Source organism: uncultured Pontibacter sp., assembly GCF_947499215.1.
Taxonomy (GTDB): domain Bacteria; phylum Bacteroidota; class Bacteroidia; order Cytophagales; family Hymenobacteraceae; genus Pontibacter.
The window spans coordinates 230,687-288,357 of record NZ_CANMNI010000002.1; the positions used below are offsets into that span (position 1 = coordinate 230,687).

Annotated in this window: 50 protein-coding genes; 11 read left to right on the forward strand and 39 right to left on the reverse strand. The window is 51.3% G+C overall.

Annotated elements, in window-relative coordinates; genetic code table 11:
* Nucleotides 1-27: 27 nt before the first annotated feature.
* From prfB to lon, 30 genes are all read right to left on the reverse strand, one after another.
* A protein-coding gene (gene prfB, locus Q1A04_RS08945; RefSeq protein ID WP_299704226.1) for a peptide chain release factor 2 occupies nt 28-1,105 on the reverse strand; the annotation gives its coding sequence in 2 pieces (ribosomal slippage) (nt 28-1,044 and nt 1,046-1,105; 1,077 coding nt in all).
* Between the two features lie 90 nt (nt 1,106-1,195).
* The gene (locus tag Q1A04_RS08950) at nt 1,196-2,269 is read right to left on the reverse strand and encodes a branched-chain amino acid aminotransferase (RefSeq protein ID WP_299704229.1); all 1,074 of its coding nucleotides are present in this window, start codon (nt 2,267-2,269) and stop codon (nt 1,196-1,198) included.
* 32 nt (nt 2,270-2,301) lie between these two features.
* Nucleotides 2,302-2,853 carry a cob(I)yrinic acid a,c-diamide adenosyltransferase gene (locus tag Q1A04_RS08955; protein ID WP_299704232.1) on the reverse strand — a complete coding sequence of 184 codons (552 nt, stop codon included), beginning with the start codon at nt 2,851-2,853 and terminating at the stop codon, nt 2,302-2,304.
* Nucleotides 2,854-2,856: 3 nt separating this feature from the next.
* Nucleotides 2,857-3,579, reverse strand: a complete 723-nt coding sequence (locus Q1A04_RS08960) for an ABC transporter ATP-binding protein (protein ID WP_299704235.1) — start codon at nt 3,577-3,579, stop codon at nt 2,857-2,859.
* A gap of 10 nt (nt 3,580-3,589) precedes the next feature.
* Nucleotides 3,590-6,634 carry a hypothetical protein gene (locus Q1A04_RS08965; protein ID WP_299704239.1) on the reverse strand — a complete coding sequence of 1,015 codons (3,045 nt, stop codon included), beginning with the start codon at nt 6,632-6,634 and terminating at the stop codon, nt 3,590-3,592.
* A 15-nt stretch (nt 6,635-6,649) separates the two neighbouring features.
* A complete protein-coding gene (gene gatC, locus Q1A04_RS08970) occupies nt 6,650-6,925 on the reverse strand; it encodes an Asp-tRNA(Asn)/Glu-tRNA(Gln) amidotransferase subunit GatC (protein WP_299706970.1) in 276 nt (91 codons plus the stop codon).
* On the reverse strand, nt 6,810-7,685 hold the full coding sequence (locus Q1A04_RS08975) for a 1-acyl-sn-glycerol-3-phosphate acyltransferase (protein ID WP_299704242.1): 876 nt from the start codon (nt 7,683-7,685) through the stop codon (nt 6,810-6,812). Before Q1A04_RS08975 ends, gatC begins: the two co-directional genes overlap by 116 nt.
* A 71-nt stretch (nt 7,686-7,756) precedes the next feature.
* Nucleotides 7,757-8,323, reverse strand: coding sequence for an NUDIX hydrolase (locus tag Q1A04_RS08980; protein ID WP_299704245.1), 567 nt, complete (start codon nt 8,321-8,323; stop codon nt 7,757-7,759).
* Nucleotides 8,324-8,326: 3 nt separating this feature from the next.
* Nucleotides 8,327-8,707 (reverse strand): Rid family detoxifying hydrolase, encoded by a 381-nt coding sequence (locus tag Q1A04_RS08985; RefSeq protein ID WP_299704248.1) that lies wholly within the window; start codon nt 8,705-8,707, stop codon nt 8,327-8,329.
* 159 nt (nt 8,708-8,866) lie between these two features.
* The gene (locus tag Q1A04_RS08990; RefSeq protein ID WP_299704251.1) at nt 8,867-9,502 is read right to left on the reverse strand and encodes a hypothetical protein; all 636 of its coding nucleotides are present in this window, start codon (nt 9,500-9,502) and stop codon (nt 8,867-8,869) included.
* A 13-nt stretch (nt 9,503-9,515) separates the two neighbouring features.
* A complete protein-coding gene (locus Q1A04_RS08995; protein WP_299704253.1) occupies nt 9,516-9,725 on the reverse strand; it encodes a hypothetical protein in 210 nt (69 codons plus the stop codon).
* A gap of 101 nt (nt 9,726-9,826) precedes the next feature.
* Nucleotides 9,827-10,648 carry an aspartyl protease family protein gene (locus tag Q1A04_RS09000; RefSeq protein ID WP_299704255.1) on the reverse strand — a complete coding sequence of 274 codons (822 nt, stop codon included), beginning with the start codon at nt 10,646-10,648 and terminating at the stop codon, nt 9,827-9,829.
* A gap of 111 nt (nt 10,649-10,759) precedes the next feature.
* Complete coding sequence (locus Q1A04_RS09005; protein WP_299704257.1) at nt 10,760-11,353, reverse strand: hypothetical protein; 594 nt, start codon at nt 11,351-11,353, stop codon at nt 10,760-10,762.
* A 69-nt stretch (nt 11,354-11,422) separates the two neighbouring features.
* Nucleotides 11,423-12,046 (reverse strand): hypothetical protein, encoded by a 624-nt coding sequence (locus Q1A04_RS09010; protein ID WP_299704259.1) that lies wholly within the window; start codon nt 12,044-12,046, stop codon nt 11,423-11,425.
* Nucleotides 12,047-12,152: 106 nt separating this feature from the next.
* Nucleotides 12,153-12,848, reverse strand: a complete 696-nt coding sequence (locus Q1A04_RS09015; RefSeq protein WP_299704260.1) for an exonuclease domain-containing protein — start codon at nt 12,846-12,848, stop codon at nt 12,153-12,155.
* On the reverse strand, nt 12,848-14,785 hold the full coding sequence (locus tag Q1A04_RS09020) for a DUF294 nucleotidyltransferase-like domain-containing protein (RefSeq protein WP_299704262.1): 1,938 nt from the start codon (nt 14,783-14,785) through the stop codon (nt 12,848-12,850). The genes Q1A04_RS09015 and Q1A04_RS09020 overlap by 1 nt, the downstream gene beginning before the upstream one ends.
* 127 nt (nt 14,786-14,912) lie before the next feature.
* On the reverse strand, nt 14,913-16,811 hold the full coding sequence (gene acs / locus Q1A04_RS09025) for an acetate--CoA ligase (protein ID WP_299704265.1): 1,899 nt from the start codon (nt 16,809-16,811) through the stop codon (nt 14,913-14,915).
* A gap of 243 nt (nt 16,812-17,054) precedes the next feature.
* Nucleotides 17,055-18,980: a propionyl-CoA synthetase gene (locus Q1A04_RS09030; protein WP_299704268.1), complete on the reverse strand. Its 1,926-nt coding sequence runs from the start codon at nt 18,978-18,980 to the stop codon at nt 17,055-17,057.
* 22 nt (nt 18,981-19,002) lie between these two features.
* Nucleotides 19,003-19,383: a response regulator gene (locus Q1A04_RS09035; RefSeq protein WP_299704271.1), complete on the reverse strand. Its 381-nt coding sequence runs from the start codon at nt 19,381-19,383 to the stop codon at nt 19,003-19,005.
* 4 nt (nt 19,384-19,387) lie between these two features.
* Nucleotides 19,388-22,114 carry an ATP-binding protein gene (locus Q1A04_RS09040; protein WP_299704273.1) on the reverse strand — a complete coding sequence of 909 codons (2,727 nt, stop codon included), beginning with the start codon at nt 22,112-22,114 and terminating at the stop codon, nt 19,388-19,390.
* Nucleotides 22,115-22,117: 3 nt separating this feature from the next.
* Complete coding sequence (locus Q1A04_RS09045; RefSeq protein ID WP_299704275.1) at nt 22,118-22,330, reverse strand: hypothetical protein; 213 nt, start codon at nt 22,328-22,330, stop codon at nt 22,118-22,120.
* Between the two features lie 208 nt (nt 22,331-22,538).
* Nucleotides 22,539-24,230: a sodium:solute symporter family protein gene (locus Q1A04_RS09050; protein ID WP_299704278.1), complete on the reverse strand. Its 1,692-nt coding sequence runs from the start codon at nt 24,228-24,230 to the stop codon at nt 22,539-22,541.
* Between the two features lie 26 nt (nt 24,231-24,256).
* On the reverse strand, nt 24,257-24,520 hold the full coding sequence (locus tag Q1A04_RS09055; protein WP_299704281.1) for a DUF4212 domain-containing protein: 264 nt from the start codon (nt 24,518-24,520) through the stop codon (nt 24,257-24,259).
* A gap of 30 nt (nt 24,521-24,550) precedes the next feature.
* On the reverse strand, nt 24,551-25,891 hold the full coding sequence (locus Q1A04_RS09060) for a hypothetical protein (protein ID WP_299704284.1): 1,341 nt from the start codon (nt 25,889-25,891) through the stop codon (nt 24,551-24,553).
* A 121-nt stretch (nt 25,892-26,012) separates the two neighbouring features.
* Nucleotides 26,013-26,432, reverse strand: coding sequence for a helix-turn-helix domain-containing protein (locus Q1A04_RS09065; RefSeq protein WP_299704287.1), 420 nt, complete (start codon nt 26,430-26,432; stop codon nt 26,013-26,015).
* A 259-nt stretch (nt 26,433-26,691) separates the two neighbouring features.
* On the reverse strand, nt 26,692-27,426 hold the full coding sequence (locus tag Q1A04_RS09070; protein WP_299704290.1) for an SDR family NAD(P)-dependent oxidoreductase: 735 nt from the start codon (nt 27,424-27,426) through the stop codon (nt 26,692-26,694).
* Between the two features lie 72 nt (nt 27,427-27,498).
* Nucleotides 27,499-27,927, reverse strand: coding sequence for a hypothetical protein (locus tag Q1A04_RS09075; protein WP_299704292.1), 429 nt, complete (start codon nt 27,925-27,927; stop codon nt 27,499-27,501).
* Between the two features lie 242 nt (nt 27,928-28,169).
* A complete protein-coding gene (gene hslU / locus Q1A04_RS09080; RefSeq protein WP_299704295.1) occupies nt 28,170-29,564 on the reverse strand; it encodes an ATP-dependent protease ATPase subunit HslU in 1,395 nt (464 codons plus the stop codon).
* Between the two features lie 53 nt (nt 29,565-29,617).
* Complete coding sequence (porQ, locus tag Q1A04_RS09085; protein WP_299704298.1) at nt 29,618-30,667, reverse strand: type IX secretion system protein PorQ; 1,050 nt, start codon at nt 30,665-30,667, stop codon at nt 29,618-29,620.
* Nucleotides 30,668-30,669: 2 nt separating this feature from the next.
* On the reverse strand, nt 30,670-33,159 hold the full coding sequence (lon, locus tag Q1A04_RS09090; protein ID WP_299704301.1) for an endopeptidase La: 2,490 nt from the start codon (nt 33,157-33,159) through the stop codon (nt 30,670-30,672).
* 226 nt (nt 33,160-33,385) lie between these two features.
* Here lon and Q1A04_RS09095 point away from each other — a divergent pair, with 226 nt between their 5' ends.
* Together Q1A04_RS09095 and Q1A04_RS09100 are read left to right on the forward strand one after the other, a co-directional pair.
* Nucleotides 33,386-35,371, forward strand: a complete 1,986-nt coding sequence (locus Q1A04_RS09095; RefSeq protein WP_299704304.1) for an OmpA family protein — start codon at nt 33,386-33,388, stop codon at nt 35,369-35,371.
* A gap of 18 nt (nt 35,372-35,389) precedes the next feature.
* Nucleotides 35,390-36,136, forward strand: coding sequence for a DUF4184 family protein (locus Q1A04_RS09100; protein WP_299704307.1), 747 nt, complete (start codon nt 35,390-35,392; stop codon nt 36,134-36,136).
* On the opposite strand, the gene Q1A04_RS09105 is transcribed toward Q1A04_RS09100, so the two are convergent.
* Genes Q1A04_RS09105 through Q1A04_RS09125 form a run of 5 tightly spaced genes read right to left on the reverse strand, consistent with a single transcriptional unit; the run spans nt 36,133 to nt 41,947 of the window.
* Nucleotides 36,133-36,627: a DUF6702 family protein gene (locus Q1A04_RS09105; RefSeq protein ID WP_299704310.1), complete on the reverse strand. Its 495-nt coding sequence runs from the start codon at nt 36,625-36,627 to the stop codon at nt 36,133-36,135. The two genes, Q1A04_RS09100 and Q1A04_RS09105, sit on opposite strands and share 4 nt — an antisense overlap.
* 2 nt (nt 36,628-36,629) lie before the next feature.
* Nucleotides 36,630-37,880 (reverse strand): LysM domain-containing protein, encoded by a 1,251-nt coding sequence (locus tag Q1A04_RS09110; protein ID WP_299704312.1) that lies wholly within the window; start codon nt 37,878-37,880, stop codon nt 36,630-36,632.
* Between the two features lie 14 nt (nt 37,881-37,894).
* Entirely contained in the window at nt 37,895-39,208 is a 1,314-nt protein-coding gene (gene rseP, locus Q1A04_RS09115; protein WP_299704315.1) for an RIP metalloprotease RseP, read from the reverse strand.
* A 58-nt stretch (nt 39,209-39,266) separates the two neighbouring features.
* Nucleotides 39,267-40,430: a 1-deoxy-D-xylulose-5-phosphate reductoisomerase gene (locus Q1A04_RS09120; RefSeq protein ID WP_299704318.1), complete on the reverse strand. Its 1,164-nt coding sequence runs from the start codon at nt 40,428-40,430 to the stop codon at nt 39,267-39,269.
* The gene (locus Q1A04_RS09125; RefSeq protein WP_299704320.1) at nt 40,430-41,947 is read right to left on the reverse strand and encodes a GH3 auxin-responsive promoter family protein; all 1,518 of its coding nucleotides are present in this window, start codon (nt 41,945-41,947) and stop codon (nt 40,430-40,432) included. Before Q1A04_RS09125 ends, Q1A04_RS09120 begins: the two co-directional genes overlap by 1 nt.
* Before the next feature lie 168 nt (nt 41,948-42,115).
* Here Q1A04_RS09125 and Q1A04_RS09130 point away from each other — a divergent pair, with 168 nt between their 5' ends.
* Nucleotides 42,116-42,550, forward strand: coding sequence for an OsmC family peroxiredoxin (locus tag Q1A04_RS09130; RefSeq protein WP_299704323.1), 435 nt, complete (start codon nt 42,116-42,118; stop codon nt 42,548-42,550).
* Between the two features lie 61 nt (nt 42,551-42,611).
* Nucleotides 42,612-43,115, forward strand: a complete 504-nt coding sequence (locus tag Q1A04_RS09135) for a hypothetical protein (RefSeq protein ID WP_299704326.1) — start codon at nt 42,612-42,614, stop codon at nt 43,113-43,115.
* 74 nt (nt 43,116-43,189) lie between these two features.
* Here Q1A04_RS09135 and dnaA read toward each other — a convergent pair whose 3' ends face one another.
* The 4 genes from dnaA to Q1A04_RS09155 all read right to left on the reverse strand — a co-directional run bounded on the left by dnaA (nt 43,190) and on the right by Q1A04_RS09155 (nt 47,943).
* Nucleotides 43,190-44,614 carry a chromosomal replication initiator protein DnaA gene (dnaA, locus tag Q1A04_RS09140; RefSeq protein ID WP_299704329.1) on the reverse strand — a complete coding sequence of 475 codons (1,425 nt, stop codon included), beginning with the start codon at nt 44,612-44,614 and terminating at the stop codon, nt 43,190-43,192.
* A gap of 105 nt (nt 44,615-44,719) precedes the next feature.
* Nucleotides 44,720-45,655 carry a bifunctional UDP-sugar hydrolase/5'-nucleotidase gene (locus Q1A04_RS09145; RefSeq protein ID WP_299704333.1) on the reverse strand — a complete coding sequence of 312 codons (936 nt, stop codon included), beginning with the start codon at nt 45,653-45,655 and terminating at the stop codon, nt 44,720-44,722.
* A 13-nt stretch (nt 45,656-45,668) separates the two neighbouring features.
* Nucleotides 45,669-46,424, reverse strand: a complete 756-nt coding sequence (locus Q1A04_RS09150; protein WP_299704337.1) for a 5'-nucleotidase — start codon at nt 46,422-46,424, stop codon at nt 45,669-45,671.
* A gap of 187 nt (nt 46,425-46,611) precedes the next feature.
* Nucleotides 46,612-47,943 carry an amidohydrolase gene (locus Q1A04_RS09155; protein ID WP_299704339.1) on the reverse strand — a complete coding sequence of 444 codons (1,332 nt, stop codon included), beginning with the start codon at nt 47,941-47,943 and terminating at the stop codon, nt 46,612-46,614.
* Nucleotides 47,944-48,156: 213 nt separating this feature from the next.
* On the opposite strand from Q1A04_RS09155, the gene Q1A04_RS09160 reads away from it, so the two are divergent.
* From Q1A04_RS09160 to meaB, 7 genes are all read left to right on the forward strand, one after another.
* Nucleotides 48,157-49,995, forward strand: a complete 1,839-nt coding sequence (locus tag Q1A04_RS09160; protein WP_299704342.1) for a methylmalonyl-CoA mutase family protein — start codon at nt 48,157-48,159, stop codon at nt 49,993-49,995.
* Nucleotides 49,979-50,449 carry a nuclear transport factor 2 family protein gene (locus Q1A04_RS09165; RefSeq protein ID WP_299704345.1) on the forward strand — a complete coding sequence of 157 codons (471 nt, stop codon included), beginning with the start codon at nt 49,979-49,981 and terminating at the stop codon, nt 50,447-50,449. The genes Q1A04_RS09160 and Q1A04_RS09165 overlap by 17 nt, the downstream gene beginning before the upstream one ends.
* A 152-nt stretch (nt 50,450-50,601) precedes the next feature.
* Complete coding sequence (gene scpA, locus Q1A04_RS09170) at nt 50,602-52,746, forward strand: methylmalonyl-CoA mutase (RefSeq protein WP_299704348.1); 2,145 nt, start codon at nt 50,602-50,604, stop codon at nt 52,744-52,746.
* A 180-nt stretch (nt 52,747-52,926) separates the two neighbouring features.
* Nucleotides 52,927-53,334 carry a hypothetical protein gene (locus Q1A04_RS09175; RefSeq protein ID WP_299704351.1) on the forward strand — a complete coding sequence of 136 codons (408 nt, stop codon included), beginning with the start codon at nt 52,927-52,929 and terminating at the stop codon, nt 53,332-53,334.
* Between the two features lie 341 nt (nt 53,335-53,675).
* Nucleotides 53,676-55,253 carry an alpha,alpha-trehalase TreF gene (gene treF, locus Q1A04_RS09180; RefSeq protein WP_299704354.1) on the forward strand — a complete coding sequence of 526 codons (1,578 nt, stop codon included), beginning with the start codon at nt 53,676-53,678 and terminating at the stop codon, nt 55,251-55,253.
* Nucleotides 55,254-55,398: 145 nt separating this feature from the next.
* The gene (locus tag Q1A04_RS09185) at nt 55,399-56,550 is read left to right on the forward strand and encodes a hypothetical protein (protein WP_299704357.1); all 1,152 of its coding nucleotides are present in this window, start codon (nt 55,399-55,401) and stop codon (nt 56,548-56,550) included.
* A gap of 132 nt (nt 56,551-56,682) precedes the next feature.
* The gene (meaB, locus tag Q1A04_RS09190; protein ID WP_299704360.1) at nt 56,683-57,663 is read left to right on the forward strand and encodes a methylmalonyl Co-A mutase-associated GTPase MeaB; all 981 of its coding nucleotides are present in this window, start codon (nt 56,683-56,685) and stop codon (nt 57,661-57,663) included.
* Nucleotides 57,664-57,671: the final 8 nt, after the last annotated feature.

Consider the following 57,671-nt stretch of genomic DNA (forward strand, 5'->3'; position numbering starts at 1 on the left):
TTTTTATTGCTTTAATTGACGGATACTTTAGGACTGCATCAGGAATGCCTTAATATACTGGTCTAAGTCTCCGTCCAGCACGTTCTGTACGTCGGAGCGCTCCACCCCTGTGCGGATGTCCTTCACAAGTTTGTAAGGGTGCAGCACGTAGTTGCGGATCTGGGAACCGAAGTCGATACGCTTCTTGGTGCTCTCCACCCGGTCACGCTCTTCGTTGCGCTTGTCGATCTCTATTTGGTAGAGGCGTGAGCGGAGCATGCGCAGGGCGTGCTCTTTGTTCATGAGCTGCGAGCGCTCGATTTGGCACTCGATCACGATGCCTGTCGGCTTGTGCTTCAGACGAACGGCCGTCTCTACCTTGTTCACGTTCTGACCACCGGCACCTCCCGATCGGAAGGTATCCCATTCAATATCGCTAGGATTCACTTCAATATTGATCGTATCATCTACAACCGGATAGGAAAATACCGAAGCGAAAGAGGTATGGCGGCGACCGCCGGAGTCGAATGGGGAGATCCGCACCAAGCGGTGCACGCCAATCTCGGACTTGAGGTAGCCATAGGCAAAGTCGCCTGTTATCTCCAAAGTAGCTGACTTTATACCTGCACCATCTCCCGGGGTATAACTCACCTGCTTTACACTGAAGTCATGCGACTCGGCCCACATGATATACATGCGCATCAGCATTTCGGCCCAGTCCTGACTCTCGGTTCCGCCCGCTCCCGGATTGATCTCCAGAATGGCGCTCAGTTGATCCTCTTCGCCGCTGAGCATACGCTTGAACTCCAGCCCTTCGATGGCTTCTTCGGTTTTCTTGGCTTCCTCTTTTATGTCTTCTTCGGACACATCGCCTTCCTTGTAAAAGTCGAAGAGCACTTCCAGATCGGATAGGGATTTTTCCACCTCCTCATAGTGGTCAGTCCATACCTTTAGCGACTTTACCTCCTTAAGCACTTTCTCGGCTTCTTTGGGTTCATCCCAAAAGTCAGGCGCCAGTGTTTGCCGCTCTGTTTCTTCTATTTGTTGTTTCTTGGTATCGTAGTCAAAGATACCTCCTCAAGGCCTCTACACGGGCCTTTAAATCCTTCACTTGGTCTGAAGTCATATTTATGGTTTGTTCTGTTATTAAACGCTAAAATGCTGGACCATAAACAGTATGCGCTTACGGTCCAGCATTTATTTATCTGCTGTATGCTTATAGGCTGATCTTATGGATCCAGTTATGCGGGTCTGAGGACTGTCCGGTTTTGATGCGATCCATCTCCTCGGCTATACCGTTAGACACTTTACGCCCTTCAATTGCCGGCAGGTCCAGATCCTCACCGTTGTAGTGTATAGTGGCAATCTGGGCAATGGTGGCGGCTGTGCCAGTACCAAAAGCCTCTTGCAGCTTACCGGCTTTATGCGCTTCCACAATCTCACTAACGGCCACTTTTCTTTCCTCTACCGGAATACCTTTGTCGCGGGCGATCTGCAGCACGCTGTCGCGGGTAATGCCCGCCAGAATGGTGGTGCTAACAGCTGGCGTCACTAGTTTGCCATCAATCACAAACATCAGGTTCATGGTGCCGGATTCTTCAATATACTTATGCTCAAGCGCATCGGTCCAGATGAGCTGGTGATAACCGCGCTCCTGCATTTTGCGGGCAGGGTATAGCGCCGCGCCATAGTTACCGGCCGCTTTGGCATAACCTGCTCCACCCTCGGCTGAGCGCACATAGTTCGGCTCAATAGCCACACGCAGCGGCTGCCCGTAATAAGCGCCTACCGGGCAGCTGAATACCACGAAGCGGTAGCTTGATGATGGACGCACCCCAATAAAGTCGTCGGTAGCGAAAATGAACGGGCGGATGTACAAGGCGCAGCCCGGTGTAGGGGGCACCCAAGCAGCATCAAGACGCAGCAACTGCTCCAGTCCCTGCATGAAAATCTCTTCTGGCAGCTCCGGAATGCACATGCGGTCTCCGGAAATGTTAAGGCGTTTGAAGTTGTCGAGCGGTCTGAAGAGCAGAATGTCACCATCCGCGTTTTTGTAGGCTTTCATGCCTTCAAAAATCGCCTGACCGTAGTGCAGGGCTGAAGTGGCCGGGCTAAGCGACATATTGCCGTAAGGCACGATCTCGGGCGTTTGCCATGCGCCGTCTTTGTAATCGGCTACCAGCATGTGGTCTGCAAAGATCTTCCCGAATTCTATATTGTTAAAGTCCAGCTCAGAAATGCGGCTTTGCGGCACGCACTGAGTAGGTATAGTTAGGGTATCAACTGACATAAATAAAGGGGATTATTAGTTGAACAATGGAATCAGACGCGTGGCTTCCAAGCGATTTCTTCAGCCTGTAACTCATACGTCATTTTGCGACAAAGAGCGAACAGATAATCCGATAATCGGTTCAGGTATACGATGACCAGATCATCCACTGGCGACTCTTCCTGCAGGCGGATAGCCAAGCGCTCGGCGCGGCGGCATACGCAGCGGGCCAAGTGGCAGAACGAAACCGATTGATGCCCACCCGGCAGCACGAAGGCGCGCAGCGGGGGTACTTCGGCCGTCATACTGTCAATTTCCTGCTCCAGCAAGGTTACGTCCTCGGCATGCAGATCAGGGGTCACCATTTTGGTGTTCTTGTCAGGGTCGGTGGCAAGCGTGGAGCCGATGGTAAACAAGCGGTCCTGTATCTCTTTCAGGATGTCAGCTCGGTTTTTGTTGACCTCTTGGTCGCGTACCAGTCCGATGTAGGAGTTGAGTTCGTCTATAGTGCCGTAAGATTCTATGCGCAGGTGAGACTTAGCCACCCGGGTCCCTCCTATCAAGGAAGTGGTGCCTTTGTCGCCTGTCTTGGTATATATTTTCATGAATTAGTGCGCTGCATTTACTTTTGCATGCGAGGTCACATCCGGGTTAACCTCGTCAGATTCTATGAGTCCGTCGCGGAGGCGCACGATGCGGTGGGCATACTTGGCGATGTCCTCTTCGTGCGTCACCATAATGATCGTGTTGCCTTTGGCGTGCAGGTTCTCGAACAGCTCCATGATCTCATAAGAGGTTTTGGTGTCGAGGTTACCCGTCGGTTCGTCGGCCAGTATGATACTCGGGTCGTTGATAAGCGCTCTGGCAATGGCCACACGCTGCCGCTGACCGCCTGATAATTCGTTTGGTTTATGCTTGCCTCTGTTGCCGAGACCCACGCTTTCCAGCGCCTGCTGAGCCTTTTCCTCACGGTCCGATTTGTTGTATCCGGCATAAATGAGGGGCAGGGCCACATTCTCGAGCGAACTCTGGCGCGGCAATAGGTTAAAGGTCTGAAATACGAAACCGATCTCCTTGTTGCGCACCTCCGCCAGTTCGTTGTCGGTCATATTGCTCACGTCGTTGCCGTTGAGCACATACTGGCCACCGCTGGGCGTGTCTAAGCAGCCGATGATGTTCATGAGCGTGGACTTGCCCGAACCGGAAGGTCCCATGAACGCCACATACTCTCCTCTTTGGATCTTGATAGACACAGACTTGAGTGCATGGATGGTCTCGCTACCCATGCGGTATACCTTCGAAATATCGTGTGTCTCGATGATGGTGCTCATACAACTTAGTTTAGAGTTGCCACTGGTCGGCCTCCGCCTCCTTTGATTGGCGCTGTTTATCAAATTTCTCTTTAAAAGTACTATATTCTGAAGCAGGAAGCAAGCCGCGAAGCGAAACAAGCGCCTGTTCGGCGTAGCTTGCAAGCCCCCTGTTTACACTCTCCAGCGCATAGGCTTTATAGAGACTGGCTGAATACGGATTGTAAGTTATCCCGTCCAGTAGAATATCATAGGCCTTCATTTCCGTTGGGCCATACCTTGCAAAAAAGGCGGCGGCGTCTTCCACCACCCGCTCATCGTAGAGCAGCATTTTCAGCGCTTGGTCATAGCGTTCGGCGGCCTCACGGTCACGGCCTTTCACTTCAGCGATCTTGGCCCGTAGGTATAGCTTCTGACGCTTGTCTTTCGGGGTTAGGTAGAGGTTGTCCATGCGCTTTACCAGCACATCGTGGTTCTTTGTGTTCAGCCACAGGCGCATCTGCTGCAGGTTGAGTTTGGAGCGGAGTTCGCCCTCCGGCTGCAACACGGTAGCCGCCTCTTTGATGGCTTCGTTGGCCAGCTTCCAGCGCCTCTTTCCCATGTAATAGTCCACTTTGGCTACCGAGGCTTCGCGGTGCAGGTCTTTGTCCTGTATGCTTTTCACGATACCTTCCACATCCTCTGGCAGCAGGTCAGGCAGGTAGGCGATGAGATACTGCACCTTGTCGCGGTCTGGGGCCAGTGTTCTGATGGTGGACGGCTCTTGGTCCAGCACCTCCAGCAGCGAAGCTGCCACAGCAATCGCGGACTCCACTTCAGTAAAGCCTACTTCCTTAAGCGCCTCCATGGCAGCTTCAGTCTGATGGTCTAGCGCTAATGCATAGGCATGCGAGAGATATGCTTGGATAAAACCACGGTCTTTGGCCTCTTTAAAGTAAGATGCCGCCGCGGCGTAGTTCTCTTCTTCCATCATCCAGTGTCCCAGCGCATTGTAGTAGTAGCCACTGCGCTCACTGGCCGCAAGCGCCAAGTTCTCCACGACGCTGCGCGCCTCTTTAGGGCGTCCATCGTAGTGGTGCACCAGCCCTTTCAGGTATAACAGGTCCTCCATAAAGAGCCTGTTCTCCTGCGAGGCGAGGTAGCGGTTTATAGGTTTTAACAGCGAGGTATCACCTTTGTTTACACTGCCAATCGTCTTATTGTAAAACAAGGTAACATCCTCCACCCTCTCTAAAGAATCCGGCACAAAATCTTCCTCCTTGGCTTCCGGCCCCCGCCCTAGCAGCTGGTAAAGGGTGGCCATGTTGCTGCGCAAAGGTTTATACTTGGTCGATCTGATCTCAGCCAGTTGCTCCTTGGCCTGCTCCGGCATGGCCTGTCGGGTGTAGAAGGCTAAGCGGTTGCTTCGCACAAAGTCGGGGTTTGCCGCATGCTGCTGTGCCAGATTGAAATAGTACTCCACGCTGTCGTGCACGCTGGTTTGCGCATAGAGCAGCGCCAGATTGTTGTAAATCTCACCGCTCTTCGGGAAGGCTTCGGCACCCTGCTGCAACACATACAGTTTCTCAAAAAAGAACTGCTTCATGTCGTAGAGGTTGGCCAAACGCACATACAGTTTGGGGTTAGGGCGGCGCTCCAAGGCCTCCTGCAAACTGAGAATCTCCCGGTTACGCTCATTCTGGGCACGGTACAGGCCTGATAAACTGAAATTAGCTTTCACGTTGTTGGCATCCACCAAGTCGCTCTCTTTGTAGAAGCGCTCTGCCAAAATGGGGTTGTCGGAACTGCGGTACAAATCACCGAGATAGCTGTAGTAACCGGCATACGCATAGTAATACACCCGAAACTGAGTACGCATCACCAAAATAGCCAGAATGATCGCCCCCATTGTGAACAGGGTATAGAGGGGCAGCAGTTTTGGTTGGTAAACCACCTTGTACACCGCCAAACGCTGCTTGATCAGCCCACCGAAGTTGAACATCACATACACAAAGAAAAAGCCGCCAATGGCTAGGTGTGTGTACACAATCAGGTTGTGGAAGAGCGAAATTAGCGAGTCGCTGGCTGTGGCGAAGGCGTAGCCAATGCTCAGAAAGGTAATGGTGGCGAACACGAGGTATAGCACCGCCCCGGTCGGCTTGAAAGGAAACAACCGAACGTACATGATCTCCCGCTGGCGCATACCCCAGAAACCGGCCACCGTCGAGAATAGGAGAATTACGAAAGCATTAACGTAGAATAGGTCCGCCTTGACATAGCCCACATGGCGCAGGTATAGCAGCACCAGCGTGACAAGGTATAGCACACTCACCAGTACAAACTGCCAAACGCTAAAACGCCGCTCCGGCTTGCTGGCTTGTGTGTTGATCCATAGCAGGGCGTTGATGTTCTCATACCCCACCCAGATCATAAACAGAAAAGAGGCCACCACAAGGGCCAAGGAACTGTAGCTAGCCAAGTGCAGGGTGGTGAGCATCGGCGGGAAATCAGACTCCATGTAAGTCATAGCCCCCAGCATGCTCACCAAGGCTACCATCACCATCACCCGTACCGTAAAGGGCACCTGCTGGTAAAAAGCCTGAAAGGCATACGTGACCGCGGCGAACAGCACAATGAAGACCAGCAGCGTGGTTTGGCCGGTATTGTTACCGATAACGCCCAGCAGATCCAGATTGAAGGAGGCTAACAGCATCATGAGCAGCAGCATGCCCGCAAAGTAGGGGATGCGTTTCATGGTGGTGATTGCCGCCGTGTAGAACGCCAGACAGATGCCCAGTAGCAGCATAAGAGCTATGGCTGCAAAGGTATTAACGGCCGGCATGGCCACATCGTACTGCTCCGTGATCAGGTAGCCGTCCACATACAGGGTGAAGGTCTCGAGCAGCCGTGTGAACTCGTGCACGGGCACATGCACCACCTGCAGTTCAGGAAGTTTGTCCCATGCCATGGCGTTGCTCTCGCCGGTGACGTAATGGTATACCCCAAGCATGAGCGCCAACACGGCCACTATAAGCAAGAAGAGATAGGGATACTTAGTGTCCGCATCCCAGCTGTTCCAAAACTTGATTTTATTCATAGACAAGCCAGCTGACTATTCGAGTACCTTGGGCACTCTGAAATAATCAGAGTCTTTTTTAGGAGCATTCTTAAGCGCGGCATCATGCGATACCGTATTTTCGGCCACATCCTCACGCATTACGTTCACTTCGTGCGACATGTGAATGAGCGGCTCCACGTTTTCCGTGTCAAGCTCACGCAACTGGTCCACCCAGTTCAAGATCTTGTTCAGGTCCTGCAGCACTTCTTGCTCCTTCTCCTCGTTGAACTCCAGTCTGGCTAAGTGCGCGATCTTTCTGATGGTTTGAATATCCGTTGACATCTATCTTGTTGTGTTTCGTTATTTCGGTTTGAATAATACTGTGTACTCGTTCTTTCAGCGCCGGCAGGTCCTGCAACGTCATGCCCTTTGTCTCGATTGGCTCATGGATCACGATCTTGAGCGGATGCCAACGCACCTTCAGCTTGCCGTCCAAGTCAGGCAGAAACTTGTGGTTGTAAGGCATGGTCACCGGCACCACCGGCAACTGCTTTTCAATTGCCAGTCTAAACGGACCATCCTTAAATGGCAACAGCTCCTCTCCTGCCGTCGGCGGTATGGTACCCTCTGGAAAGATTACCAGATTACGCCCCTGCTCCAGCGTGCGCACCGACTGAATATAGCTTTTGGCACTACTTATGGTGCTTTTTCGGTCCACAGCGATGTACAGCTTCTCGTATACCTTGCCCCACAGTGGCACTTTGGTGAGCGAGCTCTTCCCGACAAAGTTAATAAAACCCGGAATGGTATGCAGCAACAGCGGAATATCTAGGTAAGAGCTGTGGTTCGGGGTAAAGATGTACTGCTTTTTGCGGTCGAAGCGCATGCGCCACTCCACCTTGATGGGCGCCAAGAACATGCGCAGGGCCGAGGACGACCAGAAGCGGTTGATGCCGTGCACATGTGGGTACCAGCGCTGCCTGCGAATCAGCACCGCCTGAAACGGATACGTGACCACAAACGGCATCACAAACCAAGTAACGCACCAAGTTGTGTAGAGACGATGGGACAGGTATTTAAGCGCTTTCATGCCTTCAAATGTAAGAATATTCCACCAGTTAACAATCGGAGCGCTTCACGTGCTCGCGCTTTACCGACAAGCTATGCCTTCTGGTCCTGCTGTAGCAAAATAGCCGCTTTGAGAATACCCGCTACGCTAATGGCATCGGTAATCTGGTTATCCATAACCATGCGCACCGCCTCCTCAAAATGCACCTTCCGGATATGAAGCTCTTCCGTTTCTTCAAAAGCTGTTTCGCCGGCCTTTAGTTCCTGCGCCAAGAAAACAAAGCCCTCCTCGTCCGTCACAGAATTGGAGGTATGCAGCCGGGCGATATTGGTCCATTTTTCGGCCGTAAAGCCAGTTTCCTCCTGCAGTTCCCGTTTTGCGGACGCCAGCAGGTCGTTTTCGATCAGGCCACCCCCCATGGGTATCTCCCAGCTGTACTCGTTGAGCGCATAGCGGTACTGCCCCACTAAGTAGGTATAGCCCTCGTCGTCGACAGGTATAATGCCGATCGCTTTGTTCTTGAAGCTCACCACACCGTAGATGCCCTTACCGCCTCGCGGATTGAGGACTTGGTCTTCGCGCACCTTTATCCACGGGTTCTGGTAAATGTCTTTGCTGGAAAGGGTGGTCCAAGGGTTATGTTTTTCGTCAATTATCATTGTTTAGCTTCTTCGGGCAATCATTTCAATTTCTACCTGCGCTCCCAGTGGCAGTGAGGCCACGCCAATGGTGGTGCGGGCAGGGTAAGGTTTGGAGAACTTGGTGGCATATACCTCATTCATAGCCTTAAAATTATCAATGTCGGTTAAAAAGACATTCACTTTCACCACATCATCAGGGGTAAGCCCCGTGGCCGTTAGCACCTCAAATAAATTACGGAAGCACTGCTCCGTTTGTGCGGCAATGTCTCCCTGTACCATTTCCCCAGTACTGGCGTCTATCGGCGTCTGGCCAGATAGAAAAATTAATTCTCCTGACTCCACGGCGTGTGAATACGGACCTACGGCTACTGCTCCTTCGGCATTAAAAGCTTTTCTGGACATATGCTAAGCTTGTTTGAACGCTAATTACTAGCAAAGATAAGGTATAGGATAATTCCTTTTTTAAAGACACACAACTGAAGCTATAAAAAAAGCCTGCAACAGAAAGGCTTTTAACGCGCAGCTGTTGCAGGCCAAATAGGTATAGCAGCTTTTATTTTATCATTGCAATCTTGCTCTGCCGGCATTCACTTTCTCTTCCAGCACGCGTACCGCGTTTTCAGCCCGCTCAATGGCAGCCCTTCTTTCGGTCAGTTCAGCGTCCGACATTTTCCCAGACCTTCTGTTCCGCTCTAATTCGTCTTTTGCCTTTGCAATTCGGTCTCTCGCTTCTTTTACCTTGCTGTCTCCCTGATCCACTGTCGTAACCAGCTGGGCTCTTCTTTGCTCACCAGTCATGCGGGCTTCCGCCGCTCTGTTCTGCCCAAACTCACGGCCACTCATGTCGCCTTTGTTTTGGCCATAGGCATTGCCTCTTTCAGAATCATCAGCCTGCCCCCTGCCTTGATTGCCTCTTTGAGCATTATCGGCTTGCGACTTACCTTGCTCCTTGGCATTTTGGGCTCTGCCGCTGTTGTCCTTCGCCTTCCCTTGGTTGTCTTTCTGACCTCCTCTTCCGTCCTGCCTAGAAGCGTTGGCATTTTGGTTTTTCTCCCGTGTCTCCTGCTCTTCTCTTACTTCAGTTGCATTTTTATTAGAGTTGCCTTTTCCTTGCTGGGCAAGAGCGGCTTCGGTTGCGAACATGGTCAGGCCGAGGGCCAACCCCAATCCTATATTTCTAGCGATGCTGTTCTTCATGGTGCGTTTTGCGTTAAATTTCGTCCAACAAAGAGTCTACTTCGGCGGCGGCCTCTTCAATCTCAACTCTGGTGTTATCCATCTCCACCCCAGACGTATCGGCGGGTGCCGTTTCGGATTCGGGTTCGGTTATGGTTGTTTCTTGGTTGTCGGGCGTGCTGTCACAGCCTGCCATCAGAATAGCGCCAAAAGCGAAAGCACCTACTAGAAGTTGTTTTTTCATAAAATCAGGGTTATCAAGGGTTAATTAAACAGATGTTATTAATGCTGTGATTGAGTGGTATAAAAATTAGGCGTATTAGTCAGTTTGGGGAAATAACTGCTTCAGTGCATCCACACCTGTCTGGTCGGGAAGTTGATGGTAATTTTGGTTTGACGGATTACATCGTAGTTCAGAGCCCCGTCGTAGATAATGTTTTCGGCGGCGGCCTTGCTCACCAGCTTTCGCCTGCCTAATTGGATAGCAATCGGGTTGAGGGCAGTGCGCTGGACTGTCGTGTCGCTTTGGAGGCCCCACCCTGAAGCCGTTTGGTGCGAAAGCAACACCTCGCTTATATTACCCGTGTCGAAAAGAAACCAGTAGGAATGACCCCGGTGCGGGACACCCAGAAAGATATTCAGTTCACTTCCGTCCAACCCATTGGCAAAGCGGCTCGGCAGCAGCGTCAGTCTTCCCTGCTGCTTTCTTAGTGTGGCCGGTGTCTCGATTTGCAGCCTGTCAGCCGCAAGATCTATGGTAAGTATTCTATCCTGAAAGGATTTTAGCGAGATAACGCCGTCCACTTTCGGGAAATCCTCCGGTAAAATGCCCATGACGTCCCACACGCCCACCGTTGCATGAAATACCGGTACATCGCCAATGCGCATCTCAACCGAATCAACCTTTTGATGCCGGAACATTTCCCCACTCATCCGAAAGGCGGTTGCATTACCGTAGGGCTGTCTGCCGATCTTTTGGGCAACCTCCGGTGAAATGAAAGTTTCGCCCCCTCCCGTATCAAACAGGAAGCTATAGCCTTGGCCTTCTATGGTGACATCCACTTGTTTCAGACTTTTGAAATACTCTTTCAACTGGATGGTGGTTTGGGCAGTACCTTCTAAAACGAAGGCGATACATAGGGCCAAACTCAGGAAAAGTGTTTTCATTTTGAAATAATGACTGATCATCTAAGCATGTACGTCAGTGATAGATTTTGGCTGGAAAATCACGAAACGACAAGCCTAATTGAACCTGTAGCAGCAGTATCAGGAAACCGGTTATTGACTAACTTTTACAGTAGGCATTTCATATGCTCCCAGCAGATTTATCATGTTTATTCTTTCATCCTTCAGTCCTTTCAGAAAAGGTGCAATAGCATCGTTGTACCCTCGTCTGCTGATAGCGAATAGCAGAATGCCTTTTCGGCCTTTTTCATCTTCGAAAGCTTTATAACGGTAGGCATTCCACTCCACTACATCGAGCTTCTTTTTGGTGCCGGCGCTCATCAGAAAGTCAAGAATAATCTCCCCTGTATTGGGGTTTTCGATTACCTGATACTGGGCTACTTGGTCTGTTTTCTTTCTCTGCTGAATCACATTCACCTGTGCCCTCACCGCATCTTCTACCGTCAAGTCACCGAGTACAACCTCCACCAATACCATTTGGTTATATTTTTCAACTACCTCACCAGAAGGCACATACTCCTGTTTAAAGTAAGTAGTCGTGGGGTTAGAGGACCAAGCTAATACAAAGTCGGTGTCGTTGAAATTGATCGGGCCCGGTATGTTAAGATAGTCCTTTACCTGTCCTTTTTTAGGAGAGAAGCTTGATGTCAGGATACATACAAGCAGGAGTAGTAAGATTTGTTTCATTGGTTTTGGATTGGTTTTGTTTTTGGTGGAACGTTATTTGTGCAGCCGAAGCAAGAAGCGTAGCAAGGGTTAAGGCTGAACTTTGTTGGGCATTCGTTTTTTTATTCTTTGCACAATTTCATATCCAAGGTACTGTTTTAACCTAGGAAATCTTTTTCTGTAACACTCATTCCAATAACTTATCATCCTACTTGCCGTCTTCTGCCAGTATTTGGGATTTTCCAGAATGAATTTTTGATATAAGTCCATGTTTTGTTCATTAACATGTCTGTCAATCACTTCTAATAGCTCATAGACATATTCTCCCAGTAACTGTGTGGTGAATGGTATAACCCAATACTCACTTGTCGGTATTAAATTCTGAAGTCTTCTTTCCCTTATGTACCCGTTATGGTGCCGAAGGTAGATACAGTTTAGAATTGCTTTTTGCTTGTCAGATAATGTTTCTTCCTTTTCTAAATCAGGCTCGTTGAAGTAGAGCCTATAGGGTATTACCAGACTCTCACCCCTTAAGGTGAGATAGAGTTCACTTGGATGTATTAGATTAGCCATTAAGTGAACTTGACCATCACTCAATTTTACTTTGTTGTCGTGAAAGGGTAAAATCTCTAAAACAACTAATACATCTGCTTCCAACTCAGTCGGAAAAGCTTTCAGGATTCTTGCTTTATATTCAGAGAATATATCTTTCATTTACCACTTTAGAGTTTTATGTAATTTAAATGCTGCCCAACTTCCAGCTAAACGGAATAAACATACGCTTTTCAGCAATTTAAATAATAAGAACCAGCGCACATTATCACTTCATTAACTCCCCCACCGTTGTAACTCCCCGCTTTTTAGCCAGCGAAAGCAGCTTGAGCAACAGCAAGGCTGTGGCGAAGGCGTCGCCGGAGGCGGTATGGCGATCGTCGGTGGGCAGATTATACCTTTCGCAAAGGGCGTCGAGGCTGTATTCGGCGTTTTTGAGGGTATGGTTGTCGGCGTGGCGGCGCTCCAACCGGATAGCCAAGTGCGCTGTGTCTACGGAGCGATTGCGGAGTTTGCCTTTTATACCTTGCCGCTTCAGCATTTGGTTGACCATGGCAATGTCAAAGTCCACATGCTGTCCGACAAGTATGGCGTTTCCGATGAAATCGACAAAACCCTCGACGGCTTCCCGCTCCGTTATGCCTGTCTCCAGCTCTTTGGAAAGCAAACCATGCACTTCGGCGCTTTTGGTGGACGGCGCCCCCTCCTGCTGCACCAGACATTCGAAAGTGTCTGAAACGAGCACCTGCAAACCGCTCACCTTTATCGCCCCGATGGAAAGCACTTTGTCGGTTCGCCGGTCCAAACCAGTCGTTTCTGTATCAAATACCACAAATTCGGCCCCTGCAAGCGGGGTACTGCCTGGCGGTTGCTCCTTTAAGGCGGCGCTATACCTTTGCCAGAAAGCCGGGGCGTTCTTGTCGACTGGTTGCAGCTGGTAAATAAGCTCTTTCAACCACTCCATTAGCCGAGGTAATTAAGTTGGAAGCGCACCTGCAGGAGTTCCTGTATGTCGCTGATGGGTTTGAAGGTGCTGCGCAGCGTCTGCCGCTCCAGTTTGTTGAGCTGGTTGGGATTGAGGTAGCGTCCAGAATTCTTGTTGCGCAGGCCACTAAGCGCCCGGAAACGCATCATGATTTCGTAAGCCATAGCTGCCTCGCGGTAGAGCTCGGCATTCTGCGGCTCCAGTTCAGCCAGTTTCTCGAAACGCTTGAAGGTGTTGTTCTCCCCGGCCACGCGGTTGTCGAGCGTGAGCACGCGGGCGGCATCCACGAGTGGCGTCATAGCCCGCAGTTTTATATCAAATTCATTTTTGTGCTCCCCTCCCCGCTCTACTATAAAGTTGCGGAAAAAGCTCAACGGCGGTGGACTCTGCAAGGCATGCTTGGCTAGGAAAGGCAGGAAAATGCGCTCCTGTTGGATGTTCTCGTAGATGTAGTCGGTCAGCTGACGGCTTAGGCTGAAGTCGCCGTAAACGGGGCGGTAGTCGTAGAAAATGGACGTGTGCATCAGCGCCTCTTCGGTCGGCTCGTGTATCCAGTTGTAGAAGTACTGTTTCCAAGTATGCAGCGGCTGGCACCACTTCGGGTTGCTGGCCATCATGTCGGCAGGACACTTCTCAAAACCGCATTGCACCAGTATATCCCGCACGATAGCGCCTAGCTTCAGAAAATACCCCTGATGCTCTTTCTCCAGCGCGATGTTCTTGTCTTCAAATACCAACGCATTGTCCTGATCGGTGCGCAGGAGTTGCTCTTCACGTCCCTCACTACCCAGTGAGAGCCAACAGTAGTGCACCGGCGGTTCGCCCAGTTCCTTTTCGGCATGCTGCAGGGCCCGCACAATAATGGCGTCGTTTATCTCGGTGATGATGTTGGCTATGAATGAAATACTTACTTCCTGTTCGAGATATTTCAGCAAAAGCTCTTCGGCCCTATCGCGAACGGCAGGCAAGGAGGCGATGTCACGGGTCTGGCGAATTTCGGAGATAAGCACGGCCGGGTTATTGCCCTGCGCCAGCAAGAGGTCATGCTCGGTGAGTACGCCCAATGCACGTGAATTTATGGTACCATCGGTCGTGACACAGAGGTGCTTCACCTTGTTCCGGATCATATTGATCAGCGCATCCGCCATGGGCGGATTGGGGACCGTGGTAATCACCGGAGCCGACATGATCACCTCTACTGGATCGTCGATGGCCACGTGCCCCGCCACCACTTGGCGCCGCAAGTCGGTGTCGGTCAAAATGCCTAAGGGTCGCTCCTCGGCGTCAACCACCATCATAAAGCTGGAGTCTTTGTCGCTCATCATCTGGGCGGCCAGCCGAATAGAGGTATCGGGCGGACAGGCTACGATGTTTTTGCTAGTGTCGATTTTAAGGGTGTCTTCGAGGTGCAGCGGTATAGAGGCTGGTGCTATAGTGCTTAGCCCGACCCGTGCCTTATTCGCATCGCGCATGGTAGAGTTGCGTACCGGTTGCCCTGCCGCAAAACCCGCCGCAAAGTACAGCGCCACCTGCGGGTTTTCGGTGAGAATAGGCTCAAAGGCTATGATAGGTATAGCATATACCAATGACTCTTCTGCGGAGGTAGCAGTGGAGGAATAATTCTTTTTGGCAATGAGTGCCCGTACCCCAAACACATCCCCTTCGTCGCACACGTCCAGCAACTTCGGATTGCCCCCTTCAGTTGTTTGCTCCAGCCTGACGGAGCCCTGTCGCACTACATAAAAGAACTCATGCGCCGTGTCTCCCTGCGAAAACAAGACCTGTTCCGGCTCGAGGTATAGCACCCGCACCTGCCTTGCCAAATCCCGCAGTTTTTCGGAGTCAATCAGGTTGAAAGGTGGATAGGCATTGAGAAACTCGTGGACGCGTTCTTGTATGACGTTGGAGGGCTTCATAGCTTCGGGTTATACCTGTTGAAGGTACGGTTTTGAAGACAGGATTGCAAGAACCTGAAACGCAAAAGTCCTGCAGCAAACGCCGCAGGACTTTACGCATTCAACTAAACTTATCAATTAACTAACTTTACAAAGCACCCGCTTTGATCTCCTCTACTACATCCGGATCAAGCAAAGTAGATGTATCGCCTAGATTCGAGGTATCGCCCTCGGCTACTTTGCGAAGGATACGGCGCATGATCTTGCCGGAACGGGTCTTCGGCAGTCCGCTCACGATCTGGATCTTATCCGGCTTGGCGATCTTACCGATCTTCTCTACTACTGTTTCGATAATTTCGGCACGTAAATAATCCTCACGCTCCGGTACTTCTTTGCAGATCACAAACGCGTAAATGCCCTGCCCTTTCACATCGTGCGGGTAGCCTACCACCGCAGACTCTACCACATGGGAGTTGTGGTTGATAGCTTCTTCTATCTCGGCGGTGCCAAAACGGTGCCCGGATACGTTGATCACATCATCTACGCGGCCGATGATGCGGTACAGACCGTCTTTGTCGCGCTTGGCACCGTCGCCGGTGAAGTACAGGCCTTTGTAGGTAGAGAAGTAACTCAGACGGGCACGCTCGTGGTCTCCGTAGGTGGTGCGGATGATGCTTGGCCACGGGAATTTCATGCAGAGGTAGCCTTCCACTTCGTTTTCAGTTATCTCCTTGCCCTCCGAGTCTACCAATATCGGCTGTATACCTGGCAGGGGCAGACCAGCGTGGCTTGGCTTCATCGGGGTGATATTGGCGATGGTCGAGATCATGATGCCGCCCGTTTCGGTCTGCCACCAGGTGTCTACCAGCGGACAACGCTCTTTGCCGACGTGGGTGTGGTACCAGTGCCATGCCTCTTCGTTGATTGGTTCGCCCACTGAGCCTAGCACTTTGAGCGAGTCAAGACTATAGGACAACACATCGTCAATATCGCCACCCATCAGGGAACGAATCGCGGTTGGCGCGGTGTAGAAAATATTCACACCGAACTTATCGACTACCTGCCAGAAACGGCCCATGTCCGGGTAAGTCGGCACGCCTTCGAACATCAGGGAAGTTGAGCCCGACAAGAGCGGACCATAAAGCAAATAGGTATGGCCGGTGATCCAGCCGATGTCGGCGGTACACCAATAGATGTCATTTTCCTGTACCTGAAACACGTTGCTGAAGCTGTACTGGGCGTATACCATGTAGCCGCCGCAGGTATGTACCACCCCTTTCGGTTTGCCCGTGGAGCCGGAGGTATAGAGAATAAAGAGCATATCTTCAGCGTCCATTTCTTCGGCCGGACAGTCTTTGCTCACGCCTTTTACTTCGTCGTGGTACCACACGTCGCGGCCTTCCACCATGTTCACGGCCCAGCCCAGACGCTCCACCACAATCACTTTCTGCACTGAGTCGCAACGCTCCAAAGCTTCGTCTACCACACGCTTCACCGGAATCTGTTTGGCGCCGCGGTTGAGACCGTCGGAGGTGAGCACCATGCTGCACTGCGCGTCGTTGATACGGTCAGCCATGGCCACGGCGGAGAAACCGGCAAACACCACCGAGTGAATCGCTCCGATACGGGCGCAGGCCAGCACGGCAAAGGCCAGCTCGGGAATCATCGGCATGTAGATGCAAATGCGGTCGCCTTTCTTGGCGCCGTTCTTTTTGAGCACGTTGGCAAACTGGCATACCTTCTCGTGGAGTTCGCGGTAGGTATAGCGCACAAATCTTTCTTTCGGGTCGTTCGGCTCCCAAATCAGCGCCAGCTTGTTGCCGCGGGTTTTGAGATGACGGTCCAGACAGTTTTCGGTGATGTTCAGCCTGCCGCCCTTAAACCACTTTATGTTCGGCTCCTCAAAGTTCCACTCCAATGTCGTGTTCCATTTTTTGCGCCACGTAAAGGTGCTCGCTATATCGGACCAGAACCCTTCCGGGTCTTCTACACTTCGCTTATAGGCCTCTTCGTATTCCTGATAAGATTTGATTTGAATGTTAGGCATGATATCGGTTTGTTTATGGTTTGAACCTCCCCCAACCCCCTCCTAAAAACAGGAGGGGGAGTTTTTGGAGTAATTATTTCAAAGTATACCGCAAGTTTAGCGTCGGCGCAACTTGTGGTTGTTTATGTGCCAGTTTGTAACTGGCGTAATGGTTACTTTTACATTCTACCCCGCTCGAGTTCAGTAAGCGGGAGCAATATTAGCCCCCTCCCCTGTTTTTAGGGGAGGGCTGGGGTGGGGTGCTCACTCCAAAAAAGCATTCCCAATTTTCCTCTCCTTCAGGTCATCATGAATCTCGGTCAGTATGGCCGGGTCATCGATGGTGGAAGGTATGGCGTAGTGTACGCCATCGGCAATATTGCGCAGTATTTTGCGGAGAATTTTGCCAGAGCGGGTCTTGGGCAGTCGCTTTACAATCAAAGCGTTGCGGAAGTAGGCCACGGCACCTATCTTCTCCCGAATCAGGGCGATTAGCTCCTGTTCGATTTGCTGTTCGCTAATGTTTTGTCCGTCTTTGAGCACTACCAGTCCGATCGGGCGTTGTCCACGCAGGTCGTCTGCTATACCTACCACGGCGCATTCGGCTACAGCGGGGTGCGACGCGACCATCTCTTCCATCTCTCCGGTTGAGAGACGGTGGCCCGATACGTTAATGACGTCATCAATGCGGCCCATGATATAAATATAGCCATCTTCATCCATATAGCCCCCGTCGCCGGTCATGTAATAGCCGGGAAAACGATCCAGGTAGGACTTGTAGAATCGGTCGTTGTCTTCCCAAAGTGTTGGTAGGCAGCCCGGCGGCAGCGGCAGTTTTACGGCCACATAGCCTTCCTGCGCAGGTATCAACTCCTGCCCTTCCTCGCCCAGAATCTCCACTTTATACCCGCACACCGGCAAACCTGCAGAACCCGGCTTGGCTGGCTTTATGCCGTAGCCTACCATATTGGCCACCATCGGCCAGCCGGATTCGGTTTGCCACCAGTGGTCAATCACCGGCACTCCGAGTAAATCCTTTGCCCAATAGTAGGTGGCGGGATCGCAGCGCTCGCCGGCTAGGAACAAGTACTTCAGCGACGGCAGGTCGTACTTGATTTTCTCAATCCCGTTAGGGTCTTCTTTCTTGATGGCACGAATGGCGGTTGGAGCCGTGAAAAGCACCTTCACGTCGTGCTGCATGATGATGCGCCAGAATGTGCCGGCATCCGGAGTGCGAACCGGTTTACCTTCGAACAGCACCGTGGTGCAGCCATGAATCAGCGGGGCGTATACCAGATATGAATGGCCCACGGCCCAGCCCACGTCTGAAGCGGCCCAAAACACATCACCCGGGTCAACGCCATACACGGCTTTCATACTGAACTTGAGCGCCACGGCATGGCCGCCATTGTCGCGCACAATACCCTTGGGTTTGCCTGTGGTACCGGAGGTATAGAGAATGTACAGCGGGTCGTGCGCATCTACCGGCACGCAGTCGGCTGGCTGGGCTTTCTGTAGTACGTCCATGTAATCAAGGTCGCGGCCCGGTTGCATGTCGGCCTCCACGTAAGGGCGTTGCAAAATGATGGTATGCTCGGGCTTGTGCTTACTGTCGTTCAGGGCTTTGTCGAGTAGCGGCTTGTAAGGGATGTGCTTGTCGAACTCAATGCCACAAGAAGCGGAGATAACCACTTTTGGGCGGGCATCATCAATACGCACCGTGAGCTCGTGCGGCGCAAAGCCTCCGAACACCACCGAGTGGATGGCTCCCAGTCGGGCGCAGGCCAGCATAGCGACTACGGCCTCCGGTATAACGGGCATGTAAATCACCACGGTATCGCCTTTACCCACACCCAAACCACGTAGCGCTCCGGCAAATCGGGCCACCATGTCGCGGAACTCGCGGTAGGTATACTTGCGGATGGTGTTGGTAACAGGCGAGTCGTAGATCAGGGCAGTCTGGTCGGCGCGTCCGTTCTCCACGTGGTAGTCCAGCGCCAAATAAGCCGTGTTGAGCTTGCCTCCCGCAAACCAGCGGTAGAAACCGTTTTCGTCAGTGGTCAGGACTTGCTTTGGTTCTTCGAACCACGCAATCTGCCGCGCCTGTTCGCCCCAAAAACCCTCGGGGTCCTGAATGCTTTTTTCGTAGGCCTCGGCGTACGAGCTGTAGGTGTGAGTTAAGCTTTCCATATCTCCTGTTCTTTTATTGCGATTAACTCTGTGTCAACTCCTTGATTTTCTCCATCAGGAAACGTGTCGAAAAGGGCTTCGGAATGTACAGGTCCGCCCCCACATCGTAGCCTTTTTTAATGTCAGCGTCCTTGGTCTTGGCGCTCATGAAAATGACCTTGGCCCCGCTCATATCTTCCTGTCCGCGTATGTGGCGGCATACCTCGTAGCCATCCACATCAGGCATCATGATGTCGAGCAACACCACATCGGGCCGCTCCTTGTCCACACTCTCCATGGCCTCGGTACCGTTGCGAGCCACAAACACCTGATAGCCGCTCTTGCGCATCAGGAACTCCAGCGGCATGAGTATACTTGGCTCATCATCCACCACCAACACCTTCAGTTTCTCTCTGGTACTCATAGTCTTATACGTTTGCGGGCACATTTACTTTCACGGGCAGCACGAACGAAAACTTGGACCCTTTGCCCAGTTCGCTCTCCACCCAAATGCGCCCTTGGTGCGATTCAATTATCTTTTTGCTGATGGCCAGTCCCAGCCCGCTGCCTTCCGGCTTTCGGATGTTCTGGTTCTGCGCCTGATAAAATTTGTCGAAGATCTGTTTGTGAAACTCGGGGTCAATGCCCTTTCCGTTGTCCACCACATTCACTTTGATATCCCCGTCGATGTAATAACCCGACACGATAATGCGACCGTGCTCGGGGTTGCAGAACTTGATGGCATTGGAAATCAGGTTGACCAGCACCTGTATCAAACGGTCTTTGTCGCCATTGATAGCGGGCAGGTTATGCTGCACGTCTACCACCAGATCAATATCTTTTTCCTGCACCAGTTGCTCAAGCGCCTCCACCGATTCGCGCACCACTTCCTCTATCTGCACAGGCCCTAGGTTGAGCTTTTGCTTGCCCGACTCGAAGCGCTCCAAGTCCAGCACCTGCGTGATCAGGCGGGTTAGCCGTTCCGATTCCTTCACGATGGTCTGCAGAAAATGCTCTTGGTCCTCGCGCTCCATTTCGGGGTTGTCGTACAGGATTTCAGAAAGCGCCCGAATCGAAGTCAGTGGTGTGCGCAACTCGTGTGTCACCGTGGACAAGAACTCGTCTTTAAGTTCATCGAGTTGCTTGAGTCGTTCGTTCGCGCTGCGAAGTTGCTCGGTAGCGCGGCGCAGTTCCATAGACTTGCGGCGGAGTTCGTTGTTGATCGATATCAGTTGCTGCGATTCTTTCAGAATGTTGAGCACTTCGTCAATGCTGATCTCCTCTTCCTTTACCACCGACGACACCATGATGCGAGCCGACGAAGATCCGATGACACCCGACAAAAGCTTCTCGGCATAAGTCACCAGTTTCGGGTCGGCTTTGCCTGATTCGTCTTCGGGCTCGGGATATTTGCGCTTGTAGGCTTTCATCGCCACTTCCGCTTTTTTCTCCCCAAGGAAGTTCACCAGCAAGGATTTGATGTCAGGTATATAAGCCGTGCCTTTCCAGACGATCGAGCTTTCGAACACCGTGGAGTACTTGAAGATATCCACAAACACTTCTGCCTGATTGCGCTCCTGCGACGTTTGCTTGCTCAAAATCGAAATGCCAATGTACAAGCCGACATTCAGAAACATGCTCCAGAACATGGCGTGCGAAATGTAATCCATCCCTTGCAGCCCGAACAGCTCAAATGGCTTGAGTAGGGCTATACCCAGTGGACCTTGCTCTAGAATTGAACTTGGCAGCATGCCCACCCCCACCATTGACGGCACGACCAAGGTATAGAACCAGACCGCAGCCCCGACCACTATACCTGCTAGCGCCCCGTTCTTGGTGCCTTCTTTCCAGAAAATACCCCCGATAATGGCAGGTGCAAACTGCGCCACCGCCGCAAATGATACTAGCCCGACTTCCACCAGCGAGTAGTATTCGGCTACTCCCTTGTAGTACAGGTATGCCAGCAAGAGAATCACCAGAATGCCGAGTCGGCGACTGAAAAGCAAGAGTTTCGTGAGCTGGTTCTGGTAGCGGTTTTTAATGGCAGGCACACCTACCAGAAGCGGCATCACCAAGTTGTTGCTGATCATCACGCTCATGGCGATAGTGGCCACAATAACCATACTCGTCGCCGCCGAAAAGCCACCTAGGTATACCAGCAAGGCAAGTAGCGATTGGCCCTCGCTCAACGGTATAGCCAGCACAAACATATCGGCGTCCACGTTGGCGCCATTGAAGAGCAAGTCACCGCCAAAGGCTATAGGAAGCACAAAAATGTTGATGGCGAACAGGTATAGCGGAAACAGCCACATGGCCTTGTTTAGGTGCTGCTCGTTCACGTTCTCCACCACAGCCACCTGGAACTGGCGCGGCAGAAAAAGAATCGCTAACATGGAGAGCACCACCATCCAGAACCACTGCGAAAAGCCGCTCTCGTTATCGAAAGTCATCAGCCGCTCGAAGTCAGGCAGCTGCGTGGCCTGTTGCATGATATCACCAAAGCCATTGAACACGCCGTAGGTCACAAAAACACCCGCCACAATAAAGATGACCAGCTTGAAGAGCGATTCGAAAGCAATGGCCGTTACCATACCCTCGTGCCGCTCGGTGGCCTCTACGTGCCGCGTGCCATATACGATGGTGAACAGTCCCAAGCCCAGCGCGATGTAAAAAGACGTATCGCCAAACAGCGGACTTCTGCCCACTTCGTTCATCCCTGTGAGTAAATCCAGACTACTGGCAATCGCCTTGAGTTGAATGGAAATGTAAGGTATAATGCCGAGCACGCAGATGATGGTGACAATGCTGCCCAGTGTAATATTCTTGCCATAGCGGGATGAGATAAAATCGGCGATGGTGGTAATGCGCTGCACCTTGCAAATGCGGATAATCTTACGCAGCACCACCCACCAGAGCGGCGCCATCAGCGTCGGGCCGATGTAAATAGCTAAGTAACCCAAACCTGTTGTCGCGGCTCTTCCCACCGAACCGTAATAGGTCCAGGCGGTGCAGTACACAGCCATGGAGAGCGCATAGATGTACGGATTGCCCACGAAACTCCTGCCCGCAGCCGAACGCCTTTCTGCCCACGAAGCCAGCCCGAAAAGCAAAGCCAGGTAGAAAAACGACACACCGATTACAAGCCAGTAGTTCATGGGTTACTTCCGCTCCTTTCTGGGGTTCTGCCGGTTAATGAAAAACGCAATCGCCGCAATACAAAGCAACCACACCACCGTCAGGTACAGGTATAGCACCGGCACACCGCTCACCGTCGCCCCCGAGTTGAAAATCGAAAGCAACGGAAAATTCAGCAGCACCATGAACAGGGCACTGATGAAAAAGAGTCGTCTACCTTTTGAGCGGTCACGCATGGAACTTTGGAAGTTAGAGAGTTGGGGGTTTCACCTCCCCCTAACCCCCTCCTAAAAACAGGAGGGGGAACTTTGGGAACATTTTTTTTAAGCTACCTCCCCTGTTTTTAGGGGAGGGCTGGGGTGGGGTAATGCTGAATGGCTGACTGGCGAAATGCCCTGATTCAACCACCCAACAATCAACAACTAACAATAAACAATTTTAATCTTAATGCCCGGCAACTGCTTCGCCGGCACCGCGTGGTATACGGATATCTTCGATAAGCTCTTGAATGTGAGCTGGTGGGGCTGGCGTGAAGCGGGATACAATGAATGAAACAACAAAGTTCACGATCATACCTACCGTGCCGATCCCTTCAGGAGAGATTTCCATGAACCAATTTTCCGGTAGGTTAGCAGCTGGGTTAAGAAACTTGAAGTAGACAATGTAACTGATGGTAAACAACATACCTGATACCATGCCCCAGATCGCGCCTTGCTTGTTCATGCGCTTCGAGAAAATTCCCATAATAATAACCGGGAAGAACGAAGCCGCTGCCAGACCGAAGGCAAAGGCCACTACCTCAGCCACAAAGCCCGGCGGGTTGATGCCGAAATAACCTGCGATCACTACCGCAAATGTCGCGGCGATACGGGCAGAAATTAACTCCTGCTTTTCTGAGATGCCTGTCATCACAGACTTTTTGAGCAAGTCGTGCGCAATAGAAGTCGAGATAACCAGTAAAAGACCAGCCGCTGTGGAAAGAGCAGCTGCCAGACCACCGGCCGCTACCAGCGCAATCACCCAGTTTGGAAGCTGTGCGATCTCTGGGTTGGCCAACACCATAATGTCTTTGTCGATTGTGAGCTCGTTCACGGCAGGGTCTTTCACATACTGCACGCGACCGTCGCCGTTTTTGTCATCCACACCAATCAAACCAGTCTTTTCCCAGTTGTTCACCCATTGCGGCAAGGTGGCAATAGGCTGGTTACTGGTGGTCTGCAGCATGTTGTACATACCGAAAGCGCCTACCGCAGGAGCGGCTGTATAAAGGATGGCGATGAACACCAGCGCATAACCCGCTGACTTGCGCGCATCTTTTACTTTCGGCACCGTGAAGAAACGCACAATTACGTGCGGCAGACCAGCTGTACCCACCATCAAAGCGGCCGTAATAAAGAACACGTCAATCGTAGCTTTGCTGCCATCGGTATAGGCCGTGAACCCGAGTTCAGGAAGCAAACCATCCAGTTTATCCAATAAGTAAGTGCCATCGGCCAGCGTTCCACCCAAACCAAGCTGTGGAATCGGGTTGCCGGTCAGCATCATGGAGATGAAGATAGCCGGCACCATGTAAGCGAAGATCAGCACGCAGTATTGGGCTACCTGGGTATAGGTAATGCCTTTCATACCACCCAGCACGGCATAGAAAAGCACGATAATCATACCGATGATCACACCGGTTTCAATCTGCACTTCGAGGAAGCGAGAGAACACGATACCCACGCCGCGCATTTGGCCGGCCACATAGGTGAACGACACGAAAATGGCGCAAACTACCGCCACCAGACGGGCAGTTTTGGAGTAGTAGCGGTCGCCCACGAAATCAGGCACGGTGAACTTGCCGAACTTGCGCAGGTAGGGGGCCAGCAAAAGGGCGAGCAATACGTAGCCGCCCGTCCAGCCCATCAGGTATACCGAGCCGTCGTAGCCCATAAACGAGATAAGGCCCGCCATAGAGATGAACGAAGCAGCCGACATCCAGTCAGCGGCCGTTGCCATACCATTGGCCAGCGGCGAAACGCCTCCGCCTGCCACGTAGAATTCTTTTGTAGAGCCGGCACGCGACCAGATCGCGATACCGATGTAGAGGGCAAACGTGATGCCCACGATGATGTATGTCCAAGTTAAAATATCCATTGTCTTAAAGTGTTTTTTGTGGGAGATTAATCTTCGTGCACGTCAAATTCGCGGTCGAGCTTGTTCATCAGCCACACATAGATGAAGATGATCAGCACAAACACATAAATGGAACCCTGTTGCGCAAACCAGAAACCAAGTTTGAACCCGCCCAGTCGGAAGGCGTTGAGCTCGTCTACCAGCAAAATGCCGAAGACATAGGACACGACGAACCAAAGGCCCAATAGCGTCAGGAGTATGCGCACGTTGCGCTGCCAGTACTCCTGCATTCTGTTCTTGTTATTTTCCATGGGTATAGCGATTAGTTTTTTAAGGTTCTGTTACAAGTAGATCATGGCCTGTAGGGTAATTTCTGGTCTGTAGCGCAGGTTATCCGGGTTCGTGAAATCAGGTCGATTGCGCCAATTGAGCGTAAGTTTGGAATGGTGACCTTCGAGCAAAAGGTTGGCGCCGATATCGAGCACTTTTACAGGCACTTTGCTGCCATTACTTTCGCGCACTCCTTCCAGACTGCCATAGCTGTAGGCGGCGTATGGCTGCAGGCGGGCTTTCTCAGTTACTAAGTCTTTTGGTAGCAGGTAGCCCACCTGTCCGTACAGAATATCACCCGTGCCGATGGTCGGGAAGGCATTGCCGCGGAGTCCGCCACCACCCTGCGCCGGGTTCATTATACCGATGCTGCGCACGTTGTCTTGACCGAAATCATAGTTATAGTACACACCATAGGCTGTCAGGGCGGTGTTGGTTTCGGTGTTGAGCGGGAGGTCCAAGAAAGCGTCCACACCAAACAGGTTGATATCTTCTTTCTCTACTATGAAACCATTGATTGTATTCTGTTCACGCCACATACCGTCTTTGTTGTGCAGGAAACCGGCGCCGATGTTGAACACACGCTTGGTGCCCAGATAAGTGCCCACCATGTAGGGCAACAAGTTAGATTCTTGGTCCAAGAACTGCCAATTGAAATAGCCTTGGTATACCTTGTTGTTGTTTTGCGGATTGTAGTTAGCCGCTGGACCGATAGCCTGTGCCGTGTTTGTCAGAAAAGGATCGTTGACAGCCACGCGGTAGTCGAGTTTGCCGAGTTTGCCTTTGGCATATACGCCCAGCATACGGGCGAACTGGTCAGCGGCGTCGATAGTGGCCCAGTTGAAGATCGGCGCGTCGATGGCCATGAAGTTAAGTGTACTGGCATTCGTCATGCGTGAGATGCCGTTCCAGTAATGTAGCCCCGCCCCGATTGACAACTGATTGTTGAAAACCTTGTACTCTGTCCAAGCATCGTGAATGAAGATTTGGGGCTTCTTACCGTCCAATCCCGGATTCACACCTCCACTCACCGCATTCTGGTTGTTGATACCAAAGTGCATGAGCACCAAAAACCGAGGCGAAATCTGCGAATAGGTCAGGAAACGGGAACGGCGGAGGCCGAAGTCCAAGGTATTGTCAACCGGCTCCCCATTGCGGATCGTGCCCGCGTTGTGCTCATTGTACCGGACCCATACTTGGTGCCACGTTATAAAGCGGATATACTTTGTGCCGTCTTCGTTGATAGGCAGCTTTATACCTGCCCCGTACTCCGTGGAGCCTTGAGCGGACGCACTCCTTCCTGCGCAGCAAAGCACTAGCCCTGCCGCTACATATAGTAACAGTTTTTTCATGTCGAAATACTAAATGTTAAGGTGAAGAGAGGTCAGCTGTTTCCCCGAATTCTTTATCTATTTTAAGGAAGATTTATGAAAAAGGGTAAAGAGGTGTATATATTTGGTAAGTTAGTATACATCAATCCTTAAACCGCTTCCATTTGATCATCATGTACTTGTCGCCGAGCTCGGTAATCATCATTCCCGCCCCTTTCAGATTGGCGCTGTTTTTCATATGCTCCACCAGCTCGGCGTGGTTCAGGATTTTGTAGGTGGGGTGATACTCGGTTTGCTCTGGCGCTTTTATTTTATACTTGCGCACCCAGTTCATAATAGAAACGTGACTCACACCTAAAATCCGCTCTATTTCGCGGTAGCTGATGCCTTCAATATAAAGCTGCAGCGCCTTGGTTACATAATAGCTGTCAATTCCTTTCCCAAGCTTGTTCACCGTGAAGTAATAACCGCATTTTTTGCAGCGATAGCGCTGCCTGTTGTTGATGATTCCGCTTTTTACAACGTCAAGGGCACTACACTTAGGACAGATGGGATTCTTCATAACAAACTAAGGTATAGGAGCTTTTCACATTAACTATATCAATTTAGCATAACTATATCAATTTAGCAAATAACATTAAAATTATATATTTTTAAGTATCAGTCGGTTATGGCTGTATGTTTTAACGGTTCTCTATACCTGCTCTAGTTGAAGCCTAGGTATAGCTGTACTTATAGACTAAAAACAGAAAAGCCTTTCCGGATTGGAAAAGCTTTTCTGTTTTTAGTAAAGTCGAGCAAGGGTTGCTATACCTTAGTCTTTATACCTGCATATCCCGCACTGACACCAGCACGTCATCAAAATCATTGGCATTATTCAGGAACCAGACAATTTTGCGCCCCACGTCTTCTGGTGAAGCCAGTTCGCCCTGTTCCTTATAATCTCTAAAGCGTTGCACGTTGCTGAACTTTTCAGCATCACTCTCCCGAATATGCTCCTGCATGGCAGTGTCTACCACACCCGGCGACAAAGAGTATACCCGCACGTCTGAGGCTCGCACGTTCTGCTCTTGCTGTATCGTCTGCGACAGCATGTCAATGGCCGCTTTGGAAGCACAATAGCTGGCCCAACCGTCTATTGGGTATTTGCCTGCGCCTGAGCTGATGTTCACAACTAGTTTGGGCACTTGTACTGGCTTGTATACCTGCAGGAAAGTGTTCATCAGCATAGCCGGCACAATCACATTGATATCAAACACGAACTCAAAACGCTCGTTCGGCATGCCCTCCCCCACATAACCAATATCGCCCAGCACACCGGCATTATTAATTAGAACTAGCTTCTCGGCGTCTTTGTAAGGGGCAAACACCTTATGCAGATTATGCTCCACGGCGGGTATATCCGAGAAATCCAGTGGCTGATGGCGGTAGTTCTTGTGCTGAATGGTGCTGTTGCGACACACACCAATCACAAAGTTGTTTTCGTCCTGCAGCAATTCCTCTGCAACGGCCTTGCCTATACCTTTGCTCGTTCCGGTGATGAAGTAGTAGTTCACGGCTTTTATAGTTTAGAGTTATGAGTTAAGAGTGACTCTTCAAATTACGGATGGGATGTGGATGGGGATACTTTAATCTGGGTACTGTTCCCTGTGCATTTTCCTGTAAAGGCTATCTATTGTCTTACGACCTATTTTCTCAGACAATAGACTATCCATTTTAAGATTGTAACAACCGAAATAAGGATATCCTACATCACCAGTATAAATAATCTCGATCCCATATTGCTCCTCAATGCGCTTGTAGAATGTATAAGGGAACCTACTTTCATCCATATCAAACCCACTACTAAAATACATCTTGAATACTCCTTTCTTATGGTCTGTTTCTGCCTTTGAAATAGCCGACTCACAGCCTTGCACGGTTGTTCTAAATCGTCTTGACTCTTTTACATGTTTCGACGTGGACATGTCTAACAGGAGAAAATAAGACAAAACAGCACCTAGCACTAAGAACAGTGTCAGGACAGCCATTAACTGAGAGAACTTCGTTCTATTCATAGGAAAATTGCATGATTGAAAATATCGAATTCATTTCAAACAAAAAAGCTGGTGCCTCTGCCTTCACAGAAACACCAGCTTTTTGTTTCGCGAGCCAAAGACCCGCTTTTATTTGTCAGTCAAGGTAGTTGCTCTCACGTCTTTATTGCAAAAACCCGGGCATGATTCGGACAGGTCGCGACCTGTCCCTACAAAACCACATCTATTAACTCCCCAACTCTTAAACTCTCTAACTACTAAACTTAAAGAATATACTGACTCAAATCACGGTTCTTCACCATGTCAGATAGTCTTTCTAATACCATTTCGCGATTTACGACGATATGGGCGTTAGGTCCGATCTTATCTGGCACGTCGAAGAGGATGTCGTTGAGTAAGCGGCTCATCACTGTGTGCAGACGACGGGCTCCGATGTTCTCTACCTCAGAGTTCACTTCGAAGGCAATTGACGCGATCTCATCCAGCGCTTCGTCGGCAAAGCTCAACTCTACATTCTCGGCTGCCAGCAAAGCTACATACTGCTTGGTGAGTGCGTTCTTCGGGAATTTCAGAATCTGGTAGAAGTCGTCTTTGGTCAAGCTCTGGAGTTCTACACGAATTGGGAAACGACCCTGCAACTCAGGTATAAGGTCCGACGGTTTGGCTACGTGGAAAGCACCTGCGGCAATGAACAGGATGTGGTCGGTGTTGATGATGCCATACTTGGTACTAACGGAAGAACCTTCCACAATCGGTAACAGGTCGCGCTGCACACCTTCGCGGCTCACGTCCGGACCACTGCCCTTGCTGCTCGCGCTGGCCACTTTGTCAATCTCGTCAATGAAAATCACACCGGAGTTTTCCGCTTTAAAGATGGCTTCTTCCTTTACTTCATCCATGTCGATGAGCTTGGAAGCTTCTTCTTCGAGCAAAATTTTGCGGGCTTCGGCGATGGTTACTTTGCGCTTCTTCGTCTTCTTGGGCATCATGCCGCTGATCATCTCTTGGATGTTCATCATGGATGCCTCGTCCATACCCGGTCCCATTACGCCCATACCCGGCATAGCGCTTTGCTGAATGCGGATCTCGATCTTACGGTCTTCCAATTCGCCGTTTCGGATTTTCTCTCTGAATTTCTCGCGGGTGCGCTCGTTTAACTCGTAGTCATTGTCGGGCATGGAATTTGGCTCGGAAGTACTGGAGAAGCTTGGCGTGGCGCGGCCACCTTGTATTGGCGGAATTAGCGCATCTAGGATAATGTCTTCCACTGCCTCAGCTGCTTTCTGCTTCACTTCCTCCTTCTTCTTGGTCTTCACCATGTTCACGGATTGCTCCACGAGGTCGCGCACCATGCTTTCCACGTCGCGGCCCACGTAACCCACTTCTGTAAACTTAGAAGCCTCCACTTTGGTGAAAGGCGCATCGGCGATTTTGGCCAGACGGCGGGCAATCTCGGTTTTACCCACGCCAGTCGCGCCAATCATCAGAATATTGTTGGGTATGATATCGTGGCGAATGCTTTCGTCGGCGTTCATGCGGCGCCAGCGGTTGCGCAGCGCAATGGCCACGTTGCGTTTGGCGTCTTTTTGCCCGATGATATATTTATCCAGCTCTTCTACAATCTGGGCTGGTGTCAAATGCTCAATTGAATCTAACATTTCGATAGTTTAAATTTAAAATCCGGCAGCTGGCCATACAGACCAAAGCTGCCTTATTCTTTACTTTTACGTTTCAGGAACGTGCCTGTGTCGGTGCTGAGCGTGATATAATGCGTGCCGCCCGACGGGTGAAAAAATGCGCTCGCGTAGTTCAGTTCAAAAGCCCTTACCCGCAGCATGGCTCCCACGGAGAAACCGGCCCCACCAGCATTGCTGTCGAGCCGAAGCTCTTTGCGTCGCAAATGGTTATACCCGGCCCGCACCTGAAAGTTGTTACTGAATATGAACTCTGTGCCCACCACAAAGTGCCGGGCTATCTTGTCGCCTAGTTTCTTCTCTTCCTGTATCTCATTGCCGTTTGCATCAAGTCGCCCCGATGTGTTGGGGTCTAGGTATACAACGTCAAACTGGTACAGGTGGTGTGCGGTCAGCGACAAACGTACCGGCATGTGCGCTGGCTTGTAGCTCGCCCCCAGCTGGGCGTCAAACGGCATGGCCTGCCGATCTGCCCCCGCAAAGGTGCGTACCTGATAGCCGATATTCTTAAAAGCCAATCCCACACTCAGATCATGCTCAGGGTGCTGAAAAGCGCCACCCACATCGGCAAGTAAGCCCACTGCCTTATCGCCTGCCATACTCGAGACAGCCAGCTTCGCGGTAGCACCTATTGTAAACGCCTCCGCCTGCCGCGCATGGCTCAGGTTCAAGATATAGTCGTTGACGGAAAAGCTGCCCTCTTCCATACCTGTCGGGTCACGCTGCACGAAGTCGCCGTAGTTCAGGTAGTTCAGACTAGCAGCCCAGCGGCCATACTTCCTCGTGTTGAAAGCATATGCCAGATTGCTTTGCCTGATATCAGCTAGATAACCAACATAGGTTAGGGAAAGTTGTCGGTCCATGGCTTCGTTCAGCAAAGCGGGGTTAGAACCCACCATGTTCACATCATGCCCCGGCGCACTCACATTCACGCCCCCCAGCGCCGCCACCCGTGCATTGTTGGGCAGCTTTAAAAAAGGAAACCCGCGCTGCCCTCCTACCTGCGCCTGCACCATGAGCGGCAAGCTCAGGAACACAGCAAGAAAAAGGGCAGTGACCAGTCTCATTACTAGATATTCATTCCTTTGACATCCTCTGTAATAGACAGATTCAGCGGGTGTTTTACCTTCTGCTTCAGCAAGGCGATCTGAACCACATCATCCACACGGTCCACATAGTGGATGTGCAGGCCTTTGATGTACTGCTCCGGTATTTCACTGATGTCTTTGCGGTTCTTCTGGCATAGGATAATATCGGATATACCGGCACGCTTGGCAGCTAGAATCTTCTCCTTTATACCTCCCACTGGCAACACCTTGCCACGCAGGGTAATCTCGCCTGTCATAGCCAGACGGGACTTTACTTTGCGCTGCGTAAACACAGACGCGATGGACGTAAAAATGGCTATACCTGCCGAAGGACCGTCTTTTGGCACGGCACCCTCCGGAAAGTGAATGTGCAGGTCGTACTGCTCAAATATGCGGTAGTCGATGTCCAGCAACTCGGCGTGGGCACGCAGGTAAGAGAGCGCCGTCATAGCCGACTCCTTCATCACATCGCCCAACTGACCCGACAAAGTAAGTTTCCCTTTGCCTTTGCTCAGGATAGACTCAATAAACAATATATCGCCGCCCACCGAGGTCCAAGCTAAGCCAGTTACCACACCAGCCGTGTCGATGTCCTGATAGATCTCTTTGTCGAAGGTTTCCGGACCGAGGATTCTCACCACGTCCTCCGGTTTGATGGCCGGCGTATACTTTTCCTCCATCGCCTTTTGTTTGGCCGTGTTGCGGATAACCTGCCCGATCTTGCGCTCCAGACTACGCACCCCTGATTCACGGGTATAATCTTCGATCACTTTCTGGATGGTGGCTTTCGACATTTTTACGTCTTCTTCTTCCAGTCCATGCTCTTTCACCTGCTTCGGCACCAAGTGGCGCTTCGCGATTTCGGTCTTCTCTTCCATGGTATAACCAGTCAATTCAATGATCTCCATACGGTCGCGCAGGGCGGGCTGAATGGTATCCAGTGAGTTGGCCGTTGCAATGAAGAGCACCTTTGAGAGGTCATATTCCACGTCCAGATAGTTGTCCATGAAGGTGTGGTTCTGCTCCGGATCCAGCACCTCCAGCAAAGCCGAAGACGGGTCGCCACGGAAGTCGGAGGCCAGTTTATCAATCTCATCGAGGATGATAACGGGGTTTGAGGAGCCCACTTTTTTGATCTGGCTGATGATCTTGCCCGGCATGGCGCCCACATAGGTACGGCGATGCCCACGAATCTCGGCTTCGTCGCGCACGCCACCCAGTGACATTCTGACATATTTGCGACCCAAAGCAGTGGCAATTGAACGGCCCAGTGAGGTTTTACCTACGCCCGGAGGTCCGTACAAGCACAGAATCGGCGCTTTCATGTCCTTTTTCAGCTTGAGCACGGCAAGGTACTCGATGATGCGCTCCTTTACCTTCTCCAGACCGTAGTGGTCGGCGTCCAGTATTTTTTTGGTGCGCTTCAGGTTGAAATTATCTTTGGTCGTAGCGTCCCACGGTAAATCCAGTATAAATTCCAAGTAGTTTACCGCCACCGGATACTCAGCTGCCTGCGGGTTAAGGCGGGCCAGTCGCTCAATTTCTTTGTTAAAATGCTTGGCAATCTGCTCTGGCCATTTCTTTTTCATGGCACGCTCGCGGAATCGCTCGATCTCCTGATCGGGTCCTTCCTGCCCCAACTCATCCTGCAGCACCTTAATCTGCTGCCGCAAAAAGTAGTCGCGCTGCTGTTGGTCGATGTCGGTGTGCACCTTCGTATGGATCTCCTGCTTGAGCTCCAGCAACTGGATCTCGCGCAGCATGATCTCGAGTAGTTGCGTGCCGCGGTCCACACCGTCGTTCACTTCCAGAAGCTTCTGTTTCTGAGCCACATCCACGTTCAGGTTGCTCGACAAGAAGTGTGTCAGGAAACTCGGGCTGTCTATATTGTCAAGGGCGACTTGCGCCTCTTGCGGAATCTCGGGATTAAGTTTGAGCATTTTGGCAGCCGCGTCTTTCAGCGAGTGCACCAAGGCTTTTACCTCTTTGCTTTTTTTGTTCGGGAAGGTGTCTTTGCAGTAGCTCACCGTGGCCGACAGATAGGGGTCTTCTTGCGTAACCTCCTCTATTTTGAAACGGCTCTGGCCCTGAATGATAATGGTTGTGTTGCCATCGGGCAGCACCAGCATTTTCAGGATTTTGGCCATGGTGCCGATCCCGTACAGGTCTTCGGCGGTAGGGTCGTCGCTATTGGTATTGCGCTGTGCCACCACCCCGATGATCTTGTCCCCTTTGTGGGCTTTGCGCACTAGTCGCACCGATTTTTTGCGGCTGACGGTTATCGGTAGTACCACCCCCGGGAACAGTACAGTATTGCGCACCGCCAGCAACGGTAGTTCGGCCGGCATGTCCTCCGGCAGCATTTCTTCGTCAGGGTCAGTTGTTATCACCGGAATTAGGTCGTCGTTGTCATCAATCGACATGTTTCCGAGCATCAGGTTGTCCAAAAATTTCTTCAGTGTATAGTTCATAGGTTGTATCAGTGCCAAATTGACATAAAGATAGCGGAATTTTCCCTTTATGCCTGCGGGGTGTACTATGGTCAAGAGCTATGCCAAGAGCGTTCAGGCACTCAAATTGTCGTATTCATGATACTGGCCAAGCTTGAACTTAAAATATAAGGGATAATTAATAAATCGTTTCAGAACATAGGTTAAAAAATAATATCTTTGGTTTCAGGTAACACATTCTGTACCGATGAAACAACTTAATGCCCCTGTTTTACTCTTGCTTCTTTTCCTGACCCCGCTCCTTTCTCTGGGCCAGTTGAAGCACGTACCCCTGCAGGAAGGTCCTGATGCGAAGGTGAAGAAAACGGCCCCGAGCCAAGCGATGCACTTGGACTTCCCGAACCTGAACAGAATCGCCTATTACAAAGACTCTAAAAAGCTGTCGGAGATACAGCGTCTGGAAAGGCGCAAGCAATACGGACAGGCTCTTCCCCTACTCGAGCGCTACGTGCGCAGCTTCGGCATACAGAACTTCTACAAAGACACTAACCTGCTGTGGCGCCTCGGCCAGCTTTATGAGCGACAGGGTATGATGGCCCAAGCCATGGAGGTATACCGCCTCGTGCTCAAGCACCACCGCACCGACGTTCGCCAAGTGCAGTCTTACTACGACTCGCTTGAGCAAAATACCAAAGACTATTATGTGCCACTAAGTTACTACTACGAGCTAGTGGAGTACCGCAAGTCTATCTCAACTTACAAACCACCTCGTGGCGTGTATCTGAACATGGGCAATGGCATCAACTCGCCTTATGAAGACTATGGCCCAACACTGAGCGGCGACAACAACACGCTGATATTTACCTCGAAGCGCACGTTCCAAGGTATAGAGAGCAAGCCGAACGAAGACCTTTACTACTCGCACAACAACAACGGCTACTGGTCCGAGGCGCAATCTTTCGGAAAGCCAATCAACAGCATTTTTAACGAGGGCTCCGCTACTTTGAGCAAAGACGGTAAAACCCTGTATTTCGCCCGTTGCGAATCTCCTGACGGTTACGGCAACTGCGACATCTACAAAGCCACGATGCAGCCAGATGGTACATGGCATGAAATCCAGAACCTCGGACCTAACGTGAACAGCTCCGCTTGGGACTCACAGCCTACCCTGTCGCCAAATGAGGACACGCTCTACTTCGCGTCGGATCGTTTGGGAGGCTTTGGTCTGTCAGATATTTACTATACCCATAAATTGAAAAACGGCCAGTGGGCTCCGGCACAGAACATGGGTCCGGTGATCAACACCCGCCAAAGTGAGGTGAGCCCTTTCTTCCACCCGAAATACAAGGTGCTTTATTTCAGTTCACGCGGCCAGTTGTTCAACTTCGGTGATTTCGATATTTACAAAACTTACCATGTGGGCGGCCGCTGGCAGGAGCCACTCAACATTGGGCCGCTGGTAAATGGCCGGGGCAGCGAGTACTACTTCACCATCGATTCGCAGTCGAAGAACCTTTACTATGCCCGCTCCGAAGAGAGCGACATCAAGAACCTTGAACTTTACTCGTTCCCGCTGCCCATGGAGGCTCACCCTTTGGCCGTTACAAAAGTGGAAGGTGTGTTAGTCGATTCTGTTTCCAACAAACCGCTTTCGGGCATCATCTCCATCATCGACCTTGACAATGGGATTGAGATATCCTCGAAATACATCCGCCCGGACGGCTCCTTCGCCTTTAACCTGATCGACAACTCAAGGTATATGATGATCATTCAGAGTCCGGATTTCTTTACGATAGAGCGGGAACTGGCCTTGAAACAGGACACATCTTTTCAGATTATGACCACAGTGATCGACCACAACATCCCGATTGTGTTTAAGAACATCGAGTTTGAGCCAAATGAGTCAATTATAACGGAAGATATGCACCAGATCTTAGACGAGGTGGCCTATTTTCTGGTAGAAAACCCCTCATTCCGACTCGAAATAGCCGGCCATACCGACAGCGCCGGCGACCCCGAGTTCAACCAGATCCTTTCCAAGGACCGGGCTGATGCCATTATGCAATACATACAGAGCAAGGTCAGGATCGAAGAGGGACGCATAGATGCCTATGGCTATGGCAGCAGCAAACCGCTTAGACAAGAGCGGAACGAAGAAGACCGCCGCATTAACCGTCGCGTAGAGTTCAGATTAATAAAACCGGTATTGCAGGGACGAGGTATAGGAAATTAAATTCTATACCTTTACCCTATGCCTTTTACTGCCGCGCATCCCGCTGCCATACTTCCATTGCTCAGGCACAGTCGCTGGTTTTCGGCCACCGGGCTCGTAGCGGGTAGCATTGCGCCAGATTTCCAATACTTCTTACTCCTCCCGATCTTCAAGCACAGCGGACATACCTTGGAGGGCTTGCTGTTCTTCAACCTTCCCGTAGCGTTTGTGCTGGCAACCGTATTTCATTTGTTGGTGAGGCGGCCAGTCGTAGCTCATTTGCCTGTCTGGCTAAAGTGTAGGGCGCTGGTGGTACCGGAACTAAATTGGGTGGCTTATCTGCGCAAAAGGTGGTTTGTGTTTGCCGTGTCAGTCTTAATCGGTGCTGCCACCCACATTTTCTGGGATGGCTTTACACATTACTCGGGCTATTTTGTGCAGAAATGGCCTGTGCTGAACAGCACGGTTCATCTAATGGGTTGGAAAATCGCACTTAGTCGTATCATCCAGCACACAAGCACTGTGGTGGGCGGCCTCCTGATTCTGATTTATACATGGCGGCAACCCACGGTGGCCATACCTGTGCGAGTGCCAGCATCTCGCAAGTTTTTCTTTTGGGCAGGTATAGCGGTAGCCGGAATTGGCTTTATGATGTTTGCCCTCACGACCAGCGCCTTTATGCGCTCTATGATGGGCGTAGTAGTATTGTTCCTGACAGGGGCAATGATTGCCACAGTGGCACTGAGCACCTTATTCCAAGTCAGTTGGCTGCGTCAACAGTCCTAGAAACTCATCTTGCGAGTGCCGTCGCTTTTCTGAAACAGGTTACTACTGATCTTCCCTTTGTAGTCGAGGTTCACGATGTTCATCTGGTCGTTGAAGAGTTCCTGCAGCACCACGTTGCGTACATACAAGTGTGTAAGCTCTTTGGTTTGTAAAGGCACTTCAAAGTACACCCACACCACATCGGCCTCTTGCTCAGACCCTACGAAGGTATGGCGCAGTGTTTTGCCTTTCTCTAGTTCAAAAGAGATACCTGCCCCAATGTACTCCTGCACCCATTGCTGCACCTGTGGCGATTGGCTGTATGTTACCTTGGTTTTGTTACGGCGCGAGAGTGCATTTTCCAGATCATCCATAAACACCTTCACCGCTACTTCCAAGCTTTGCGTGCGCGGGTTATATTTGGCATCGGTAATGCTGGCGTGGTAATCGTGGGCGTGGGCAAACAGGCTCACAAACGTGAGTACCAATGCTAATAAGGCGGTTCGAAACATGTTTATTTCTGGGCTTGCGGCAGGTCAGAGAGTACGCGCTTGGCCATGTTCGGCATGTTGTCGCTTACGATGCGCTGCACGTCGTTCATGTTGGACTGGTAAGGCACTCTCACCTTGTTGCCCGATACGAGCTCTCCTTTGCTGTTATAGATCGAGTAGTGAACCAGAAAATCACGCTCGTAGTTCCAGCTAGCGCGATCGAGGCAGTTCTCGTAGTTGGTCTTCACCTCAAACTGGTTGATGAACACATAGTAGTCGATGCCATACTGCCCGTTGAAGTGCGAGAAGAACTTCGGGTCCTTCACCTTCACGCCGAAGTGCTTGTTCTCGTCCTGCGCTACCGGCACGGTGGCAGGCTGTCCACCTCTAATGTTGAGGTCGTCTTTTTTGCGTTTCACCCACTCCAGCGCATTTTCACGCTCTTTGGCTTTTACCACAGGCTGGTGGTTGTAGCGTGACTGTTTGTTGTCTTGGTAGCCGTAGCTCAGTGATTTGTAGAGTGTGCTCAGTTCACTCACACTGTCGCGGTACACACCGCCGAGCAAGTTGATGGTCTCGTAGCCTTCCGGCGCCAGCATGGCATTTAGTCTGCCTCTGAACACATGGCGCACGTTCTGGCGCGGGATCTTGGAGTGACGCGCTATCTCGTCATCGGCATCGGAGAAGTACAGGTATGGGTCGAAAGGCACTACTAGGATGCGTTGCTTTTGCTTGCTCTCCAGTGTAGGCAGCGTAGAGGCTGAGGCGGAAGTACTTTCCTGCGTGCGGGCCGGGCCAGTGCCCATGGCGGTAGCCGGTTTAGCTGCAGGGGCTGGTTTCGCAGCAGGAGTTGCAGTTGGAGTTTGTGCTGGCTGAGCGGCAGGCTTGGCAGCAGGAGCCGGTGCTGTAGTTGCAGTAGCCTTAGGTGCTGACGCTGGCGTAGCAGCGGCAGCTGGTTTAGCGGCTGTTACCGGTGGTGTGACGGACTTGGCGGCAAGCGTTTTGGCTTTTGCGTTGCGATTGGTCAGATAGAGCGTCTGTCCCATATTCAACTGGGTGCCGTTCCACTTCTGCAGCGAATCCAATGGAATATTAAAGCGGCGTGACAGGCTGTAATAGGTGTCGCCTTGCTGCACAAGGTATGTGCTATCGGCAGCGGCACTCTGTGCAGGTATAGAAAAAGCCGACGCTACGGGTGTAGCACCGGCTTCATTAAATGCAAAAAAAACACAAAAGGCAGCTATTGCCAGAACATACTTCACGATGGCTTTCATAAAGGAATCTTTGGTTAGAAGATTATCTTGAATACATCGTTAAATATAGCAAAAGCCATTAAGCCCAACAATAAAACCATACCCACTTTTTGGGCGTTTTCTAAAAAATTATCCGACGGCTTGCGACCGCTGATCATTTCGTATGTTAAAAATACAACATGGCCGCCGTCCAGTGCCGGAATAGGCAGGAAGTTCATAAAGGCCAGCACCATCGACAGCATGCCCGTAATCGACCAGAATTTATACCAGTTAAACGTGTCGCCGAAGATCTGCGCAATACCAATCGGGCCGCTCAGCGACTTGGAGGCAGACACCTCTCCACGGAAGATCTTGCCGAAGCCTTTCAGGTTGGCCGTGATTACACCAAACGCCTGGTTAGTACCCAACGGAATGGATTCGCCCAAGCTATAGTCGCGGGTAGCGTACTCTACAAGTGGCTTCTGATAGAAGCCCAGCGTGCCATCCTCGTTCACGGTGGCCTTAAGCGTCACGGGTTTGCTGCTGCGCTCCACTTCTATCGTTACGGGCTTGCCGGCATACTTCTGCATGGCAGCTTGGAACTCGCTGAAGAATTGGGTGCTTTCTCCGTTAACCGTTTTGATGTAGTCACCGGGTTGCAGACCAGCCTTTGAAGCCGTGCTGTTCGGAGCCACCTCACCTACCACGAACGGTACCCGCGGCTGCACAAAGAACATGCGCTCCTTGTTGTCGGCCATACGATCCATGAAATCGGCAGGTATAGGAATCTTCACTTGCTCACCGTTGCGCTCTATCGTGTAATAAGAATCACGGCCAAGGAGCATATCCATGGAATACACATCGTCGAATTTCTCCAGTGGCTTGCCGTTCAGGGCCACAATCTTGTCGCCTGTCTGGAAGCCGATGTCCTGCCCGATCTCGTTTGGCTGCACACCATACTTCACTTCGCTGGCAGGCAGATAGCTTTCGCCGTAATAGTAGTTCAAGGCGATAAAGATCACAATACCTGTGATCACGTTCACGATAATACCGCCCATCATTACGATGAGCCGCTGCCAAGCCGGCTTGGCTCTAAATTCATAAGGCTCAGGTTCTTGCTTCAGCGCCTCTGTGTCCAGCGACTCATCCACCATACCTGTTATCTTCACGAAACCACCCAGTGGAATGGCGCCCAGCATGTACTCTGTTTCGCCTATCTTCTTACTAAACACTTTTGGCGGGAACCCGATCGCGTACTTCTCTACACGCATGCCAAACCATTTGGCAGTCAACATGTGTCCCAGCTCGTGCAATCCAACTAGTATTGTCAGGCCCAAAAGGAGCTGGCCCACCATTATTAAAATATCCATTTAATTGAAATAATTTTAGAATCGATGATCGTGACAAAAGATTAACACCTGATAGCGGCTACTGGAGGCTCAGCTTGTTAGCTACCTCTGCCGCGTAAGAGCGTGTCTCTCTGTCTGTTGTAACATAGTCTTCGTAAGAAGGATTCGCAATATACGCAACTTTTGCCATACTGCCCTCGATGATGTCGGACATCTCTAAGAAGCCAACCTCCTCGCGTAGGAAGGCCGCCACCGCTATTTCGTTGGCCGCGTTCAAAATGCAAGGCATGTTGCCGCCGCGCTCCATGGCATCAAAAGCCAGCTGCAGGTTGCGGAAAGTCTCTAAGTCCGGCTTCTCGAAAGTGAGTTGCGGGTAGTCCATAAAGTTGAAGCGCGGAAAGTCGTTCTTGAGTCGGTTGGGGAAGCCTAGCGCATACTGGATCGGCAGTTTCATGTCTGGCAGACCAAGCTGCGCCTTGATGGAACCGTCCTCGAACTGCACCAACGAGTGGATGATGGACTGCGGATGCACCACGACTTCAATCTGATCGTTTTTTAGTCCGAAAAGCCACTTCGCCTCGATCACCTCCAAGCCTTTGTTCATCAGTGAGGCCGAGTCGATGGTGATTTTGGCGCCCATCTCCCAGTTCGGGTGCTTGAGTGCCTGCGCTCTGGTTACTTTGCTCAGTTCGTCGGCTTTGCGGCCTCTGAATGGCCCACCTGAAGCGGTGAGGATGATCTTCTCGATCGGGTTGTGAAACTCTCCTGCAAGGCACTGAAAAATAGCACTGTGCTCAGAGTCAACCGGGTAGATGTTCACGCCTTGCTGACGGGCCAGATCGGTGATCAGCTGACCGGCCACCACCAAAGTTTCTTTGTTGGCGAGCGCGATCTCCTTGCCGGCTTTGATGGCGCGGATGGTTGGCTGCAAACCGGCATAGCCTACCATGGCAGTAAGCACCATGTCGACTGTGCCCATTTCCACCACCGAGTTAAGGGCGTTGGCTCCAGCGTATACCTTGATATCCTCGTGCTGCAGGGCGTCGCGCACCTGCTCGTACAGGTCCTCGTTTGCAATTACGACAGCGTTTGGCTTAAATGCCAGCGCCTGCGCTACGAGTAGGTCAGCGTTGTTGTTGGCCGTGATGACCTCCAGTTCAAAACTTTCAGGGTTGGCCCCGATCACTTCCAAGGCCTGTGTGCCGATGGAGCCTGTCGAGCCAAGTATGGCAATTCGTTTCATTAGTTACTTTTAGTAGTAAGGGCGCCCGCCGACTGTATCAGGCCTTCGGCCAGATTGCGGTCGTTGCTTAGGCGCGGCACTTTGTTCTGCCCTCCGAGTTTGCCCTGCGACTTCATGTAGTGGCGGAACGTCCCCTGTGGCAGCGCCCTGATCTTCAAATCAGCCAGAATATGGCCTGTAATCAGGTCGTCGTAATATGTGTTCAGCTGCTGCAGATGCGTATTCAGCTGTTTTTCAAAAGTCTCTTGGTTGGCCGGCGGTATAGAAAACTCCACCAGCCACTCGTGGTAAGACTTCCCTTTGTCCTGACTTACATAAGGGGCTACCGTAAACTCCACCAATTCCACCATCGGGTAGCTTTGCATGGTGCGCTGCATGGCCTTCTCCACCTCCTCGCCTATCACGTGCTCTCCAAAAGCAGAGATAAAGTGCTTAATACGTCCGCTCACGATCAGCTTGTAAGGCTTCACGGAAGTGAACTTCACGGTATCGCCGATGGAGTAAGCCCAAAGGCCGGCATTGCTGCTGACTACCAGTGCGTAATTCACACCCGGTTCCACTTCGCCAATGGTGAGGCGGGTCGGGTTTTCGTTGAAATACTCGTCTGTGGGTATAAACTCAAAAAAGATTCCGGAGTTCAGCAACAGCAAAAGCCCCTTGTCGTGCTGCTCGTTCTGGAAAGCAAAAAAACCCTCCGAAGCCGGAAATGTTTCGATAGAGTCAATCTCCTTGCCTATGGACTCGAACAGTTTTTTGCGGTAAGGCTCAAAATTCACGCCACCATACACAAACAGCGAGAAATTCGGGAAAATATCTTTGATCTGCTTGCCCGTCTGCTGCATTAGCTTGTCGAAGTACATCTGCACCCACGGCGGTATACCTGATATAAGCGTCATGTTCTGATCGATCGTCTCCTCAATCACCTGATCGAGTTTGGTTTCCCAGTCCTCGATGCAGTTGGTTTCGTAGCTCGGCAATTGGTTGGTGCGCAGGTAACCCGGCACGTGGTGGTTCACGATGCCCGACAAGCGACCAGTGTTAATGCCACCCACCTGCTCCAGCACCGGACTGCCTGACAAAAAAATCAGCTTCCCATCCAGAAATTTCGAGTTGCCGGTTTCGTGTATGTAGGTCAGCAAGGCGTCTTTGGCCCCGTTAATGTGGTTGGGTATAGAGTCTTTGGTGATGGGAATATACTTGGTGCCGGAAGTGGTACCCGACGTTTTGGCCAAGTAAAGTGGTTTTCCGGGCCAGAGGATATCCTGCTCGCCTTCTTTTACGCGGTTGAAGTAGCTGGCAAGCCCCTCGTAGTCGCGCACGGGCACGGCTTTTACGAAGTCGGCGTGCGTCTTTATCTTAGAAAAGCCGTGCTCACGGCCAAAGACAGTCTGCTGGGCTCCTGCGATGATTTTCTCAAAAACAGCCTTTTGTGCCTCTACCGGGTTTTGTATCCAAGACTGGTGTTTTTTATGCACGTAAGCTGCAAGCGGCTTACTGAGCCATGCTTTCACACCCATAAGATTCTGCGTTTTTAGGGAGGTAAATATAGCCAGATAAACGGGCAAACCTATAACCATTCGCCATGTTTTGCCAGTTTTAGACGTCTTTGTGCTAACAAAAATCCACTTCTGGCAGTTTATAGCTACTGTATCTTTCTCAAAACGAAACTATTAAAATACACTTCTATGAAAAAAAGTACAGCAAAAGCCCAATGGAACAAAGGTCTCAAAAACGGCAATGGAGAAGTAGCGTCCGGCAGGGGCCACTTTAAGGCAAATTATACCTATGCCTCCCGTTTCGGCGACGACACCTCGGCCACCAACCCAGAAGAGCTGATTGGTGCCGCCAATGCCGGATGTTTCTCGATGTTTCTGAGCGCACTGCTCGAAAAGGCTAACTATGAACCTGAGACAGTACAGACAACCGCAACCGTGCACTTGGGTGAAAAAGACGGCGGACCGCATGTCATGAAAATCGAACTGGACACAGAAGTAAGTGTGGCAGGTATAGAGGAGGATGAGTTCCAGAGACTGGCGCAGGAGGCCAAAGAAAAATGCCCGATATCAAAAGCGTTGGGAGCCGTACCGGAGATCACATTGACTGCCAAACTAAAAAAATAAATTTGCTATATTGCAGCTTGCACATGAACTGTGCTCGTTTGTTTCACTATAACATCCTTATATGCCTACTGCCGGTAATGCAAGATCGTCACTCTTTGTACAGCTAAGCCCGTCGCGCAATGCCAAGCTCTCGTTCACAGTGCAACTGGTGCTTACCCTTTTCTGGCTGGCTTGGGCCACCATGCTCCTCTTAACCGAGAACCCGACCGACGACCAGAATTACCTGTACTACATCTTCTTTGGGTTGGCAGTGGTTTTTTTGGGTTACGTCATTTTGCAGAACACTTCCGTGTTTGGCATTCAGTCCTACATAGAAGTGACGCCGGAGTACATTGTGCAGAAAAACGGTGTGTTTCGTTCCAAAATGATAACAGCTATACCTGATATCGAAGCGGTTCACATTTCGCCGATGGCCTTGCGCATTACACAGCGCGATGGCAATAAGGTATACCTCGACTTAAAGCAGATCCGCAAAAAGCGTGACATCGAAAAAATAAAGTCCCGGATTCGCGAATTGGCAGAGGTTCATAATTTCGAAGTGACGGAGGCCAACATTCCCACCTAATCCGCCAAAAGACTAGAAAAGAGAAGGCCATACCTGCAGGTATGGCCTTCTCTTTTTATCGGACAGGTATAGACTTACCCCGCCTTTGATTTGAATTTCTTCTGAAGTTCTTGAATGCTCACTTTGAACTTCTTGTCCGTGTCAATCAGGTCCGAAACGGTTTGCACGGAGTGGATAACGGTACTGTGGTCACGGCCGCCAAAGTGGTAACCGATCGACTTAAGCGAATGGCTGGTGAACTCCTTGGCGAAGTACATGGCCACCTGACGCGCCGTCACAATCTCTTTTTTACGGGTCTTCGCCTTCAGCGAGTCAAGGCTCACTTGGAAGTACTCGGCCACCGTTTTCTGGATGAAGTCGAGGTTCACCTCAGTCTCTACATCCTCAATAATATGCTTCAGGGCCTGCTTGGCAAGCTCCAGATCAATTTCTTTTCTGTTCAGCGAGGACTGTGCGATCAGTGAAATCAGCACGCCTTCGAGTTCACGCACGTTGGTATCCACGCTGTAGGCCAGATACTCTACTACGTTGTCAGGTATATCGATCCCGTCGCCCTGCATCTTTTTCTGGATGATGGCCATACGCGTTTCGAAGTCCGGGCTCTGCAGGTCGGCGGTTAGGCCCCACTTAAAGCGGGACAACAGACGCTCCTCCAAGCCTTTGAGGTCGCGCGGCGGACAGTCAGAGGTCATCACGATCTGTTTGCCGGACTGGTGCAAGTGGTTGAAGATGTGGAAGAACATTTCCTGCGTCTTCTCCTTGCCGCTCAGGAACTGCACGTCGTCAATGATGAGGATGTCCACCAACAGATAGAAGTTGGCGAAGTCCTGCACGTTGTTGGTCTTGAGCGACTCGATGAACTGGTTCACGAATTTCTCGGAAGACACATACAGCACAAACTTATCAGGGTTGCTGTTTTTGATATGGTTACCGATGGCCTGCACGAGGTGTGTTTTACCCAGTCCCACGCCGCCATAGACCATCAGCGGGTTAAAGGAAGTCGTGCCCGGCTTGTTGGCCACGGCATACCCAGCCGAACGCGCCAGACGGTTACAGTCTCCCTCAATGTAGTTGTCAAAGGTATAAGCTCCGTTCAGCTGCGAGTTCAGGAAGTTGCGGTCGATGGTCTTCGACTCGAACGGGCTCTTGATGAAGTTTTGCTCTGGCCGGTAAGAGTTAACAACTGCCTGCGGTATTTTCTTGGTTGGGATGTTGACCGTCTGCGGCTTGTTGGACTCATTGCCACGGTCCACGATGATGGAGTACTCCAGGCGCCCCTCGCTACCCAGTTCCTGATAAATTACTTTCTTAAGAAGCCCCACATAGTGCTCCTCCAGCCACTCATAAAAGAATTGGCTAGGCACTTGTATGGTGAGCACGTTGTCGCGCAGGGACAAAGGCTTGATCGGTTCGAACCAAGTTTTAAAGCTCTGTTCTCCAATATTTTCCTTTATTACCTGTAGACAGTTACTCCATACTGTTGAACAGTCTTTTATCATCCAATTTTCCAAAACACACTAAGATTCGTTTGGTGAAACAAACCTCTCCTTGACGGCGGGGGGTTACAAATTTGGTTAAATTATTCTAAACAAAAAATTATTTATTCACGATGTTAATACAGGGTTATCCACAGCCAAAACAGCGGTCCTTGTATCGGTTCTTCGCTTTGATTTTCTGTTGAATGTGAAGTCTATCCGTCCTAAAAACAGACCCGACCAGCCCACTTGGTTGATCATGGTTTCGTGGCCGTTTTCGTGGCGCAGCACTTCCGGTTTCTCCATGAAGGTATGGGTATGGCCACCCAAAATCAGGTCAAGCCCGCTGACCTGCGTTGCCAGTTTGCGGTCGTCTATTTTTTCGGTGTCGTAGCTGTAGCCGAGGTGCGAGAGACAGATTACCAGATCGCATTTCTCTTTCTCGCGCAGGGCTACTACCATTTCACGGGCTTTCTCCACGGGGTCTAGGTATACGGTTTCGCCGTACATGTTCTTGCTCACCAAGCCATCCAGCTCTATACCTAAACCGAATACACCTACCCGTATACCTTGCTTTTCGAACACCTTGTAAGGCTGAAAACGGCCTTTCAAGATGGTGTTGGAGAAGTCATAGTTGGCAATCAGGAAAGGGAAGCCAGCCAAAGGTAGTTGTTTCTGCAGACCTTCCAACCCGATATCGAAGTCGTGGTTACCGAGCGTGGCGGCATCGTATTTCATCTTGGTCATGAGTTTGTACTCGAGCTCGCCCTCAAAGAAATTAAAGTAGGGCGTTCCCTGCCAGATGTCTCCGGAGTCAAGCAACAGCACATTAGACTCCTGCTGCCGGATGCGCTCGATGAGCGTGGCACGACGGGCCATGCCGCCCATGCCGCCATACTTGCGGCCATCGTCCGGGAAGGGGTCGATGCGGGAGTGCTGATCGTTGGTGTGCAGAATGGTCAGTTTGATGCCATCGCGTGCGGCCTCTGCCGAAAAGGGCAGGCCCAGCATGCTGATACCTGCCGCCCCAAGGGCCGTGTGCTTCAGAAAGTCTCTTCTCTTCATGGTCAGGTTTGGCTTATTGGATAACAGTTACACGCTTTTCGGCTGGGGCAGTCACCTGCTTGCCGGATGCCGTGAGTTGCTGTATGTGCTGGTGAATGGCGTCGCGGAGCAAGAGGCCCAGCTTTTCGTACTTCAGCGGGTTCTTAAGCATGACAAGGTTATCACCGCCGCCAGCCAGGTAGTCCGACGTGACCAAGGTATAGGTCCTGTTTGGGTCATAGGCTTGGCCTTTGATCTTAATATCCTGTGCTTTGCCATTTGCCACGGTATAAGTTGTGTTGCCAAGGTAAATGATCTTGCGGGCAGCGGCATCGTCGAACAGTTGCTGGACGGCCTCTCCGCTTAGGGTGAGCACCACCATTTCGTTCTCGAAAGGCATCAACTCAAAAATGTGGCCAGTGGTGATGTTTCCTTGGGGCAGCGGCACCCGCAGTCCACCTTCCGTTGTCACCGACAAGTCAATGGGCTTGCCATAAATTGGTTCGCTTTGGGTGAGTTGCAGGTCCACGACAAAGTTACCCAGCGGCGATTCGTAATCACCCTTGCCTAGAGCCACGGGTGCTGTTCCCACTACTTCCGACATTTTCACGGTCACTTCCTCGCGGTATGGGGCCACCAGCGCCTCTACGGCCGGGTCGGCTACTATATTTTTGTCAACGGCTACGTCCGTCTCGTCCAAATTGGCTGAGGGCTCCAAAGGCCGCTGGCAGGCGGCCAGCGTTAAGGCCAAGGCCAGTCCGGAGATGTATTTTAAAAAAGGGCGCTTCATGGGGTGCTGCTGTAATTATCCCCAAAGTTATCAACATTGCGGGGCTCGGGCAAGACTGCTACCAATATAAAATTCTGTATCACTGTCTAGAGTTTGGCTACCTCCTGCTGACCAATAACATCCAAAACGTACTATATTTAGAATTGATAATAAGCAAATTAGTCTAAACAGCCATCAAATCACATTTCTATTTTTTTCCTTTCCCCGCCATATAATCCAGCGTGAGGCTCGTCAGCGTTTTTATACCTGTTCGCATACTACTCTCGTCGATAAAAAAAACGGGCGTGTGGTGGGCCGGGGCGGTTTTCGGGTCCTGTCCTTTGGGCATTCCGCCTATGAACAGAAACAGTCCCGGTATCTTCTGTTGGTAGAAAGCGAAATCCTCGGCAATAGTAACCGGCTTCATCTGTACCACCTTGTCACGGCCGGCGGCGGCTTGTAGGGTAGGCAGCATGCGTTCGGTAAGAGCAACATCATTAAAGGTAACGGGGGCCATACGCTGGAAGCTTACTTCAGCGACCGCACCGCCACTCTCTGCTATTTTGGTGGCAGTCAGTTCTATCTTTTCATGGATCTGGTCCTGCATCTCGGGGCTGAAGGCGCGGATCGTGCCTTCAATCAGCACCTCCTCCGGTATGATATTGTTGCGCACACCGCCCTGTATCATGCCAATACTTACCACGGCCGGGTCTTCCGTCAGCTGCACCTGCCTGCTCACAATGGTCTGCAGACCCGTCACAATCTGCGCTGATACGGTAATCGGGTCCACGCCATCCCACGGATTAGCTCCGTGCACTTGTTTGCCTTTTACTTTGATGCGAAAAACATCGGCGCTGGCCATAATACCACCTGCTCTGTACAGTACCTGCCCCACTTCCGCCTGTGAGTTCATGTGCAGCCCGAAGATCACCTCTGGTTTCGGCCCTTTGTCGAGCACGCCTTCTTTAATCATCAAGCTGGCACCTCCTTCCTCTCCTGCAGGCGCTCCTTCTTCGGAGGGCTGAAAGATAAACTTCACCGTACCCGGCAATTCGTTTTTCATACTGGCCAGAATCTCCGCCGTGGCCATCAGCATGGCAGTGTGGGCATCGTGGCCGCAGGCGTGCATCACCCCTACTTCCTGCCCGTTGAACGTGGTGCGCACTTTGGAGGCAAAAGGCACGTCGACCCGCTCGGTCACTGGTAGGGCGTCCATGTCGGCACGCAGCGCCACTACCGGACCGGGCTTCCCACCTTTCAAAATACCCACTACCCCGGTATGCGCTATACCTGTCTGCACTTCTATACCCAAGGATTTTAGGTGTTGAGCTACCTTTTCGGCCGTTCTTTTCTCGCGGTTTGCCAGTTCGGGATGTTGGTGAAAATCACGTCGCCACTCGATCACTTTCGGCTCTAGCTTGTCGACCATGGCATGGGCGCGGGAAACCAGCTTGTTTTGCTGTGCAGCGGCTGGCAAGGCGAGTGCCAGCATGAGGCCAACAATCGAGGTTTTTATCGTCAAGGTATAGGCGCTTTTCATATCAGTATCTCAATTAGCATTTACTAAGCTAACAATTTTATGTGAAAGCGTATGACTTGTGCAGGGGCCGGACAGCTGAAATCGAAATTTCATTATACCGCCACAGGGCTGTTCGCGTAAAAAAAAGCTGCGTCATCTTAGCGCTATACCTCTCCCTGTTTTCATAAGCTGATAGAGAAAGTATATATTTACAGGAAATAACACCCATATACGATGACTGACGAGCAGAAGCTATTTTCAGAATTCAAGCCGGCTGCGGCAACCGATTGGGCGGAACGCACACAGAAAGACCTGCGTGAAACTCCTCTCGAGAGCCTATCTTGGCAAACCTATGAAGGCATTACGATCAAGCCCTACTATACCCGCGAAGACATTCAGCACCTGCCCTTTGCGCACCAGAAACTTGGCGACTTCCCTTTTCTGCGCGGCAACGCCGGTAGCGACAACAACTGGCAAAACATACAGAAAATAAAAGCTTTAGGCAATGGCAGACCAGCTATCGACAAAGCAGCTGATGCCCTGAGCAGAGGCGCCGACGGCATTCACTTTATGGTGGAGGATCCGCAGGCTTTTGACATCGCCTACCTTGCCGAGAGCGTTGACCTTACGTTACAGACTGTCAGCTATACCTTGAGCGGTGATCCGGCCGATTTCCTAAAAGGACTCTATACCTTGCTTTCAAAGCAGAACATCTCGCACCGCAACTTGAAGGGCTTCGTGAACTATGACCCCATGTCAGGAAAAGGCAAGCTGAGTGATGACGAAAACAAGACCATCACCAAAGTGCTCGACCTGACCAAAGACAGCGCTGATTTCTATGGCGTAACAGTCTGCGGCACTAACTTCAGCAGCATTGGCGCTTCGCTCACGCAGGAAGTGGCCTATACCTTGAGTGCAGCCGTGGCCTATACCGATCGCCTCACCACAGCCGGTGAGCCTCTGGAATCGGTGCTGCGCAACATGCAGTTCTGCATGGGGGCCGGCACCAATTACTTTTTCGAGATAGCCAAACTGCGCACTTTGCGCCTGTTGTGGGCAGCCGTGGTAGAGGCCTACCAAGCCGAACCGGCGCTGGCAGCTAAACTGCGCATCCACAGCACCACTTCCAGCTGGTACCAGACCACCCTCGACCCTTACGTGAACATGCTCCGCGTGACCACAGAGGCCATGTCGGCAGTCCTTTCGGGTGCTGATTCGCTCACGGTTCTGCCTTTCGACAGCACCTTCAAGGATTCAGACGAGTTCTCAGAGCGCATCGCCCGCAATGTGTCCATCATCTTGAAAGAGGAATCATACCTTGACAAAGCCGTGGACCCTGCGGCTGGTTCCTATTACCTCGAGTCACTTACCAACGAACTAGCTACCAAAGCATGGGAGCTGTTCAAAGAAGTGGAAGCACAGGGAGGCTTCGAGGCCGCTTACGAAAACGGTTTCATTCTGGGGTCTATCACTGAAGTGAGCCGCCAGAAGTTCCGCGATATTGCCACGGGCCGCATAGTACTGGTAGGCACCAACAAATATCCGAACCCGAAAGAAAAGATCGAATTCGACCCAGAGGAACTGATCCAACGCGCCGAATTTGACACAACACGCGCCGCTTACCCAACGGAGGTGATGCGCATGGCCACTGAACTGCACCTGCGCAAGCGCAAGCGCCGTCCGCGGGTTGTTATCGCCGTGATCGGGCAGGCCGCCAAGCGCCACATCAACGCTTCCTTTGCAAAAGAGTTCTTCAGCTGCGCCGGTTTTGAAACAGATCTGCAGCAGTACGACGACGTAGAGACTGCCGCCGACCGCTTGCTGCATGCAGCCGCCGAGGTAGTGGTGGTTTCTACTTCTGAGGCAACTTATGCCCGTGAGTTCGGACCTAAAATACGCCTGCACGAATCCAAGCCGACGATCATCATGGCCGATGATCCGCAGCATATGAAAGAGGACTTAGTAGCCAATGGCTATGATGAATTCATCTTCGAAGACTGCGATATGTCTACCATACTCGAACTGGTGCAGAAACGTCTGGAGCGGGAAGAAAACAATGGCGGTAAGCATTAGAAGCCGTGTGCTATACCTGCTAGCGGGCATATTGCTGCTTGCTGCAACAGCCTTTACATTCAGAAACAACGAACAAGTACTGATGAACGACGCGATTACCGAAGTAAAACAGGCCCTCGACGGGCAAGTAGCCGCTTGGAACAAAGGCGAACTGGAGAAGGCCATGGACTTTTACTGGGAGTCGCCGGACATGCTCTGGATTAGCCGCAATGGCACCGAAAAAGGCTGGAAGGAAGTGTTGGAGATGTTCCAGACCGACTTCACCGACCGCAGCAAGATGGGCGAGTATACCTACGAGCCTTTGCACATCGAGCAGGTAGGTCCGGAGGCCGTGTATTATGTGTACCGCTGGAAGATCGACCTGCAGGGCAAAAAGCTGATGGGCGGCGTATCGTCACAGCTCTGGAAAAAGGTAGACGGCCGCTGGGTCATCACCTCCGAGCACGCGAGTTAATTATTAAATTTTGAATGAGTGAATGAGTGAATATTTTCTCAAAATACACTCTTTTACTCACTCTGAACCATAAACAAAAAAAGCATTTTGAGGAGCGAATAAATGGGAAACCTATTCACTCATTCGCCCAATCAATCATTCACTCATTAGAAATGAAACCTGACTTTTCGAACATAGACATCAACAAGGTCGCTTCGGCGGAGCACGGGCCCAAAGATCCGTTGCAGCCGAAGGGCTGGAAGACGGCTGAGCAGATTCCGCTGAAAAGCTACTATACCTCGGAGGACGTGAAAAACTTCGAGCACATGGACTTTGGCGCTGGTCTGCCGCCCTATCTGCGTGGACCTTACAGCACCATGTATGTGCAGAAGCCGTGGACCATCCGCCAGTATGCCGGTTTTTCTACGGCTGAAGAATCCAACGCTTTCTACCGTCGCAACTTGGCGGGCGGTCAGAAGGGTCTCTCCGTAGCCTTCGACTTGGCCACGCACCGCGGCTACGACTCCGACCATCCGAGGGTGGTGGGCGACGTGGGCAAGGCAGGTGTAGCCATCGACTCCGTGGAGGACATGAAGATCCTCTTCGACCAGATCCCGCTCAACGAGATGTCGGTGTCCATGACCATGAATGGGGCCGTGCTACCGATCATGGCCTTTTACATTGTTGCCGCCGAAGAGCAGGGCGTGACGCCGGAGCAATTGAGCGGCACCATCCAGAACGACATCCTGAAGGAGTTCATGGTGCGCAACACCTACATCTACCCGCCGGAGCCGAGCATGAAGATTATTGCGGATATCTTTGAGTATACCTCCCAGAACATGCCGCGCTTCAACTCCATTTCCATTTCTGGTTACCACATGCAGGAAGCCGGAGCCACTGCAGACATAGAACTGGCCTATACCTTGGCCGACGGTTTGGAGTATGTGCGCACCGGTCTGAAAGCAGGTATGGACATCGACGTGTTTGCGCCGCGCCTTTCTTTCTTCTGGGCCATTGGCATGAACCACTTCATGGAGATCGCCAAAATGCGTGCCGCCCGTATGCTATGGGCGAAACTTATCCACCAGTTCAACCCGAAAAACCCGAAATCGCTGGCCTTGCGCACGCACTGCCAAACTTCCGGCTGGAGCTTAACGGAGCAGGACCCGTTCAACAACGTGACCCGCACCTGCGTGGAAGCACTAGCCGCTGCCTTAGGTGGTACCCAAAGCTTGCATACCAACGCTCTCGATGAGGCCATCGCGCTGCCAACTGATTTCTCGGCCCGCATTGCCCGTAACACACAAATATACCTGCAGCAGGAAACGAACATCAACAAAGTGGTAGATCCGTGGGGAGGTTCTTATTATGTGGAGGCCCTCACACACGAGATAGCGCACAAAGCGTGGGAACTGATTCAGGAAGTGGAAGAACTCGGCGGCATGGCCAAAGCCATCGAGACCGGTCTGCCGAAAATGCGCATCGAGGAAGCCGCTGCCCGCAAGCAAGCCCGTATCGACTCCGGCAAGGACGTGATCGTGGGTGTGAACAAATACCGCCCAGACCAGATTCAGGAAATTGACATCCTCGACATCGACAACACGGCCGTGCGCGAGTCGCAGCTCCGCAGACTGGCACAGGTAAAAGACCTCCGCGACAACATAGCAGTGGAAGAGGCGCTTAGTGCCTTGACAAAAGCCGCTGAGTCCGGTGACGGCAACTTGCTGGAACTGGCCGTGAACGCCGCTCGCCACCGTGCTACATTGGGTGAGATTTCTGACGCATTAGAAAAAATTTACGGAAGACACAAAGCTGTGATACGATCCATATCAGGCATTTACTCTGCCGAGCTCTCCGACGACGAGAACTTCGAGCGGGCTAAAGTACTGGCAGACCAGTTCGAGGAGCTGGAAGGCCGTCGACCACGCATCATGGTCGCCAAAATGGGGCAGGATGGTCACGACCGCGGCTCCAAAGTAATCGCCACCTCCTTCGCCGATCTCGGCTTCGACGTGGACATTGGCCCATTGTTCCAGACCCCAGCCGAAGTAGCCATGCAAGCTGCCGAAAACGACGTGCACGTCGTGGGCGTATCCTCGCTGGCAGCCGGCCACAAAACGCTGGTGCCGCAACTGATCGAAGAGCTCCGCAAGCTGGACCGCGATGACATTATGGTGATCGTAGGCGGTGTTATACCTGCTCAAGACTACGACTTCCTGTTCAAAGCAGGGGCTACGGGGGTGTTTGGCCCGGGTACCATTATCTCGGTAGCCGCTCAGAATATTTTGGAGCAGTTGATCAGGAGAATAGAGGAGTAGATTCTAGTTAAGAATTAAGAGTTAGAAGCTGCAGTTGACTTTGGTTGGCTGCAGCTTTTGTATTTTTAAGTGAGGGTGATCTTTTAGACACACGGCCTCTCCTGTAGGGTATACAGCCTAACTGTACTTTGCCATAGCCCTTTTTAAGCCGTACCTTTGTGACACTTATAAGATTCCAATATGTCTTCAAAATCAACAAAATACCTCCTGCTTGGCCTTGCCGCTGCCCTTGTCATATACTTCATTTACGACTCCTTCTCCCAACCCAGCGTGGACGACCTGAGAGGCGATTTTAAAGAAGCGGCTTTTTACCGCAACGAGAATAACACCGGACCAATCGTGCGGATTTATGCCGTAACGGTAGCCGATACGCTTTGGCAGGAAATGGAACAATATGGCAACTACATGCCACATACCAAGTACGGCACTACGCGGGTATACTTCTTCCTAAACAATCAACCAGCACCGGATCAGGTACAGCCCGGTCAGCAGAATTTTGAACCTCAATTCGAGCCTTATACCTTGGCCCGCTACGAAAAGGACGCCATGGGGCAAGTCTCCTTTATACGGCATCCTTTCAGGCGCTAACTTCTGACTTGACACAGGTGGCACGATGTAAACCACTGTCATTCAAACAGGTATAAAACTCAAGATAAAACAGGGAGACTGCTCAGGCAGTCTCCCTGTTTTATTATATTACAATAGTAATACTTTCAACGAAGTCAGACACTTCATACAATTTCAAGATTTTCCAGCAGGTATTCACGAAATAAAAAATCTTACTGGTTTATCGCTTGTGTAATAGGTTGCATAATAGTATACTTGACCCCTTGTTTCTCTAATTCGTATGAATACACATTCATATAAATGCGCTGACCATGAAGCAAGGCAAATCAAAAAAATCATACTTCTTACTAAACCTGATTCTTTTGCTTTTATCTTATATTTTCGCCCCTTCGGTGCAGGCCCAGTACCGACCGGAGACCGACTTGCAAGAACTTTTTCGAGATGTGCAGCTGCAGCCTATTTTCCCGGATTCCAAAACGTTTGCCGACTGTGTGCCCCTGAGGGAGCCAGAGCAGATTCTGCAGGCTTATCGGGAACAGCGTGAGCACCCTAATTTCAACTTAAAAGAATTTGTGCTGCAACATTTCCTGCTGCCAACACAGCCTTCCTCTAATTTCACAACCGACACCAGCCTCTCCGTAACAGCGCATATACGGCAGCTATGGCCCGTGCTTACCCGCATGCCAGACGAAAGCGGGGGATCGCTGTTGCCCCTCCCCCATGCGTATGTGGTGCCGGGCAGCCGCTTTCAGGAAATCTACTATTGGGATAGCTTCTTCACCATGCTCGGGCTACAGGTAAGCGGCGAGACAGCTTTGATTCAAAATATGGTGGATAATTTCAGCCACCTGATTCACACCACCGGTCATATACCTAATGGCAACAGGAGTTACTACCTCAGTCGCTCCCAGCCGCCCTTTTACGCGCTGATGTTACACCTGCTCACGCAGGAGATGGGTCGCGAAGTGCTACTAAAGTATGCCTCCGCACTGCGAAAAGAATACGCTTTTTGGATGGATGGCACCGAGTCGCTCACTGCGGCCAACCCGACACACCGCCGGATGGTGCTTTTGCCTGACGGCAGTATCCTTAACCGCTATTGGGACGACCAGCCGGCTCCACGCCCCGAGGCTTATAAAGAAGACGTGCACATCGCGCAGGAGTCCGGTAGAAACTCTGAAGAGGTATACCGCCACATCAGGGCCGCCGCTGAGTCAGGTTGGGATTTTAGTAGCCGTTGGTTTGCCGACGCCCAGAATCTGAGCACCATCCATACCACCGACATTCTTCCCGTAGATCTCAACTCGTTGCTTTTCCATATGGAGTTGACATTGGCTGAAGTGGCCGAGTTAGAAGGCAACAATTCTGAAGCCCGGCTTTACCGACAAAAGGCAAAAGCCCGTCGCAAAGCGGTGCTGCGTCATATGTGGCACGAAGCAGACGGTTTTTTCTACGATTACGATTTTGTGAAGGGGAGCACTACCAACATCCCAACACTGGCTGCAGTATTCCCGCTTTATTTCTGTATGGCCAAACGTCCACAGGCCGCAGCCGTGGCAGAGCGTCTGCAAAACGATTTCCTGAAACCCGGCGGACTGGCCACTACACTTGTACACACCGACCAGCAATGGGACAAACCAAATGGTTGGGCTCCACTGCAGTGGATGAGCATTCAGGCGCTTCGCAATTACGATCATCAAGATCTAGCCCGCGATATCGCTACCCGTTGGATTACCCTCGGCACCGAAGTGCACGAAAGCACCGGCAAGATGGTGGAGAAGTATAACGTGGAAGACCTCGAGCTTGAAGCAGGTGGAGGCGAATATCCGAATCAGGATGGCTTTGGCTGGACGAACGGCGTGTTTCTAAAACTTTTATCGCTATACCCAGAACTTAGACCTATCGCTGAACGTGAGCCTGTACTAATGGATCGCCGCTAGCGTTACCTGATTAACAGCATTGTTTTTAAGCCCGCCTTTCATTTTATTAATCGGGCATAATGGGTGGTTGCTATACCTGTCTTGCAAATTGCTTTCTAAACTGGCACTCAGTTTGCAACAGGAGCGTTATACAGATAAATAGCGTATGATTCAGTTTAAACATATTATAGCAATTCTAGTCTTGGCACTGGGCACGTTCACAGCTTTTGCGCAAGGCGAAACATCGAACTGGTACTTTGGCAAAGGAGCCGGTCTGATCTTCAAAGGCGACACGGTAACAGCAACAGTCAACAGCAGGCTGCAAACTGAAGAAGGCAGCGCCACTATCTCCGACAAGGATGGCAACCTGCTGTTCTACACCAACGGCATTACCGTCTGGAACAAACACCATCGCGTGATGCCAAACGGTAATGGACTGATGGGGATGAAGTCTTCTACGCAATCGGCACTCATTATACCTAAGCCTGCCTCTGACAGTGTCTTCTACATCTTCACGACCGATATACAGGCGCAGTCCAACGGCTTGCGCTACAGTATGGTGAACATGAATAGAGATGAAGGCAACGGTGCCATTACGGCTCGCAACGTCTTCATGATCGCGCCGGCCACCGAAAAGCTCACCGCCATACGCCACAGCAACAACCGCGACTGGTGGGTGATCGCGCACCGCTGGAACAGCAATGCTTACATTTCCTATTTGGTGACGGATGAGGGCGTTAGCATGGAGCCTGTGATGACCAACGTAGGTACTGTGCATGGCGGCGCGCACCGCAAGGCTATTGGTTACTTAGTGCCTTCCCCGGACGGCACCCGATTGGCCGCCGCTCTTTGGGACAGTGATAGCAATTTCGAGGTCCTCCGCTTCGACCGCAGTACTGGCGAAGTATCCGACCCTATTCTGTTAAAAGGCTATGAAGAAGCCTATGGCGTGTGTTTCTCTCCGGATGGCACTAAACTATACGTTACCGCTAACGGCAGAGGCGGCGGCAAAGCACAGGTGATACAGTTCGACCTACAGGCCGGCGACGAAGCAGCCATTGCTAAATCAGCGGTAGTAGTGGGAACTTCCGGCAGTCCGCGAATAGGCGCCATACAACTCGGACCAGATGGCAAGATGTATGTGGCCCGTCAGGACAACATTCACTTGGGTGTGATTAACAAACCAAATGTACTTGGCAAAGAAAGCGGCTACGTGGACACTGGCTTTCACTTAGGTGGCCGCAAAAGCGACCTTGGTCTTCCGAATTTCCCGCAAGGTATACGGTCTGGTGCTGTTAGGTCTGCTAATGTGAGATAAGGTATAAACAATTGATAGAAAAAGCCGGGCAGCGATGTCCGGCTTTTTCGTTTCCCATAAATAAACTGGCTCGGTAACGCATAAATTCTAAATTTGTATTACAATCGATTTTATACCTAAAGCTTTAGCGCCTTGGCAAAACGTTTCAGTGCTGATAAGTATGTAGCAGGCATTCTGGCCGGTGACCGGGTGATGTTGAGCCGTGCCATCACGCTCGTGGAAAGTCGACTTGCGTCGGACCATGACTTGGCGCAGGACGTCATCAACCAAGTGCTACCGCATGCCGGCAAGTCAGTGCGCATAGGTATAACCGGCGTGCCGGGCGTGGGCAAAAGTACCTTCATTGAGTCCTTCGGCAACTACCTGATTCAGGAGCAAAACAAAAAGCTGGCTGTGCTCGCCATCGATCCAACCAGCCAGCGCACAGGCGGCAGTATACTGGGCGATAAGACGCGCATGGAGTCACTCTCTATCAATCCGCAAGCTTTTATCCGCCCCTCTCCTGCCGGCAAGTCGCTGGGAGGTGTTACCCGCAGCACCCGCGAATCGATCATCCTCTGCGAAGCGGCCGGTTTTGACGCCATCGTTGTAGAAACTGTGGGCGTGGGCCAATCGGAGACGGCCGTGCATGCCATGGTCGACTTTTTCCTGCTGCTCATGCTGGCCGGCGCCGGTGACGAACTGCAAGGTATAAAGCGCGGCATTATGGAGATGGCAGATGCCATTGCCATCACCAAAGCCGATGGCGAGAACGCCATGAAAGCGAAAGCCGCTCGTGCCGAGTACCAGAATGCGCTGCACCTATACCCTGCGGCTGCCTCGGGTTGGCTGCCTAAAGTTTCCGTCTGCTCTGCAGTGGAGCAAACCGGCCTCGACACCATTTACCAAACCATTGCCGAGTATGTAGAGTTGACGTTGCAGAATGGCTTTTTCGAAAAAAAGCGCCATGACCAGAACTTGCAGTGGATGTACGAAGCGATACGCCAAGGCCTCGAAGACAATTTCTACGCGCACCAGCAGGTAAAAGACCAACTGCCGGATATAGCTGAGCAAGTTAAGTCAGGTAAAAAATCGGCTTTTGCAGCTGCGACTGAATTGTTGAAGCTGGTGTGAGTTATACC

Excerpts from the sequence above, each read along its gene's own strand:
- rseP (WP_299704315.1), bottom strand. The coding sequence starts at position 39,208 with ATGGATATTTTAATAATGGTGGGCCAGCTCCTTTTGGGCCTGACAATA.
- Q1A04_RS09030 (WP_299704268.1), bottom strand. The coding sequence starts at position 18,980 with ATGGAAAGCTTAACTCACACCTACAGCTCGTACGCCGAGGCCTACGAA.
- Q1A04_RS09150 (WP_299704337.1), bottom strand. The coding sequence starts at position 46,424 with ATGAAGCGCCCTTTTTTAAAATACATCTCCGGACTGGCCTTGGCCTTA.
- Q1A04_RS09145 (WP_299704333.1), bottom strand. The coding sequence starts at position 45,655 with ATGAAGAGAAGAGACTTTCTGAAGCACACGGCCCTTGGGGCGGCAGGT.
- Q1A04_RS08950 (WP_299704229.1), bottom strand. The coding sequence starts at position 2,269 with ATGTCAGTTGATACCCTAACTATACCTACTCAGTGCGTGCCGCAAAGC.
- scpA (WP_299704348.1), top strand. The coding sequence starts at position 50,602 with ATGAAACCTGACTTTTCGAACATAGACATCAACAAGGTCGCTTCGGCG.
- Q1A04_RS08990 (WP_299704251.1), bottom strand. The coding sequence starts at position 9,502 with ATGAAGAACAGCATCGCTAGAAATATAGGATTGGGGTTGGCCCTCGGC.
- porQ (WP_299704298.1), bottom strand. The coding sequence starts at position 30,667 with ATGAGACTGGTCACTGCCCTTTTTCTTGCTGTGTTCCTGAGCTTGCCG.
- Q1A04_RS08995 (WP_299704253.1), bottom strand. The coding sequence starts at position 9,725 with ATGAAAAAACAACTTCTAGTAGGTGCTTTCGCTTTTGGCGCTATTCTG.
- Q1A04_RS09165 (WP_299704345.1), top strand. The coding sequence starts at position 49,979 with ATGGCGGTAAGCATTAGAAGCCGTGTGCTATACCTGCTAGCGGGCATA.
- Q1A04_RS08985 (WP_299704248.1), bottom strand. The coding sequence starts at position 8,707 with ATGTCCAGAAAAGCTTTTAATGCCGAAGGAGCAGTAGCCGTAGGTCCG.
- Q1A04_RS09005 (WP_299704257.1), bottom strand. The coding sequence starts at position 11,353 with ATGAAACAAATCTTACTACTCCTGCTTGTATGTATCCTGACATCAAGC.
- lon (WP_299704301.1), bottom strand. The coding sequence starts at position 33,159 with ATGAACTATACACTGAAGAAATTTTTGGACAACCTGATGCTCGGAAAC.
- Q1A04_RS09060 (WP_299704284.1), bottom strand. The coding sequence starts at position 25,891 with ATGAAAAAACTGTTACTATATGTAGCGGCAGGGCTAGTGCTTTGCTGC.
- Q1A04_RS09120 (WP_299704318.1), bottom strand. The coding sequence starts at position 40,430 with ATGAAACGAATTGCCATACTTGGCTCGACAGGCTCCATCGGCACACAG.
- Q1A04_RS09075 (WP_299704292.1), bottom strand. The coding sequence starts at position 27,927 with ATGAATAGAACGAAGTTCTCTCAGTTAATGGCTGTCCTGACACTGTTC.
- Q1A04_RS09105 (WP_299704310.1), bottom strand. The coding sequence starts at position 36,627 with ATGTTTCGAACCGCCTTATTAGCATTGGTACTCACGTTTGTGAGCCTG.
- Q1A04_RS09185 (WP_299704357.1), top strand. The coding sequence starts at position 55,399 with ATGATTCAGTTTAAACATATTATAGCAATTCTAGTCTTGGCACTGGGC.
- Q1A04_RS09045 (WP_299704275.1), bottom strand. The coding sequence starts at position 22,330 with ATGCGTGACCGCTCAAAAGGTAGACGACTCTTTTTCATCAGTGCCCTG.
- Q1A04_RS09035 (WP_299704271.1), bottom strand. The coding sequence starts at position 19,383 with ATGAGTACCAGAGAGAAACTGAAGGTGTTGGTGGTGGATGATGAGCCA.
- acs (WP_299704265.1), bottom strand. The coding sequence starts at position 16,811 with ATGCCTAACATTCAAATCAAATCTTATCAGGAATACGAAGAGGCCTAT.
- Q1A04_RS09040 (WP_299704273.1), bottom strand. The coding sequence starts at position 22,114 with ATGAACTACTGGCTTGTAATCGGTGTGTCGTTTTTCTACCTGGCTTTG.
- Q1A04_RS08955 (WP_299704232.1), bottom strand. The coding sequence starts at position 2,853 with ATGAAAATATATACCAAGACAGGCGACAAAGGCACCACTTCCTTGATA.
- Q1A04_RS09050 (WP_299704278.1), bottom strand. The coding sequence starts at position 24,230 with ATGGATATTTTAACTTGGACATACATCATCGTGGGCATCACGTTTGCC.
- Q1A04_RS09160 (WP_299704342.1), top strand. The coding sequence starts at position 48,157 with ATGACTGACGAGCAGAAGCTATTTTCAGAATTCAAGCCGGCTGCGGCA.
- Q1A04_RS09020 (WP_299704262.1), bottom strand. The coding sequence starts at position 14,785 with ATGAAGCCCTCCAACGTCATACAAGAACGCGTCCACGAGTTTCTCAAT.
- Q1A04_RS09135 (WP_299704326.1), top strand. The coding sequence starts at position 42,612 with ATGCCTACTGCCGGTAATGCAAGATCGTCACTCTTTGTACAGCTAAGC.
- Q1A04_RS09010 (WP_299704259.1), bottom strand. The coding sequence starts at position 12,046 with ATGAAAGATATATTCTCTGAATATAAAGCAAGAATCCTGAAAGCTTTT.
- Q1A04_RS09100 (WP_299704307.1), top strand. The coding sequence starts at position 35,390 with ATGCCTTTTACTGCCGCGCATCCCGCTGCCATACTTCCATTGCTCAGG.
- hslU (WP_299704295.1), bottom strand. The coding sequence starts at position 29,564 with ATGTTAGATTCAATTGAGCATTTGACACCAGCCCAGATTGTAGAAGAG.
- Q1A04_RS09000 (WP_299704255.1), bottom strand. The coding sequence starts at position 10,648 with ATGAAAACACTTTTCCTGAGTTTGGCCCTATGTATCGCCTTCGTTTTA.
- Q1A04_RS08960 (WP_299704235.1), bottom strand. The coding sequence starts at position 3,579 with ATGAGCACCATCATCGAGACACACGATATTTCGAAGGTATACCGCATG.
- Q1A04_RS09125 (WP_299704320.1), bottom strand. The coding sequence starts at position 41,947 with ATGGGTGTGAAAGCATGGCTCAGTAAGCCGCTTGCAGCTTACGTGCAT.
- Q1A04_RS09130 (WP_299704323.1), top strand. The coding sequence starts at position 42,116 with ATGAAAAAAAGTACAGCAAAAGCCCAATGGAACAAAGGTCTCAAAAAC.
- Q1A04_RS09095 (WP_299704304.1), top strand. The coding sequence starts at position 33,386 with ATGAAACAACTTAATGCCCCTGTTTTACTCTTGCTTCTTTTCCTGACC.
- Q1A04_RS09175 (WP_299704351.1), top strand. The coding sequence starts at position 52,927 with ATGTCTTCAAAATCAACAAAATACCTCCTGCTTGGCCTTGCCGCTGCC.
- Q1A04_RS08965 (WP_299704239.1), bottom strand. The coding sequence starts at position 6,634 with ATGAATAAAATCAAGTTTTGGAACAGCTGGGATGCGGACACTAAGTAT.
- Q1A04_RS09015 (WP_299704260.1), bottom strand. The coding sequence starts at position 12,848 with ATGGAGTGGTTGAAAGAGCTTATTTACCAGCTGCAACCAGTCGACAAG.
- Q1A04_RS08975 (WP_299704242.1), bottom strand. The coding sequence starts at position 7,685 with ATGAAAGCGCTTAAATACCTGTCCCATCGTCTCTACACAACTTGGTGC.
- Q1A04_RS09110 (WP_299704312.1), bottom strand. The coding sequence starts at position 37,880 with ATGAAAGCCATCGTGAAGTATGTTCTGGCAATAGCTGCCTTTTGTGTT.
- Q1A04_RS09155 (WP_299704339.1), bottom strand. The coding sequence starts at position 47,943 with ATGAAAAGCGCCTATACCTTGACGATAAAAACCTCGATTGTTGGCCTC.
- dnaA (WP_299704329.1), bottom strand. The coding sequence starts at position 44,614 with ATGATAAAAGACTGTTCAACAGTATGGAGTAACTGTCTACAGGTAATA.
- Q1A04_RS09055 (WP_299704281.1), bottom strand. The coding sequence starts at position 24,520 with ATGGAAAATAACAAGAACAGAATGCAGGAGTACTGGCAGCGCAACGTG.
- Q1A04_RS09065 (WP_299704287.1), bottom strand. The coding sequence starts at position 26,432 with ATGAAGAATCCCATCTGTCCTAAGTGTAGTGCCCTTGACGTTGTAAAA.
- Q1A04_RS08980 (WP_299704245.1), bottom strand. The coding sequence starts at position 8,323 with ATGATAATTGACGAAAAACATAACCCTTGGACCACCCTTTCCAGCAAA.